This window comes from Polaribacter marinaquae, assembly GCF_038019025.1.
Lineage (GTDB): Bacteria > Bacteroidota > Bacteroidia > Flavobacteriales > Flavobacteriaceae > Polaribacter > Polaribacter marinaquae.
Genome location: NZ_CP150496.1, coordinates 85,172 through 142,842 on the forward strand (window position 1 = coordinate 85,172; position 57,671 = coordinate 142,842).

The window sequence follows — 57,671 nt, forward strand, 5'->3', positions numbered from 1 at the left end:
TCTTTAAGTACAAATTGATGAATTAATTCGCTTCTAATATCAGAAAAATATTTTTCTGTCTGAAAATATCCTTTTAAATATTCGTTTCCTTTTAAGTTGGTTAAGTTTTTATCGAATAATAAATTCTTTTCTTTTAAGGTTTTAAACGGATTTATTTTTGATAAGAATAAATTGAATGAGTTTGCAGTTTTTAGATCAATTTTATATTTATCTAATTGATAACCACCATGCAATTTGTATTTTTTTATTTTAGATAGATCTAATTGCACTTCGTAACCTTTCATTTCTAGCGACTTTGCATACGCATATTGAAACATTTGGTTTCCTAATCCGCCAAGTATTCTAACAATAATCATGGTTAATTTTAAGTAAAAAAAGGTGATTTTTTATGCAATACGCAAAAGTACAAATGTTATTACAATTTTCTTTGATTAATTTGCTGTTTAAAAGCTTAGAAAATAATAAATTTGCGAACACTTTTAAAGGAATATGAAGTATACAGAAGCAATCTCATCAGAAATTTTTAATATTATATCTAAAGCATCAAAAGAGCTACAAGTAGAAAGTTATGTAATTGGTGGTTTTGTTAGAGACTTTTTTTTAAAAAGAGGTACAGCAAAAGATATTGATGTAGTTGCAATTGGCAGCGGTATCGATTTGGCGCTAAAAGTTTCTAGTTTATTACCAAATAAACCAAAGGTTCAGGTTTTTAAAACCTACGGAACCGCAATGTTACGTTTTAAAGATGTAGAAATAGAGTTTGTTGGTGCCAGAAAAGAGTCTTATACAGAAGAAAGTAGAAATCCAGAGGTTACCGAAGGTAGTTTGCAAGATGATCAAAACAGAAGAGATTTTACTATTAATGCTTTGGCTTTAAGTTTAAATGAATCGAATTTTGGTGAATTATTAGATCCTTTTAATGGTATGGAGGATTTAGAAAACGGAATTATAAGAACCCCTTTAAATCCGGATATTACGTATTCTGATGATCCATTGCGAATGATGCGTGCAATTCGTTTTGCAACGCAATTAAATTTTAAAATTGAACATGATTCGTTATCTGCAATAACAAAAAATGCAGATCGATTACATATAATTACTAGAGAACGAATTGTTGATGAGTTGAATAAGATTATGTCTTCTTCTAAGCCATCTGTTGGTTTTTTATTACTAGAAAAAACAAAATTGTTAAAGCAAATTTTACCAGAATTAATTGCTTTAAAAGGAGTAGAAGAGGTAGAAGGGCAGAAGCACAAAGATAATTTTTATCATACATTAGAAGTGGTTGATAATATTTCTGAAAATACAGATGATGTTTGGCTTCGTTGGGCAGCTTTGTTGCATGACATTGGTAAAGCACCAACAAAAAGATTTAGTAAAAAAGTTGGTTGGACATTTCATTCGCATGAATTTGTTGGCTCTAAAATGGTTCAAAAAATCTTTAAAAGATTAAAAATGCCATTAAATAATAAAATGAAGTTTGTTAAAAAAATGGTAATGCTTAGTTCTAGACCTATCGTTTTAGCAAGTGATGTTACAGATTCTGCAGTGAGACGTTTGGTTTTTGATGCCGGTGATGATATTAATGATTTAATGACGCTTTGTGAGGCAGATATTACAACTAAAAATCCTAAGAAATTTAAAAGATATCATAGTAATTTCGAAATTGTAAGAGCTAAAATAAAAGAAGTAGAAGAGAGAGATAGAGTACGTAATTTTCAACCACCAATTTCAGGAGAAGAAATTATCGAAGCATTTAATCTAAAACCATGTAGAGAAATTGGTCAAATTAAAGAAGCTATCAAAGAAGCTATTTTAGATGGTAAAATACCTAATGAGCACGATGCTTGTTATAAATTTATGATCGAAAAAGGAAAAGAATTGGGTTTAACACTTTCAGTATAAATACATGAAATTATTTACAGAAATAAGAACCTTATTTTTAGATCTTAGACTTTTTTTTATTGATAGTAAACAAGAATTAGTTATCGTAACAGGTTCTGATAGTTCTCATTTTAAAAGCCTTTATCAGCTTTTAGAAAGTTTAAAAGTTCATGAAAAAAATACAAAAACTATAATTTACAACCTTGGTTTAACTTCTGATGAGGTTCTAAAAATAAAATCGAAATTTAAAAACTTCGAGTTAAGAGATTTTGATTATGCTAAGTATCCAGAATATTTTAATGTAAAAGTAAATGCTGGTGAGTATGCTTGGAAACCTGTAATTATTAATACTGTTTTAAATGAATTTAAAACTTCTGTATGTTGGTTAGATGGCGGTAATAAAGTTGTTAAACCGTTAAATTCTCTTAGAAAGATAATAGAATTGTATGGTTTTTATTCACCTTTTTCTAAAGGGATTGTTTCTGAATGGACGCATGAAAAATCTTTAGATTGTTTAGGTATTTCTAATGACTCTAAAATATTAAATCAACGAAATTTAAACGGTGCATGTGTTGCTGCTAATTATAATAATGTAGCTGTAAGAAATGTAATTAAAAAATGGAGTGACTGTGCAAAAAATAAGGCCTGTATTGCTCCAGAAGGAAGTAGCAGGTCAAATCACAGACAAGATCAGGCTATATTATCTGTACTAGTTTACAAAAACATGTTTAAAATTGGTAGAAAAATGGTGTATAGAAAATTCGGATTTAAAACACACCAAGATATCGATTAACTAAGATAAACTTTGCATTGTAACCAATTTAAAGTATTCTCCTTTTTTTGCAAGAAGTTCTTCATGTTTACCTTGTTCTACAATTTCCCCTTTTTTAAGTACCACAATTTTATCTGCTTTTTGAATAGTAGACAATCTGTGTGCAATTACTAAAGATGTTCTGTTTTGCATCATTTTTTCTAAAGCTAATTGAACTAGTTGTTCAGATTCTGTATCTAGGGCAGAAGTAGCTTCATCTAAAATCATTATTGGCGGATTTTTTAAAACGGCTCTAGCAATAGACAAACGCTGTTTTTGTCCGCCAGAAAGCGTATTACCACTATCACCAATATTAGTATCGTATTTTTCGGGTAAATTTTGAATAAACTCATCTGCATTTGCAATTTTTGCAGCTTCTAATATTGCCGAATCTGTGGCGTCTTGAGTTCCTAACTTTATATTATTAGCTATTGTATCATTAAAAAGAATTGAATCTTGAGAAACAATTCCCATTAAATCTCTTAAAGATTTTTTAGTGATATTTTTAATGTTGTTATTGTCCAATAAAACTTCACCTTTATTTACATCATAAAAACGAGTTATTAGGTTTGCTAATGTAGATTTTCCGCTACCAGATTGTCCAACCAAAGCAACTGTTTCTCCTTTATTAATAGTTAAAGAAAAATCTTTTAAAACATAATCGTCTTTATATTTAAATGAAATGTTTTTAAATTCAATTTCTGAAGAAAAAGCATTTTTTTGCAGAGCATTTGGTATATCTTTTATACTATTTTCAGTATTTAAAACAGACATAATTCTTTCTGCAGAAGCTTCACCCTTTTGTATGTTATAAAAAGTGGTTGTAATTAATTTTATAGGATTTAAAACAGTATAAAACAAAACAATATAACCCATAAATTCATCAGGTTTTAGAGAGCTTTTGTTAGACAAAACCTCTGTACCACCATACCAAAGAATCGCAATTATTGTTGCAGACCCTAAAAACTCGCTCATAGGAGATGCTAATGTTTGTCGATGAATTACATTAGTCATCAACTCCTTAAACTTTAAAGTTGAGTTTTTAAATTTATTTGCAATAACATTTTCTGCGTTAAAGCCTTTAATAATTCTTAAACCTGTTAAGGTTTCTTCTATAAATGATAAAAAATTACCAGTTTCTTTTTGAGCTTTAATAGAATTTGCTTTTAGCTTTTTACTTATTGAAGAAATTATAAAACCAGAAACAGGTAGTAAAATAAAAACAAATAAGGTTAATTTAACGCTCATAAAAAGCATTAAAGAAATAGCAATAATTACCGTTAAAGGTTCTCTAACAATTGTTTCTATAGAAGTTAATATAGAATTTTCAACCTCTTGAACATCAGAAGTCATTCTAGCAATAATGTCTCCTTTTCTTTTTTCAGAAAAATACGAAACAGGTAACTCTACAATTTTATGATATAAATTGTCTCTTAAATCTTTTACAACACCTGTCCTTAAAAATGTAATTACATACGATGCTAAATATCTAAATAAGTTTTTTAGAAAAAACAAAGAAATAGCCAAAAGGCAAATAAAAACTAATGTTTTTATATTGCCTTCGTTTTCTATTTTTTCTGAAATAAAATGATAAAAACTTTCTTTTAAAAAGTCTCCAATTTTAGTAATTCCTTGGTAAGTAGGTTTTTTTAAAACTTCTTTGTTTGTGCTAAAAAGTATACCTAATACCGGAATAAATGCTAATACAGAAAGTACATTAAAAATAGCATAAAGTATATTAAAAAGTATATTTAAAACTGTAAATTTTCTATACTTCTTTTCGTATTTTAAAATGTCCTTAAAATATCCCATTAATTTAATTTCATTTCTTTAATAATTCGTTGAATTTTAGCATCTAATTCAGCTTCTACTTTTTCTGCATTTTCTTTTGTATCAAGAGAAGAATTTACACTAAAGTAAAATTTAATTTTAGGCTCTGTTCCACTTGGTCTAGCCGCAATTCTTGTTCCGTTTGCTGTTTGATAAATTAAAACATTAGATTTTGGTATGTTAATTTTAGATACCTCACCAGTAATTAAGTTCTTTTTAGTTGAAGCTTGATAATCTGATAAAGATTCTACTTTTTCGCCATCAATTTCTGATAAAGGATTATTACGCATGTCGCTTAACATTTGCTGAATTTCTGCGGCTCCATCCATTCCTTTTTTAACAATAGAAATTAAATGTTCTTTATAGAATTTATTATCAACATAAATATTTAATAATTCTTCGTAGAAAGAGCTACCATTTTGTTTTGCGTAAGCAGCAATTTCACAAGCTAATAATGTAGCCGTAACTGCATCTTTATCTCTTACGAAGCCGCCAACCATGTATCCGAAACTTTCTTCTCCACCACCAATAAAATCAAGTTCTGGAAAATCTTTCACCATTTTGGCAATCCATTTAAAACCTGTTAAACCAATTTTAGTTTCAACATTATAATTTGCAGCTACGTCGTTAACCAATTCAGTAGAAACAATAGTAGAACCTACAAATTGTTTACCGTTCATTTTACCTTCTTCTTTCCATTTCTTTAAAAGGAATTCAGTCATTAAAACCATAGTTTGGTTACCATTTAATAACTTCATTTTGCCGTTAGTATCTCTAACTGCAACACCTAATCTGTCGCAATCAGGATCTGTACCAATAACAATATCAGCATCTATCTTATTAGCCAAATCTGTAGCCATTTTTAAGGCTTCTGGTTCTTCTGGGTTCGGAGATTTTACCGTTGGAAAATCGCCATTAGGAACTCTTTGTTCTTCTACGATATGAACATCTGTATACCCAGCTTTAGCCAAAGCATCTGGCACAGATACAATAGAAGTACCGTGTAAAGAAGTAAAAACAATTTTTAAATTATCTCTATTGATATTTTCTGCTAAAGAGCCATTTTTTACTGATGCTTCAATAAAAACAGCGTCAACATTTTTACCAATTGTTTCAATTAAATCTTCGTTAGCATCAAAATTAATTTCAGAAAAATCTAAAGCGTTTACTTTGCCAATAATTCCGCCATCATGCGGAGGTACAATTTGTCCGCCATCTGCCCAATATACTTTGTAACCATTATATTCTGGCGGATTGTGAGACGCAGTTAATACTATACCCGCATCACAATCTAAATGTCTTACAGCAAAAGATAATTCTGGTGTTGGTCTTAAATCTTCGAACAAGAATACTTTTATGTTATTTGCAGATAAAACGTCTGATACGATTTTAGCAAACTTTTTACTGTTATGTCTACAATCATAAGCAATTACTACTTTTATTTGCTCTTTATTTACGTTTTCAATTAAGTAATTAGACAAACCTTGTGTTGCTCTACCTAATGTATATTTGTTTATTCTATTGGTTCCTGCGCCCATTACACCACGCATTCCACCAGTACCAAACTCCATGTCTTTGTAAAAACTATCAGTTAATTCAGATGAGTTTTCACTAATTAATTTCTGAATTTGATCTTGTGTTTCTTTATCGAATGTAGGTGTTAACCATTGTTTTGCTTTTTCTAATATTTCGCTCATTTTGGTTTGATTTTTAATTGATACTTAATTACAAATATACAGTTAGAAATTTAGTTTTTCTTTAATTGAGTAGTGTTTTTCATTGGTTTTGGTTTTTATAATAAGTTCACCTATAAAACCAGCTAAAAATAATAAGGTTCCTAATATCATAGAAGTTAGTGCAATGTAAAACCAAGGATTATCTGTTACTAAGATGGTTTTGATGCCATTAAAAACTTTATATAATTTAACTGCACCAATATAAAATGCGGTTGTTGTACCAAATAAAAACATAAAAGTTCCCCAAAGTCCAAAAAAGTGCATTGGTCTTTTGCCGAATTTAGAAAGGAATGAGATTGTAATTAAATCTAAAAATCCGTTAACAAATCTGTCCATTCCAAACTTTGTTTCTCCGTATTTTCTTGCTTGGTGTTGTACAACTTTTTCTCCAATTTTTGTAAAACCTTCATTTTTAGCTAAAACAGGAATGTATCTGTGCATTTCTCCGCTAACTTTTACCGATTTAATAACTTCATTCTTATAAGCTTTTAATCCACAATTAAAATCGTGTAATTTTAAGCCAGATGTTTTTCTTGCAGCAGCATTAAAAAGTTTTGAAGGAATATTTTTAGTAACAACGTTGTCGTAACGTTTCTTTTTCCACCCAGAAATTAGGTCGAAATCTTCTTTAATTATAAGATTATACAATTCTGGTATTTCTTCTGGATTGTCTTGTAAATCAGCATCCATAGTAATCACAACAGCACCCTTTGCCATTTCAAAACCAGCGTCTAAAGCCTGAGATTTCCCATAATTTTTTTGAAAACGAATTCCTTTAACAGGTTCGTGTTCTTTGGCTAGTTTTTCTATAGTTTTCCAAGAAGCATCTGTACTACCATCATCAATAAAAATTACTTCATATAAATAACAATTGGATTGCATAACTTTTGCAATCCAATTGTATAATTCATCTAAAGATTCTTCTTCGTTAAGAAGTGGTATTACTACCGAAATATCCATATTTAATATATAATGTTATAAGTTGTAAAATTAAACTTATAAATTTAAAATTTAGTAAGTTTCTTCTTCAGATTTTTTCATGATTGCTGCAGCAATTGCAGAAACTATAAAACCACCGATTGCACTACCAATAATTGCAAAAGCAGCAATTATACCAGGAGATTGAAAGTTTTTACTCATTTCATTTGCAGCTTCTATTTGCTCATCTGTCATTCCTTGGTCTAGCATTGTTTGGTTTTGCACTTCCATCATTTGATTCATAAAATCTGGCTCTAAAAAAGTCATAAACAAATAACTATAAATAACACCAATTAAACCTGCTACTATTGCTACACCAACACCAACTTTAACACCTTGTCCCCATGATAAGAAACCACCATTAGCTTCTTTATATTTTTTTATAGACACTAAAATAAAACCAATTAATAATGCACCTTGTAGTATAGATACAGACCAATGAGGGTTCAAGTGCATACCCATTGCATAAATGGTTAAATTTACTAGAACTCCTGCTATACCTAAAATTAGTCCATAGTTTAGAATAATACTTTTACTGTTTGCTTGATTGTCCATTTGTTTTTTTGATTAGTTAGTTATACAAATATATTCATTTCGATGAGATAGTATAAAATTTTAATTTTTTTTTATATTTCTATCGCAACAATATATTAGTATTCAGTAATTTAAAAATGTTACAAAAAAATTAATAAAATTTTAATTGTTTTAATCAAAATAGATTGTAAATTTGCATCGGCAAGTTCTACACAACTAGCTCCCTTTGAATCCTCCAGGGCGGGAACGCAGCAAAGGTATTAGGTTGTAGCGGTGTGATGTAGGTAGCTTGCCATTTTTTGTACCCGATAGTTTCTTACAAATACTTCTTTTAACTTTACACAATTACTTTTCTAATTTTTAGATTGCTTGGTTTACTTTTTAGATATTTGCAGCAAATTAAAAGATTACTTTTAAGAATGTAATCTGTTGTAAGTATTAAAATATGTCTAAAATAGTATTAGTTACCGGTGCATCTTCTGGTATTGGTAAAGCAATTGCTACTTTTTTATCTGAAAAAGGTTATAAAGTTTATGGTACAAGTAGAAACCCAAAAAATGAGCAAGATTTTTCTTTTGAATTAATTGCTTTGGATGTTTTAAAAATTGAAACGATAAAAACGGCAGTTTCTAGTATCATACAAAAAGAAGGCAGAATAGATATTTTAGTAAATAATGCTGGTATTGGTGTTACAGGACCTATAGAAGAAACGCCAACAGATGAAATGCGAAACGCCTTTAACACAAATTTCTTTGGTGCTATCGATGTAATTAAAACAGTTTTACCTTTTATGCGTAAGCAAAAATTTGGTGTTATTATTAACACAACTTCGATTGCTGGTTATATGGGTTTACCGTTTAGAGGAATTTATTCGTCTTCTAAAGGTGCATTAGAATTGGTAACGGAAGCGACAAGAATGGAGGTAAAAAGATTCGGAATTAATATTGTAAATATTGCACCAGGAGATTTTGCAACAGATATAATTTCTAGAAGATACCATACGCCACTTTTTAAAGATTCTGTGTACAAAGAAAATTACAAAGCTAATTTAGATTTAATGGATGCGCATGTAGACACAGGTAAAGATCCTATAGAAATGGCTAAAAAAGTGTATAAAATTATCAATACAAAAAATCCTAAAATACATTATAAAGTAGGCGGAACTTTAGAGAAATTCTCTATTGTATTAAAACGAATTTTGCCAGATACTTGGTTCGAAAAATTATTAATGAATCATTATAAATTGTAATATTACTGTTTATAACTAGTAATAAAATATAGTTTTCGATTGAACAGAAATTATATTCAACTAACTATATTTGCGTTAGGGATTGAAGCTTTGTTTGAGCTCTTTTGTGAAGTATAGACAAAAAGCGAGTGCGTAAAGCCCGCTCGAACGCCCAAAAAAATAGAACACAACTAAAATAAAATAGATACAAATGAAATTTTTTATTGACACAGCAAATTTAGAGCAAATTAAAGAAGCGCAGGCTTTGGGTATTTTAGACGGAGTTACAACAAACCCATCTTTAATGGCTAAAGAAGGAATTACAGGAGAAGACAACATTATTAACCATTATAAAGAAATTTGTGAGTTGGTAGATGGTGATGTTTCTGCAGAAGTTATTTCTACAGATTTCGATGGTATGGTGAAAGAAGGTGAAGCTTTGGCTGCTTTAAATCCGCAGATTGTGGTAAAATTACCAATGATTAAAGACGGTGTAAAAGCGTGTAAATATTTTTCTTCTAAAGGAATTAAAACAAACGTTACTTTAGTTTTTTCTGCAGGACAAGCTTTATTGGCTGCTAAAGCAGGTGCAACTTACGTATCGCCTTTTATTGGTAGATTAGATGATATTTCTACAGATGGTTTAAACCTAATTGCAGAAATTCGTCATATATATGATAATTATGGTTTCGAAACAGAAATTTTAGCAGCTTCTGTGCGTCATACAATGCATATTATAGATTGTGCAAAATTAGGTTCTGATGTAATGACAGGTCCTTTAAGCGCTATCGAAGGATTGTTAAGACACCCATTAACAGATAGTGGTTTAGCTAAGTTTTTAGCAGATTACCAAAAAGGAAACTAATCGACATAGTTGATTTTACATAAAATTAGTCAGAAAGTAGAAAAGTTATTTTTTACTTTCTGGCTTTTTTGTCTTTATTCACTTTTGTACTTCGTAACTTTGCTACTTTGTAATTTATAGTAATGTATCCAAAAAAAGAACTCGCACAAATTGTAATATCTGCATGTAATCAATTCGAAATTGATACTGTTGTTATATCACCAGGTTCAAGAAACGCACCTTTAACTGTTGGTTTTTCTAATCATAAAGAAATTGAAACTTTAAGTGTAGTAGATGAGCGTTGTGCTGCTTTTTTTGCTTTAGGTATTGCGCAACAAACTCAAAAACCTGTTGCAGTTTTATGTACATCTGGCTCTGCATTATTAAATTATTATCCTGCAATAGCAGAAGCTTTTTATAGCAATATACCTTTGGTGGTAATTTCTGCGGATAGACCAAAGCATTTAATTGATATTGGTGATGGCCAAACAATCCGTCAAGAAAATGTTTTCGAAAATCATATTTTATTTTCTGCAAACTTAATCGAAAACGAAAAGTTTAAAACCAGAAATTCTCAATTAATTGGCGAAGCTTTACAAACAGCAGTTTCTAAGCAAGGTCCGGTGCATATAAATGTGCCTTTTGATGAGCCTTTGTATGAAACAGTTTCTGAATTAAAAGAATATCATTTTCCGCATATATCGATGAGTTCTTTAGATAATTCTCATATTGATTATGATAATTTGTCGAATATTTGGAATGACGCAGAAAAGAAAATGATTTTAGTTGGTGTTAGTTATCCTGATGAGGAATTACACCAATTAATAGATTTATATGCTGATGACGATTCGGTTTTGATTTTTACAGAAACAACCTCTAATTTACATCATAATAAAGCTGTAAATTCTATAGATCAATTGATATTTTCTTTGGATGAAAATCAGTTTGAAAATTTAAAGCCAGAAGTTTTAATTACGTTTGGCGGAATGATAGTTTCGAAAAGAATTAAACAGTTTTTAAGAAAATATCAACCAAAACATCATTGGAATATTGATGCTAAAAAAGCTACAAATACTTTTTTCTGTTTATCAGAATTTATACAAACACAACCAGTAGATTTTTTTAAGAATTTTAACAACTTGGTTGTTAAAAAAGAAAGTACTTATCAAGATAAATGGTTAACAATTAGAGATAAAAGAAGAGAGAAACATGCTAATTTTTTAGCCCAAACAGCACATTCAGATTTTAAAGTTTTTGAACAAGTTTTAGCTAATTTGCCTAATAATTGTCAGATTCAAATTAGTAACAGTTCAATTATTAGATATGCACAATTATTTTCTATAGATAAAAGCAATACAGTTTTTTGTAACAGAGGTACAAGTGGTATAGACGGTAGTACTTCTACGGCAGTTGGTGCTGCTTTTGCAAATAAAAATCAGACGGTTTTTATTACTGGTGATTTAAGTTTTTTCTATGATTCTAATGCACTTTGGAATAAAAATATACCAAGTAATTTTAGAATTATTTTAATTAACAATTCTGGTGGCGGTATTTTTAAAATTATACCAGGACCAAAAACAACCAACGCAACAAAATATTTTGAAACACCACACTGCTTAACTGCAGAACATTTATGTAAAATGCATAATTTCGAATATCTAAAAGCTTTTTCTACAGAAACTGTTGCGCAACAATTAAAAGGTTTCTTTGATGAAAGTGTAGAGATAAATTCTGCACAGACTCAAAAACCAAAAATTTTAGAAATCTTTACACCATGTAAAGAAAATGATTTAATTTTAAAAGAATATTTTAAATATATAAAATAATGGAATCACAAGAAGATACATACGAAGGAGAAATGAATTTGAAAGAAGGTGAAAAAGTAAACCTTGTTATAGAAACCGAAACTGGTTTAGGGTATACTGTTTTAATTAATGAAGAGTATGATGGTTTGCTTTTTAGAAGTGAAGTTTTTCAGGACTTAGAAGAAAACATGGAAGTTGTTGGTTATATTAAAAAGATTCGTGAAGATGGTAAAATCGATGTTTCTTTAAGACCACAAGGTTTTAGAAATGTAATAGATGCTGATGTTGAAAAGGTTTTAGAAAAGCTAAAAAACAGTAGAGAAGGTTTTTTATTGTTAACAGATAAAAGCTCGCCAGATTCAATTCGTTTTCATATGAAAATGAGTAAAAAAGCATTTAAAAAAGCGGTTGGTAATCTTTATAGACAAAAATTAATTGACATTAAAGAAGATCGAATAGAATTGGTTAAATAATTTATTGCCCGCCCAATCTTAAAACATTTTCATAAAAAGCATCTGCATTAGGATCTGCCGGATCCATTTTACCATAACCTATTTTATAATGGTATAATGCTTTTTTAATATTTTTACCTTCTTCATAATAACGACCAATGTAATAGTTGCCTAAAGGTGAAGAAGGAAAAAGTTTTAAAATCATTTTTCCGAAATTTAGTAATTGATCTCCGTTTTCTTTTTCGATAACTATTTTTTCTACAGCAAAAACATCTTGCTCTCTAATACCTAAGTTACTTCCAAATAAAAACTCGATATCTAAATATTTGTTTTCTAGATAAGAGATGGCATCAATTGGCGATAAATCTTTAATGTTTTTATCAAATTCTTCCTTCGAAATTGCCGAATAAATTTCAAAAACTTTTGTAATAGCTCTTGGCATTGCTTCAGAAATAGCAGAAATACTACTATTTGTATTAATCGTATCGTTTATAATATTGAAGTTTTTAATTTCTAAGCTAGAAAGTCCGGATTGTAATTGAGAAATTTTAGTCTGTTTGTTTGCCGAAAAAGAGTTCGAGTTATTTGTATAGAAGTAAAAAGTATTGTCTTCTTTTTCTAAACCAGGTAAATTATAGTTTTGTAATTGTGTGCCAATAAAATCAGAAAAAGTAGGGTTTATACATACGTATGCGTTAATGATTGGCGTTTGTTCAGCTAAAAAAGTTGTAGCTAAGTTTGCTGACGTTCCTTCTGCAATTATCGAAATAAATGGCGATGTTTTATAATTACTTTCAATCTCGAAGATTACTTCATTTCTTAAAAATTGATAGAATTTTTTATTTTCTACAGTTAAATTACCATTATTTCTATTAAAATAGGTATCTTTTTTTCTTGTGGATGTCATTTTGACACCAACAATTATTTGTTTTGGTGCTTTGTCTTTTGCTGCAAAAAGCACCGCATTACCTACATAAGCATCAAATAAGTACTCTGCATCTAAAACAATTGCTAAAGGATAATTTTTCTCTTCTTTAGCATCATATCCTTCAGGTAAATAAATTTTAATTTCTCTTTTATCATCAACATAATCAGAATTGATAGTTTTGGTAATAATTTTCTGAGAAAAAATACAAATTGAAAAAAATAAGAATATTAATAGCGGTGATTTCTTAATCATCATTTAGAATGTTTATTTTTGTAGATAAGAATCTTTTGTTCTCTTTTAGAACGTCTAAAATACAAAAATATGATACAACCCGAGTGGAAAACTGTTAAAGAATACGAAGATATTACCTATAAAAAATGCAACGGTGTTGCTAGAATAGCGTTTAATAGACCAAATGTAAGAAACGCATTTAGACCAAAAACTACTAAAGAATTGTACGATGCATTTTATGATGCTGGCGAAGATACAAGCGTTGGTGTTGTTTTATTGTCTGCAGAAGGGCCAAGTACAAAAGATGGTGTTTATTCTTTTTGTTCTGGCGGAGATCAAAAAGCACGCGGACATCAAGGGTATGTTGGTGAAGATGGTTATCACAGATTAAATATATTAGAAGTACAACGTTTAATTCGTTTTATGCCAAAAGCGGTTATTTGTGTTGTACCAGGTTGGGCAGTTGGTGGCGGACATAGTTTACATGTTGTTTGCGATTTAACTTTAGCATCTAAAGAACATGCAATTTTTAAACAAACAGATGCAGATGTAACTTCTTTTGATGGTGGTTATGGTTCTGCATATTTGGCAAAAATGGTTGGTCAGAAAAAAGCTAGAGAAATTTTCTTTTTAGGTAGAAACTATTCTGCACAAGAAGCTTATGAAATGGGAATGGTAAATGCTGTAATTCCGCATGATGAATTAGAAGATACTGCATATCAATGGGCACAAGAAATTTTAGAAAAATCGCCTACTTCTATAAAAATGCTAAAATTTGCAATGAATCTAACTGACGACGGTATGGTTGGGCAACAAGTTTTTGCCGGAGAAGCAACTCGTTTAGCCTACATGACAGATGAAGCTAAAGAAGGAAGAGATGCGTTTCTTGAAAAAAGAAAACCTAACTTTCCAAAAAAATGGATTCCATAGCTAATAATAAATTTTAGAATAACGAGATTATTTAATCTTGTAATTTGATATGAATACGTCACAATTAATTACAATGAAACCACAAATAGTAACATTTCTTATAAAATGTCCAGATCAAAAAGGATTATTGGCAAAAATTACCAATTTCTTTTACGAACGCTCTTTTAATATTGTTAGTTGTCAACAATATGTAAATGCCACAGAGAACACATATTTTATGAGAATTCGTTTAGATGCAGAAGGTGCAGAAATTTCTAGAGTTGTTTTAGAAAATAGTTTTGTAGAGTTGTCTGAACCTTTACAAATAGATTGGTCTGTATATTATGGTGATGATAGACAAAATGTAGCCATTATGGTTTCTCATACAAGTCATAATTTATATGATTTGCTGTCTAGAAACAAAGAAGGTTTATTAGATTGTAATGTAAAGTTAATTATAAGTAATCATGATAAATTAAGACATATTGCAGAAATGTTTAATGTGCCTTATTATTATTTGCCAGTAACAAAAGATACAAAAGAAGCGCAAGAAGCGCAGGTAATGAAGTTATTAGATGACAATGAAATTGATTTGACAATAATGGCACGTTACATGCAAATTTTATCTTCTAACTTTATTAACAAATATCCAGAAAGAATAATTAATATTCATCATTCTTTTTTACCAGCTTTTCAAGGTGCAAATCCTTATAAAAAAGCCTATGAAAGAGGTGTAAAGTTAATTGGAGCAACAGCACATTATGCTACAGAAGATTTAGATGAAGGCCCAATTATCGAGCAAGATGTAGAACCTGTTACACACGAAAGTACACCGTTTACGTTAAAAAGAATTGGTGCAGATATAGAAAAGTTGGTTTTAGCAAGAGCAGTTAAAAATCATTTAAATCATCAAATAATAGTTTCAGGAAATAGAGCTATTGTTTTTCCAGAAGCAGGAGAATAATTTTTAATTATAAATGATCAATTACGGGTGTAATATTCGTAATTAAAATTAGTAATTGAGTATGAAAATAATTTGTATTGGGCGCAATTACGCAAAACATATAGAAGAATTGGCGAATGAAAAACCAGAAAATCCTGTTGTTTTTTTAAAACCAGATTCAGCAATTTTACCTAGAAAAAACCCTTTTTTCATTCCGCCTTTTTCTAATGATGTTCATTACGAAGTAGAGGTTTTAGTAAAGATAAACAAAGTAGGTAAACATATAGACACAAAGTTTGCGCATAAATATTATGATGAAATTGGTTTAGGAATCGATTTAACAGCAAGAGATGTACAAGCTAAATGCAAAGAGAAAGGATTGCCTTGGGAAAAAGCAAAAGCTTTTGATGGAAGCGCAGTTGTTGGTGAGTTCTATCCGAAGGAAAACTTTGATTTAGAAAATTTAAATTTTCAATTGTATAAAAATGATGCCATAGTACAAGACGGAAACACTAATGCAATGTTGTGGAAAATTGATGAATTAATTGCATATGTTTCTCAATATTTTACATTAAAAAAAGGAGATATTATTTATACAGGTACACCAGCTGGTGTTGGCAAAGTTGCCGAAAATGATACTTTAAAAGGGGTAATAGAAGGGAAAGAAGCTTTTAATATTAGAGTAAAATAAAGTTGGTTAATTTTGTTTTTCAAATAATAGCTTCTGTATTTATAGGTAGTTGTTTTGTTTATTTAGCAAAACGTTATCAGAAAAATCAAACAATCTATTTTTTTATCGGCTTTACTATATCCATAGCAATAAGATTAATTTATTTGCTAGTTTATGGCTTTGTTAAAGATTTTGAAATTACCCAAGAATATAGTTACAACAAAAATTTATCAGTCTTATTAAGTATTATTATTCCGTATATTCTATTTGTGTTTTTAAGAAAAAGACTAGCAAAAAATAACGGAAACGATACAGATATAAATGAAATAGGAAAAGAATGAATGCAGAAATTATAACAATAGGAGATGAAATTTTAATTGGTCAAATTGTTGATACAAATTCTCAATTTATTGGTCAGCAATTAAATAAAATAGGAGTATCGGTTTATCAAGTTACATCTATTCAAGATGATAAACAGCATATTTTAAACGCATTAAAAGAAGCACAAGAAAGAGTAGATATTGTTATTTTAACTGGCGGATTAGGACCAACAAAAGACGATATTACCAAGAAAACAATTGCAACTTACTTTAAAGATGATGAGGTTGTAGAGTATCCAGAAGTTATTGCTCATATAAAAGCACTTTTTAAAAAAATAAATCATCCTTTTAAAGAAATTCAAAAAACACAAGCACAATTGCCTTCTAAAGCAACTTTGTTAATGAATACATTTGGTACAGCACCCGGAATGTGGTTTTTCGAAAACGAAACGGTTTTTGTATCATTACCAGGCGTACCTTATGAGATGAAAGGATTAATTGTAAATGAAGTATTGCCTAGAATTCAAAAGCAATATCAGTTACCTTATATATTTCATAAGACAATTATGACTTATGGAGCCGGAGAAAGTACTATCGCAGAAACATTAGAGCATTTTGAAGACAATCTACCAAGTTATATAAAGTTGGCGTATTTACCATCTTTTGGTAAAGTTCGTTTACGTTTATCTGCAAAAGGTACAGATAGAGAACTTTTAGAAAAAGAATTAACATCTAAAGTAGATGAAGTTTATAAATTGATTCCAGAATTTATAACTGGTTTAGATGACGATAACTCCCTAGAAAAGCGAGTAGGAGAGTTGCTAACAAAAAATAAAAAAACATTAGCGACTGCAGAAAGTTTAACTGGTGGTAAAATTGCAGCAACTTTGGTCGCGGTTCCTGGATCTTCTTCATACTATAAAGGAAGTATTGTTGCATACTCCGAAGAAGCTAAAATAAATTTACTAGATGTTTCTGCAGAAATTATAAAAGAGCATTCTGTAGTTAGTAAACAGGTTGCGTTAGCAATGGCTAAAGGTTTAAAAAATAAATTAAAAACAGATTTTGCAGTTGCTGTTACAGGTAACGCAGGACCTACACAAGATAAGACAGATAAAAGTGTTGGAGTTGTTTTTATTGCTTTTGTGTCTGATAATGAGAAGTTTGTAAGAGAGTTTGATTTTGGTCAACCTAGAGAAAAAGTAATTAATAGAACTGTAAGCAAAGCATTAGAAATTCTTCAGAAAGAAATTCTTTAAAAATTTGTAAAATTATTTTGCTCAAAACTAGATTTATTTGTAAATTTGCACCTCGTTTAGAGATAACACTAATAAAACTGTCGAAAAGATGTCTAGAGTTTGTGAATTAACAGGAAAAAAAGCAATGGTTGGGAACAATGTTTCTCACGCTTTAAATAGAACTAAGAGAAAGTTTGACGCTAATCTAATGACAAAGCGTTTTTACATTCCAGAAGAAGATAAATGGATTACTTTAAAAGTATCTGCATCTGCTTTAAAAAATATTAACAAGAAAGGAATTTCTGCAGTTATAAAAGAAGCAAGAGCTAACGGTTTTTTAACTAAATAAGTTTAAGCAGATTAAAATTATACAGAGATGGCAAAAAAAGGTAACAGAGTTCAAGTGATTTTAGAATGTACAGAGCACAAAGCAACTGGTAAACCAGGTACTTCTAGATACATTACAACTAAGAACAAGAAAAACAGTCCTGATAGAATGGAGATTAAGAAATTTAACTCTATTTTAAATAAAATGACTGTTCACAAAGAAATTAAGTAATTTAAACATATCTAGAACTCAGAATAGAGCACATAGATAAAAAACATTAGACAATGGCAAAAAAAACAGTAGCATCGTTACAAACTTCATCAAAAAGATTAAGTAAAGCTATAAAGATGGTTAAATCTCCTAAAACAGGAGCTTACATGTTTGTAGAGAAGATCATGGATCCTTCTAAAGTAAACGATTTCTTAGCAAAAAAGTAATATTTACTATATAAATATATCTAAACTACTTTCTAAAATTAGAAAGTAGTTTTTTTTGTGCCCTAATATTCCGTACTTTTGGGCGTTCCTAAAAAGGTCGCGCTTTCGGCAGTCGCTCTTTTCAAGGAGCTCCAACAAAGCCTCTATCGCTAACGCAAAAGGCTTTTTTAGTGACAATTTGACCTAACCCAACAAATGGCACGTTTTTTAACGTATTTTTTGTATAGATTAAAATATAAAAATGAGTTTTTTTAAAAAAATATTTTCAAAAGAAAAAAAAGAAACTTTAGATAAAGGATTAGAAAAGACAAAAACTAATTTTTTTGATAAACTTTCTAAAGCTGTAGCCGGTAAATCTAAAGTAGATGATGATGTTTTAGATAATTTAGAAGAGGTATTAGTTGCTTCTGATGTTGGTGTAAATACTACGTTAAAAATTATAGAGCGTATAGAAGCTAGAGTTGCTAAAGATAAATACGTTGGTACAGAAGAATTAAATAAAATTCTAAGAGAAGAAATTGCTGGTTTATTATCAGAAACAAATTTAGGTAACGAAACAGAATTTAAAATACCAGAAATACCAAATGATGTAAATGGTAATAAAATGCCTTATGTATTAATGGTTGTTGGTGTAAATGGCGTTGGTAAAACTACTACAATTGGTAAATTGGCATCTCAATTTAAAAAACAAGGTTTAAAAGTTGTGTTAGGTGCAGCAGATACTTTTAGAGCAGCTGCAATAGATCAATTACAAGTTTGGGCAGATAGAACAGATGTGCCAATTATAAGTCAAGAAATGGGATCTGACCCTGCTTCTGTAGCTTTTGATACATTAACATCTGCAGTAAAGCAAGGTGCCGATGTTGTAATTATAGATACTGCAGGTCGTTTACATAATAAAGTTAATTTAATGAATGAGTTAACTAAAATAAAAAGAGTAATGCAAAAAGTTGTTGCAGATGCACCACATGATGTTTTACTTGTATTAGACGGTTCTACAGGTCAAAATGCATTTGAACAAGCAAAACAATTTACAAAAGCGACAGAGGTAACTTCTTTAGCTGTAACAAAGTTAGACGGAACAGCAAAAGGAGGAGTTGTTATTGGAATTTCAGATCAGTTTAAAATTCCTGTAAAGTATATCGGAGTAGGAGAGGGAATTGAAGATTTACAGGTTTTTAACAAACATGAGTTTGTAGATTCTTTTTTCAAATAGAAAATTACATTTTAAATTATATCAAAAAGTCTCTAATTTTAGAGACTTTTTTGTTTTTTCACTAATTTATAAGAGCGTTTATTTTCTCCCATAAATTATTATCAAAATTAGAAAGTGCAAAATTAGAAGCATCTGCTGATGCACCCATTCTAACAATAACAAGCTTTTTACTTGGTACAATGTATATCTTTTGATCATTTTTACCGAGTGCACAAAATAAATCATTTGGTGCATTTGGTATTAAAGAACCACTAAACTCAAATTGACTTTGTGGCAGTTGGTAACTAGTTTTACCATTTAACCACCATAAATATCCATAAGATTTATTTATGTTTTGTGATGTACTCGTCGCTTTTCTAATAAAATCTTCAGAAACAATTTGTGTGCCATTCCATTTACCTTTATTCTGAATTAACAATCCAAAACGAGCCATACTTCTTGTAGTACTCCAATAAATATTTAAGTTATTTAGTTTTATCCAACTACCAGACATACCAATTTTATTTTTTAAATTGTTTTCAAAATAACTTTTAAAGGTAGTCTTACTTGCAGTAGCGATAACATCTTGCATCTTCAAATATACATTATGATATGCCCAACGATTATTAGCATCAGCAATATATTTTAAGTTGTCAGCAGAAATAGAATCACCTAAACTATCATCTAAACCAGAAGTCATATTTAATAAATTTTCGCAAGTAATCAAGTTTTCTTTATCAATAGGTATACTTGTCCAATTTTGATTTAAATAGGTACTAACTTTCTCGTCTAAACTTATAAGATTGTTGTCATTTGCGATTCCTGCAACAGTAGCAGTAAGTGTTTTGCCAGCACTTGCCCAATACCAATTAGTGCTAGCAGTATGGTTGTTAAAATAATTTTCTACTACAATTCTACCATCGTATAGAATTATAAAACCTTTGGTGTTTTTTTCCTCTAAATAATCTAGTAGTGGTTGTAGCTCAGCTTCATTCCAATTAAGTTCATTTAAAGAAATAGCATCCCAATTATCAGTATTATTATCAGGATAATAAGTTTCTAGATTTGGGGTTTCTAAATTTTCTTCAATTTTATTTTCTGTACTGCAAGAAAAAAGTAATAGAGTTGTAAAAAAACAAATAAGATGCTTCATGTAAAATCTTTGTTTTTAAGACTGTTAATTATTAAAATGGTTTAAAATTGTATATTTGAAAATATAGCTTAATTTATGAAAAAACTACTATTTATTTTATCAATCGGCCTTTTTTTATCTGCATGTGATAAGAAAGCAGAAAAACAACATAATGTAATTTTTAAAAAATATGATGAAGAAGGTGCACTAAAAGAGCAGCAAAATCATAAAAATAAAAGAATGCAATTTAAATTGTTTCAGTCTAAATATTTAGATATGAACACAGTTTTTAAACCCTTTGAAAATGATTTATCTACTTTTTCTAATGAAGATTATAATAGTTTAAAACCGTTAATTTTAGAGAAAGACATACCAACGATACAGCAAAACATAAAAAGCGGTAAACTTTCTTACGAAAAGTTAACTCTTTTTTATTTATATAGAATTAGAAAGTTTGAAAGTGATTCTACAAAATCATTAAATAGCATTATTAGTCTTAATCCTAATGTATTAAAAGAAGCAAGAGAAAAAGATCAAAGTAAAACGTCTATTTCTGATTTCTCTATTTTTGGAATGCCAATTCTTTTAAAAGATAATATCAATACAAAAGGTATGCCTACAACTGCTGGTGCAATTTCCTTGGCAGAAAATAATAATACAGAAGATGCATTTATCGTAAATAAACTAAAAGAAAACGGAGCATTGATTTTAGGAAAAGTAAATTTAAGTGAATGGGCTTATTTCTTTTGCTCTGGTTGCCCATTAGGCTATTCTGCTGTTGGTGGTCAAACCTTGAACCCTTATGGTAGAGGTCAATTTGAAACGGGAGGGAGTTCTGCTGGAAGTGGTGTTACAGTAGCAGCAAATTTTGCTGTTGCAGCTGTAGGAACAGAAACTGCGGGTTCTATAACTTCACCATCTAGTTTAAATTCTGTGGTGGGTTTAAAACCAACTATTGGGGTTTTAAGTAGAACAGGTATTGTGCCTATTTCTAGCACTTTAGATACACCTGGTCCAATGACAAAAAATGTTATTGATAATGCCATTTTTATGAATGCTATGTTAGGTTTTGATAAACTAGACTCGGCATCTAAATCTATTGATGAAGATTATTTTCAGAACGGATTTAAAAATAGTTTAGACGGAACAAAATTAGGTGTAATTAAAGGTCTTTTGTCAGATTCGATATATGCTTTAACTGTTGATAAATTAAGAAAAGTTGGTGTAGAAATTGAAGAAATTACTCCGCCAGAAATTTCTTTTGATGGATTTACAACATTGTTAAACATTGATATGAAAATAGATTTACCAAAATATTTATCTACAAATGGCGATAAAAACATAATGCATAAATCAGTAAAAGATATTACTATTTTTAATTTAAAAGATAGTTTACTTAGAGCGCCTTATGGGCAGCAGTTGTTTGACGGTATTGTTAAAGATGAAACAACTTTAAGTGAATTAGAAACAATTAAGAAGCAATTAAATAATGAAGGAATTAAATATTTAAATGCATTAAAAGAGCAAAATTTAGATGCAATCTTATCTATAAACAATTATCATTCTGGTATTGCTGCAGTAGCAAAATACCCAACACTTACTGTGCCTATGGGATATAAAGATAGTGGTGAGCCAATAAGTTTAACCTTTATAGGTGTTCCTTTTTCAGAAAGAAAGCTTTTAGAAATTGGCTATGCTTTCGAACAATTAACAAAAGTTAGAAAAATGCCTAAAAACTATCAATAGAAAGAATACCAATCATTTAAAAAGTACTATTTTTGCACTCGTTTTTATTTTTAAGTAAATAAAACAATTATAAATAAGATTTAAAGTTTTAAGTAAATACTACTTAGGCTAAAAGCTAGAAATATGCGTACAAAAACCATCAAAAAAAATAAGATAAATGTTGTTACTTTAGGTTGCTCTAAAAATGTTTACGATAGTGAAGTTTTAATGGGACAATTAAAAGCAAACGGAAAAGATGTTGTTCATGAAGATCCGGAAGATGATGGAAACATTGTTGTAATAAACACATGTGGTTTTATTGGTAAAGCAAAAGAAGAAAGTGTTGATACTATTTTGCATTATGCTAAAAGAAAAGAAGCAGGTGAAGTAGATAAAGTTTTTGTTTCTGGTTGTTTAAGTGAAAGATATAAACCAGATTTAGAAAACGAAATTCCGAATGTAGACCAATATTTTGGAACACACGATTTACCAAATCTTTTAAAGGTTTTAGAAGCAGATTATAAGCACGAACTTATTGGAGAACGTTTAACAACAACGCCAAAACATTATGCTTATTTAAAAATAGCAGAAGGTTGCGATAGACCATGTTCTTTTTGTGCGATTCCGTTAATGCGTGGTAAACATAAATCTACACCAATAGAAGATATTGTTATAGAAGCAACAAAATTAGCAGAAAAAGGAATTAAAGAAATTATGCTAATTGCACAAGATTTAACTTATTATGGTTTAGATATCTATAAAAAAAGAGCTTTAGCAGAATTGTTAGAAGCTTTGGTAGAAGTAGATGGTATCGAGTGGATTCGTTTACATTATGCATTTCCTACTGGTTTTCCGATGGATGTTTTAGATGTAATGAAACGCGAACCTAAAGTTTGTAATTATTTAGATATTCCGTTACAACACATAAACACAGAGTTGTTAAAATCGATGAAAAGAGGAACAACTCATGAAAAAACAACAGCTTTAATTCATAAATTTAGAGAAGCAGTGCCAGAAATGGCAATAAGAACAACTTTAATTGTTGGGTATCCTGGTGAAACTGAAGAAATGTTTCAAGAGTTGAAAGATTGGGTAGAAGAAATGCGTTTTGAGCGTTTAGGTGCTTTTGAATATTCTCATGAAGAAAATACTGGTGCTTATGTTTTAGAAGATGATGTGCCTGCTGATGTTAAGTTTCAAAGAGTAAATGAAATAATGGAAGTTCAATCTCAAATTTCATGGGAATTAAATCAGCAAAAAATAGGAAAAACGTTTAGATGTTTATTTGATAGAAAAGACGGTGAGTATTTCTATGGAAGAACAGAATTTGATTCTCCTGACGTTGATAACGATGTAATTGTTGATGCAAAAGAGCACTATATAAAAATAGGGGAGTTTATTGATATAAAAATTCATGATGCAGGTGATTATGATTTATATGGTACACCTGTAAACAAAATAGAAAAACCAGTTCCTTTAAACCAAAAAAGGAAATAGTTTTATAAAAAAAAGGTCTTCAAATTATTTGAAGACCTTTTTATTTTTTTGCAAAAGTTGTTATTTTTTTATGATTTTAAGAGAATAATCTAAATTATCAACTTTAATAAAGTAAACTCCTTTACTTAAATTTTCAACAGAAAATTCTGATGTTGAATTAAAATTACCTTTAAATTGCTTTACTTTTCTTCCTTGTAAATTATAGATTTCTACTTTTTTAGTATCAGTATTAATTCTAAAATTATTAAAGGTAGGGTTAGGGTAAGCAACTATTTTATTATCTAAGAAAACATCTTCTGTAGAAAGGGCTGCTGGCATATTACCATACACTTTAAATTCTCCTGGAGCTAGGGTAATTGTGCTATTAACGTTTATAACGGTTTTTGTGGCGTTATCATTTAAAAGATCATACCAAGTACCAGAAGTTTGAAATGAAGGACTAATATTTTGAGTTGTAACCCCAAAATTACCAACAATTGTTACATATTGCATTTCTGATGAAGAAGTATCCGTTAGTTGAATTTTCTTAAGACCATTAGAATTCGCAACATCTAAGGTGAAATTAGAAGATTCAAAAATATCATACTTTAGTTTTAACTGAATTAATTTAGAATACGTGTTGTAAACATCCTTTCTATCTTCCACATCAAAATAATTCCATAAAATTGGTTTATTACCAACTCTACCATTTTCGTTGATAGAAATATCGTATCCTAATTCACCAAACTGCCAAATCATTTTAGGTCCCGGAATTGTAAAGTAAAAAGCACCAGCTAATTCAACTCTGTCAAGAGCAGTTGCTAGGTTTTTTACACTATAATTACCGCTAGAATTACCAAATTGAAGGTTTTTATACATCAATCTTTCTTCATCGTGACTTTCCATGTAACTTACGTTTGCTGGTACAGAAAAACCTCTTTCTTTATAAGAAACCCAAGAGATATCAGATTTTCCATTAGAATTAAAACCTAAAGTTCCTTCACTATAATTTCCGTTATGATTTCCCCAAACCATAATTCCTTTTCCTTCATTTAATCTATAGTTTACCCATTCTTTTTCTTCTTCATTTTTACCTAAATGTTCAAAAATAATATAAAAGTTTGGATCTTTTTCCCATTGATAATCTGCATATTCTTTTAAGACATCAACTCTATCTTGTTGGTAATTTCTTGTACAAGTTTCATCATTCGCAGTACAGTTTTGAGTAAAACCTTTTGTTAAATCCCATCTAAATCCATCAATTTTGTATTCATCAATCCAATATTGTGTAGTTCTTTTAACATAATCTTTTACAGCTTGTTTGCTGTGATTATAATCGTTGAAAACACTAAAAGAATGTTTTGCCGTTGCGTTAAAAAACGGACTGTTTGCAGCTGCTTGTCCGCCAAAACCACCATTATCTGTATTGTACATTCTGTAATACGGATTTTGACCAGAAGCATGATTGTAAACAACATCTAAAATTACTGCAATTCCTCTTCTATGGCATTCATCAATTAATAATTTAAAAGAATTTTTGTTACCATAATACTTGTCTAATGCCATATGAAATGAAGTATTATAACCCCAAGATTCATTTCCGTCAAACTCACTAACAGGCATAAACTCTATTGCATTTACACCCAAATCTTGTAAATAATCTAATCTTGCTTTTACAGCATCAAAACTATGTAAAGCATCAAAATCTCTAATTAATAATTCGTAAATTACTAAATCTGTTTTCTTTGGTTTTGTAAAATTTGTTGTTTGCCAAACAAAATCTGCATCGCCAGTTCTTAATAAAGTTACAACGTTTGTAGTTTTTCCTGATGGATAAGCAGGTAAATCTGGATATGTAACATTATCAATATAAGTATCGTTATTTTCTGATAAAATTGTTGTAGAATAAGGATCTGCAACTCTTAATTCACCATCAACTAAATATTGATAAGTATAATTTTGCTGAGGCGTTAAATTTGTTAATTCAATCCAGAATCGATCTTTAGAACTATCTTTTTTTAATAAATAATTATTGTTTACAGTCCAATTATTAAAATCGCCCAATACATGTATAAATTCTTTTAAAGGCGCATAAAATACTAATGTTGCTTTTGTGTTATCTGTAGGGTTTAAATTGATACCATCTTTTAATCCTGCAGGTAAACTAGCTTCTGTAACTGTTGGTTTTACAATTGCAGAAAATTCGTTTGTAATAGTTGTACCATTATTTGTAGTTTCTAAAACAAAATCTGTGTTTTCTGTAACCGTTGCAGAAAAGTTATAATTTGTAATATTAGATTGTTGGTCTATAGAAGTTCCGTTTGCTTTTAAATTAAAGTTTGAAGTTAATCCTGCAGTTGCAGAAATAGAAAGCTGATCTCCAGAATTTAAAATTGAGTTTTTTTCTACAGGAGCATTTAAAGTCACCTGAAATTTACCAACTTCAAAAATTTTGTCTTGAGTTTTCTTATCACCGTCGCCATTTTTTGCTTTCACTAACATTCCAATTCTTCCTATTTCTGTTCTGTTATAAAAAGTAGTAGGCGTAAAGGTAATAGCGTATGTTGTATTGTTAATTTTGGTCATTTTTTGCGCTTCGCTTGAATTGGTCCAACTACCATTGTTAGGCGAATCCATTTCATTAGCATCATTTAAATCATAAGACCAAGACCATAAATATACATCTGTAACACCCCAAGCAGCAGGGTTGATGTTGTTTACAGTAATTGTTATTTCATCTGAAGCGTCAAAAGAAACAGGCGAAACAGCATAATTTACATTTTGTTGTTGTGCTAAACTTATTATTGAGAATAATAATAAAAGTAAAGAGGTAATTTTTTTCATATAGTTAATTGTAAAATATAAAGGCCATTCGATTAAGAACAGCCTTTATAAAGAGTATTATTTTTTATTGAACTGTAACAGTTCCTTTTGTATAATCTACAGTAACTTTATAAGTTCCGTCTCCAGGAGATTTTACGTTACTTTCATTATCTCTAACTAGCATACCAGCATAAGTTCCGCTTTCTCCCCAGTCATTGTCCCAAGAACCTTGTACTGGTAAAAATTTAAACTCATCTGAAGCGGTTAAAGTTTGTGTAATTTCAAAAACACCATCTTCTAATTTTGTGAAAGCGGGTGCAGATGCATTATCCCAACCATTAGGAGAACCTACTAAATATAAGTTTACAGGTACTTCTACTAAACTAAACGATAAATCGTTAAAGTCTACAGTAACCATAAATGTACCTGCGGCAGCAACTTTAATATTGTTTTCTCCTTCTTGAATGATTTTACCAGGATTATTTGGATCTTCGCCGTAATCACCACTCCAATCACCAGAAACAGGAATCATTTTGAATTCATCTCCTTCAGAAAAAGTTTGCATTCTTGTAAATACTCCATTTCCTGATGTGCTAAATTGTTGAGAAGCATCGGCATTGTTCCATCCATTGTGTGCACCAACCATAAATAAAGTATCGATGTTAGATAGCTTAAAGCTTAAAGTATTAAAATCTACAATTACTAAATAAGTTCCAGCAGTTTCAACTTTAATATTGTTTTCTCCTTCTTGTACTATTTTACCAGGATTGTTAGGGTCTTCACCATAATCACCACCCCAGTCACCAGAAACAGGAATCATTTTAAACTCATCATTTGCAGAAAAAGTTTGAACTCTAGAGAAAACACCATTACCATCGTTGTAAAATTGTTGTGTTGCATCTGCATTGTTCCATCCATTGTGTGCACCAACCATATATAAATTATCTGGTATTGCTGCTTTAAATGCTGTTAACGAAAGCGTAATTAATTCTGATGTTCTATTTAAATCTCCACCAGCAGTTTTTGCAACTGCAATTAATCTAAAATCGAAATCTGTTGCTTCATCAGCTTTTCCTCCAGCAGCAATTACTAAATCATTTAAATTATCATGAGAAATTTCGAATGTATTAGTGTCTGATGAACCAATTAATGTTGCAGCAGCAAAGTTATTTCCTGCTAAATCCATTTCTACATTATAAGTTACGTCTACTGTACTATTAGCAGTAATTTCTGGATCTTCCCAAGTTAAAGTTAATGCAATATCATCTGGATTTGTATCAGTAATAACTACACTAAAACCATTATCAGGACTTGTAAAAGTAGGCGGTGTAACTACAAATTTTGATACTTGAAATAAAATTGTATTCGAAACTTCAGAACCTGTATTTAATCTTAAATAAACTCCAGTTTCTTCATAAGACTTAATGTTAGCATCACTTAAAACGTCGTTAAGTTCTGCAACTGTCATAGAAAAGTTTTTATTTTCTGTAGAACCTAATACAACTGGTGCACTAAACTCTGCATCTAAAGACATTTCTACGCTGTAAGTAGCGCCTGTATTGATATCATCGTTCCAAGTAATTGTGAACGCAGGATTATCTGGTAAAGCAAAATTTAAGAAAATATTGCTAATTCCAGGAGTTTTTAAAACAAACTCAGCTTCTGGGCTTGTTACTGTTAAGCTCTCATTTGCATCACAAGCACCTAAAATAAGTGTTAATGATAAAAATAAGTAGCTTAATTTTTTTATGTATGTATTCATTATATCGCTGTTATAAGTTATTTTGAAATTATAAATTCAAAGGAATTAAGATATAACGACCTGTTAAGTCATTAAACCAAACATCATATTCATCTTCTACAACAACCGGAATTGCACCACCGCTAACAGTAGCTGTTCCAGAGAAAGAAGTTGTATTACCCCACTTAGCACCAGCATCTGTAACAAATTCTACATTTCCTGGGTTTAATTTTACGTTTGAAGCAGTCCAGATATGTCCATCAAAATCTAAAGGAGTTAAGGCTATACTTGCAGTACTTGTACCTTCTAAAGATAAACTTGCAGGACTTGTAATTCCTGTTTCATCAAAAGGTTCAAAAGAAAAAGTGTTACTAGCAAAGTTAATTTTAAAAGTATAAAAACCAGCTGTAATTCCGCTAGCACCTGCAGTAGGAAATCTTTCTGGGTCTGAACCTGTACCATCGTTTACGCCAACAGAAGAACCATCATCTGTACCGTATTGAGGTGTCCATAAACCTTTTGTAGCTAAAACTTTAAAGTGTCCGTTATCTGCAAAGAAACCTGTATAATAATAAGTATTACTATCATCAGCATCTCTAAATAAAGCAGGATTGTTGTTGTTGTTGTTCCAACCTGGTGCAGTTGCATCACCTACAATATAAAAATCGTTAAAAACGTAATTAAAGAAAGGATATACTTCTAAAGTTATTGTGTTTGACGGAGTTTTTGCACCATTTTGAGTTCCTAAAGAAGAAACTACTCTAACATATAAATCTTTCCATTCGAAAGGATTTAAACCTGCATTTCCTGCAGCTGCATTAACTTCGTTTACTGATAAAGTTACCGAGTTTAAACCTGTAACTACAGTAGCAATAGCTGGAGCTGTAAACTCTTCGTCTACAGAAAACTCTACAGTATAATTTACAGCAGCTTGTTGTCCGTAATCTGCTTTATCCCAATTAAGGGTTAAAGCAGGATTATTTGTGTTAACAGCATCTAGTTCTAATTTAGAGAAACTTAATCCTGATAAATTAGCTGCTGTAGGTGTCGATATTTCGAATAATTCAGAACTATCATCACAAGCATTAAATGCTAATAGTAGCATTCCAATGATTGCAAATACTGAAAATCTTTTTATATTTTTCATTCTTAAAATGTATTAGTTTTTAGTAACCTAAGTTTTGTTGTAAGTTTGGACTTGTTGCTAAACTTGCAGAAGGAATAGGGTATAAGTCTAAATGACTTGGTAAAGAAATACCATTTGTACCGTTACCTTTCCATGTCCAATTATAAGAACCACCAGTAAACTTACCAAATCGAATTAAATCTTGTCTTCTATGAGCTTCTAAGTGCAATTCTCTTGCTCTTTCATCTAAGATAAAATCTAAATTTAACTCAGCAGAAGTAATTGTCTCAGGGTTGTTAGCCCTAATTCTTAAATTATTAATGTACGTTAAAGCATTTACTTCTGATGTATTTGTAGCACCTCTTAAGTGAGCTTCTGCATACATTAAATAAACATCTGCAAATCTAAATAAAGGAAAATCTGTGTCAACAAAAGTTTGGTCAGAACCAAAACCTCCTGTAGATTTTGCATTTGAAAATTTCTCGATTACATAACCTTGGTCTTTATTAGAAATATCTAAAATATCGATGCTTCTAGAACCAGAGATAATGTTATTTCTTGTGTCTTGCAAGAAAACACCACCATCAAATAATTGTACAAATTGTTTTCTTAATCTGATTGCTCCTCCCCAGCCACCAGCGCCAACACCTAATGGTGCACCGTTAGCCTCTAAACTACCTACAGAACCGTTTACCAAAACAGTTGTTGGTCCGTAATTTTGAACAATTGTACCGTCTGAAACTAAAGGAAAAATAATTTCATTCGTTGCCGCATTGGTATCATTGTCTGCAGTAAAGTTTAATAAATAATCTGGTGCTAAAGAATACCCAGCGTTAATTATTTTGTTAAGCTCTACAACACATTCGTCATATTTTGCTTCACCAATATATACTTCTGCATTTAAATACAATTTAGCTAAAATCATTGCAGCTACAGCTTTATCTGCTCTACCATGTTCGTTTGTTTTTGCATCTAATAAATCTGCTTCGATAGCTTTTAACTCTGCTTCTACATAAGTAAAAAGTTCTGCTCTGTTTGCTGCTTTTGGTATAGAATTAACTTGATCTTCTTCTGTTACAAAGTTTGCTTGACCAAATAAATCTATTAAGTAATAGTAAGACATTGCTCTTAATAATCTTGCTTCTGCTCTGTAGGTAACAATATCTGCTCTTACATCAGAAGAAACATTTCTACTATCTAATTTTTCTGAAGTGGTTTCTCTTAAAAAATTATTAGCAAAAGCTACAGTTGCATGTGCTCTACTAAACATACCTAAAATTAATGGGTTTTGGTCTGTCCAGTTATTTCTTTGAATCCCGGCAACACCACCATCATTTTCATAAGACCAGATTATTTGATCTGCAGCTAGAGTTTGTAAGTATAATAAAGTTCTACCAAACTGACTTGTACCTGCATCTAAACCAATAATGTTAGAAGATTCTGGGCCATTAATACCTGTTAAAGATAAGTTTGCATAAACACCAGCTAATAATTCTTTATATGAAGTTTCATTGGCGAAAAAGTCTTCTCCTAATAATGTTTGATCATCTTGAGGAGTAATATCTAAATCTTTAGTACATGATGTAAATGAAACGAAAAATATCGTTACCAACATCATTACTTTATATGTTGTTAAATTTGTTTTCATAATTAATTTGATTAAAATTTAATATTAGCTCCTAACAAGAAAGTTCTAGATCTTGGAAAGTTTAGGTTATCTATACCGTTGTTAAAAATTTCTGGATCTAGACCAGAGTAATTTGTAACTGTAAATACATTTTGAACACCTGCCCATAAACGAATGCTGTTTCCAGAGAACTTTTTGATTAATGGATTGATGGTGTACCCGAAAGTAATGTTATCCATTCTTAAGAAAGAAGCGTTTTCTAAATAAATATCAGAAGAAATTACATCTGCTGTATTTCTAAAATTATAATCTAATACAGAAGTAGGTATGTTACCTAAAACTTGCTGATCTTGTAACAAAGCATACTGTGCAGTAGAAGAGTTTACGTTATTGTAAGCGTAATTACCAATACTTGCTCTTAAATTAAAAGATAAATCGAAGTTTTTGTAGTTAAAGTTAGATTGAAAACCTAAAGTTACATCTGCAAGACCATTGTCTTTAATGTATCTATCATCTGCATTTACAATTCCGTCTCCGTTTAAATCTGCATAAGCACCTTCTATAGGAGCACCGTTTGCGTCATATAATTGTTTATAAACGTAAAATGAATTAGGAGCAAAACCTTCTCTTTGCACTTGAATAGTAGCACCTGTACCACCAGCAATAGAACCTACATTTAAATCTCTACCTAACGGAATAGAAGTGATTTCTCTATCGATATAAGTTGCGTTAAAGTTTAAGTTCCAATCAATGTCATCGGTTTTAATTACATCAGAATTTAAAGAGAATTCTACACCTTGTATTTGTAATTCACCAATGTTTCTTGTAATGTTATTGGTAAAGTTTGTACCATCTGCAATAGGAGTATCAAATAATAAATCGTTTGAGTTCTTTTGAAAAACGCCTAATGTACCAGAAACTTTATTGTCAAATAAACCATAATCTAAACCAAACTCTAACGTTGTAGTTTCTTCCCATTTAATATCTGGGTTAAATGGTTGTGGTATTGTAGATTGAATTGCGTTACCATCAAATAAAAATTGCGAGTTACTATTACCAAAACGGTAAGTAGTTAAGTAAATTTCTGGGTTGCTAATATCTTGTTGACCAGTAATACCATAACTTGCTCTTAACTTTAAGTTAGAAACTACATCAGAATCTTTTAAGAAATCTTCGTCACTAATTCTCCAAGCTGCTGCAACCGCAGGGAAATTACCCCATCTGTTTTCTGAACTAAATTTAGAAGTACCATCTCTTCTATAAGATAATGTAAGTAAATACTTTTCTAAAAATGTAAAGTTTGCTCTACCAAAAAAACCAATTAATACCTCTGGTGTATTTACGTAAGTATCTCTACTGCTGTTAGGGTCGTTTAAGTTACCGCTGTTAAAACCGTCTCCAGTAAATTCTTGGTAAGAATAACCTGCAGTAATATCTGCCTTTACGTTTTTAAACTCTTTTGTATAATTAAAGTAAGAATCTAATAATTCGTTATGTCTATTTTGGTTTCCGTAAGAATTATTACCAACTACTACTGTATTAAAACTTCTAGGTCCTAAAACAGATCCGTTAGAAATGTAACTTCCTTCTGTTCTATCGAAACCAACGTTTACAACAAATTTTAGTTCTGGTAAAAAATGGAATTTATAATCTAAATTTAAATTACCGTATTGTCTAAAAGATTTACCAGTGTTGTTGTTTTGTAATAAGCTAGCAACTGGGTTTGTACCACCATTAGCTAATACAAAATCAGAACTTCCGCCTGTGTAATGTTGATAAAAACCACCGTAAGGTCCTGCAGCTCTTACAGGTTGTGTTGGGTCGTATCTTAAAGCAGCACCAATACCACCAGCAGCAAATCTACTATTTGTAAATGCTCTGTTGTAGTTTAAAGAAACCTTTAAATGATCTTCAAAGAAAGAAGGATTCATTGCTAAAGAAACGTTAGCTCTGTCAAATTCTGATGTAATAATTCCACCTTGTTGTTCAGAAAAACCAACAGATAATCTAGTTGGTATTTTATTAAAAAGAGATCCTTTTGCAGTAATGTTGTGTTGTGTAGAAACTGTATTTTGTAAAACTTCGTCTTGCCAGTTTGTGTTGGCGTTACCTAATAAACTAGTATCTAAAGTTGTACCAGAAATTGGTTGAGAGTTTACAAGGTTTCTAAATTCGTCTGCAGAAAATACATTAATTCTATCTAAAACTTCACCAGCACTGTATTGATAATCATAATCTAAAGAGAAAACACTTTTTCCTTTTTTAGTTACAATAATAATAACACCGTTAGAAGCTCTAGAACCATAAATTGCAGTTGCAGAAGCATCTTTAAGTACAGAAAAAGATTCGATGTCTGCCGGGTTAATACTAGAAAGGATTCCTCTACTACCAGCAGTACCGTTATTGGTAACTGGTAAACCATCAATAACAATTAATGGTGCGTTTGATGCACTTAAAGAAGAACCACCACGAATGGTAATTTCAGACCCAGAACCAGGAGCACCACTTGTTGTAATGTTTACACCGGCAACTCTACCATTTAATAAGTTTTCTGGAGTTACAATATTTCCTTTTGTAAATTCTTTTGCAGTAATAGCTTCTACAGAGCCAGTTGCATCTTTAATTGTTGTAGTACCATAACCAACAACAATAATTTCATCTAGTTGTTCAGAAGATTCTGTAAGTTCTACAGTTAAGTTTACTTCTGTACCAATAGTAATTTCTTTATCGGCATACCCTAAGTATCTAAAAACAAGAATAGCTCCTGTATTTACCTTTTCTAATCTAAAGTTTCCGTTAAAGTCGGTTTCTGTTCCTTTAGTAGTACCTTTTACTACTACACTTACACCCGGTAAAGGATCACCCGATGCTTTTTCTTTTACGATACCTTTTACAGTTTGTTGAGCAAACATTGTAAATGAAGTACTTAAAAGAATACCAAATAACAATAATTTAAAGTTTTTCATGTATAATTTGTTAAATAATAACTATATTTTGAATTTGTTATTAACAATAAATTTACATTCCACTCTGTAAATATAGAAGTTAGATTCGCAAATACAATATTTTAAAAGTTACGAAAACGGTTTCGTGTTGACAACTTTACTTAAAATATCATTAAATTATAAAAAAAGACTATTAAAAATTGCATTTTTGTAAAATATGAAGCAAAAAGTTACCATAAAAACAATAGCTAAAGAATTAGGGGTTTCTACTTCAACAGTTTCTAAAGCGTTAAAAGACAGCCACGAAATTAGTAAAGAAACAAAAGAAAAAATTCAAGCTTATGCAGATCTATACAATTATAAGCCCAATAATTTAGCGCTACAATTAAGAAATCAAAAAACAAAACTGATTGGTGTTATACTCCCTAAAATAGTACATCACTTTTTTTCTACTATTATTAAAGGTATAGAAGAAGGTGCGCATGACAAAGGTTATAGAATAATGGTTTGTTTTTCTGATGAGTCTCATACTAAAGAAGTCGAAAACTTAAAGGTCTTGTCAAATGGTAGTGTAGATGGTTTAATTGTATCAATAGCAAATGAAACACTTGCAAATAAAGATTTTAAACATTTTCAAGATTTAGTATCAGAAGAAATACCATTAGTTCTTTTAGATAGGGTAGTAGATGAAATCTTATGCGATAAAGTTGTAGTTGATGATTTCGGAGCAGGCTACAAAGCAACAAAACACCTATTAAATACAGGTTGTAAAAAAGTAGCTATTCTTACCACGCCAGAATACGTTAATGTAGGTACTTTAAGAAGAAAAGGATATGAAAAAGCACTTTTAGAAAGAAAAATACCAATTGATAAAGACTTGATTATTGAAATTGACGAGAAACAAAACGTTAAAGAACAAATAAGACCAGTTTTTGATCATAATATTGATGCAATTTTTGCGGTAAATGAAATTTATGCGGCAAAATCTATAAGAATTGCTAAAGAAAAGAGTATTCGTATACCAGAAGAATTGTCTGTAACTGGTTTTACAGACGGTTTAATTTCAGAATATTCTACACCTTCTATTACTACTATTGCTCAACATGGCTTAACAATGGGAAAGCAAGCAGTAGAGGCGCTTATCAATAGAATAGAAAATGAAAGCGAAAAATTTAATCCTAAAACTATTGTAATTTCTAGCGATTTGAAGCTTAGAGAATCTACGAAACCGTCGTCGTAGATTTGTAAAGTTTTTATTATCAAATTGATAATTTAAGCTTATTTTTGTTGCATTATTACGATTTATCAATAAATTACATTCCACACATGATAATAATTGATAAGTCTAACATGCTTATCGTAATATTAATTTTATAGTATAACGATAATGAACAAAAAGAAATTAAGTTTCTTGCAAATCTGGAACATGAGTTTTGGATTTCTTGGAATTCAATTTGGAATGGCCTTAACAGGTGGTTTCATGTCACGAATATTTCAAACACTTGGTGCAGAAATAGAGGATATTCCTATTCTCTGGGTTGCAGCTCCGTTAACAGGTTTAATTGTGCAGCCAATTATTGGTTACATGAGTGATAGAACTTGGAGTCCTAAGTGGGGTCGAAGAAGACCTTACTTTTTAATTGGTGCTATTCTAAGTTCTTTGGCGTTAATTATAATGCCACATTCGCCTACTTTATGGGTTGCAGCTGGTTTTCTATGGGTTTTAGATGCTTCTATTAACATTTCTATGGAGCCTTTTAGGGCTTTAGTTGCAGATAAATTACCAAGTTCTCAAAGATCTTATGGTTTTGTAATTCAAACACTTATTATTGGTGTTGGTACTTGGGTTGCTAGTAGTTTGCCTTGGATGGTTTCTCAATTTGGAGTAAGCGATTCTGCAGCTTCTGGTATTGTACCAATGTCTGTTAAAGTTGCTTTTACAATTGGTGCAGTAGTATTTTTATTAAGTATCTTATATACTGTTTTTACTACGAAAGAGTATCCGCCAGAAGACATGCAAGCTTTTGAAGAAGAAAAGGCGCAAAAGAATAGGTTTGTTGCAGATATTTTAGAAAATATTGGAAACATGCCTACGATTATGAAAAAGTTAGGTGTAGTTCAATTTTTTAGCTGGTTTGCTTTTTTCACTATGTGGTCTATGGCAAACCCTGCATTAACAGAACATGTTTTTAAAACACCTGCTCCTGTAGAAAAAGAGTACGTAATGTCTAATCCAGTACAAAAAGCTGCTTTTGATGTTGAAAATACTGCTTTTCAAAAATCTTCTAACGAAGTAGGTTCTTACATGGGTATTTACGGTTTGTCTTCTATGGCTTTTGCTTTAATTCTTGTATTGTACACAAGAAAAAGAAGAATCAACAGAAAATACATACATATGGGTTCTCTTATATTAGGAGGATTAGGTTTTATTCTAATGTATTTTATTCCTTCACCAGAATATTTAGCAATTTCATTTATTCTTATCGGTTTTGCATGGGGTAGTATTTTATCTATGCCTTACGCAATGTTATCTAGTGCTGTAAATCCTACCAAAATGGGAGTATTTATGGGGATTTTTAACATGTTTATAGTAATACCGCAAATAATTGCAGCTTTAGGAGGTATCAACTTTGTATCTAATTTATTAGGGGAAGAAACTATTAATGCTATGATTGTAGCAGGTTTAAGTTTAATTATTGCAGGACTTAGTAATTTTTTAATTACAGAAAAAAATGCAATTACATATCAAGAGAACAATTAAAAAATGAATAAGAAAGGATTTATTTTCGATTTGGATGGTGTTATTGTTGACACTGCCAAATATCACTACTTAGCTTGGAAAAAATTAGCTAATCAATTAGGTTTTGAATTTACTGAAGAACAAAACGAATTATTTAAAGGCGTTAGTAGAAAACGTTGTTTAGAAATTCTTTTAGAAATAGGAAATAGAGAAGCAACTAAAGAAGAGTTTGATACTTGGATGATCGACAAAAATGTAGATTATTTAGAGTATATAAAAAACATGGATGCATCAGAAATATTACCAGATGTACCTAAGATTTTACAATTTTTAAAAGAAAATAATGTTCCGATTGCTTTAGGTTCTGCAAGTAAAAACGCACAACCAATTTTAGAAAAAGTAGGTTTATTACATTATTTCGATACAATTGTAGACGGTAACAATGTTACAAAAGCAAAACCAGATCCAGAAGTATTTCTTTTGGCAGCAAAACAATTAAATGTTTTGCCAGAAAACTGTGTTGTTTTTGAAGACGCGGTTGCTGGTGTAGAAGCTGCAAATGCAGCTAATATGGTAAGTATTGGTATTGGAGACGATAAGGTCTTATCAGAAGCACAATTTAATTTTGTAGACTTCACAGAAATTAATACCGATTTTATTAAAGAGTTATTAGAAAAATAAGAAAGGAGAAGATAGAAATAAGAAAATTTTATTTTTTCTCTATTCTTTTCTCTTAAAAGAAAAAAAAATGAATCAAGATTATATACAACCAAATGAATGGTCAATTCTAGAAGAAGGATTTGATGCTCAAAAGGTAAAATCTTCAGAAAGTTTGTTTAGTATTGGTAATGGTGCCATGGGACAAAGAGCTAACTTCGAAGAACAATATACAGGTAGTACATTTCAAGGAAGTTATATTGCAGGTGTATACTATCCAGATAAAACCAGAGTTGGTTGGTGGAAAAACGGATATCCAGAATATTTTGCAAAAGTTTTAAACGCTCCAAATTGGATTGGTATAAACGTACTTGTAAATAACGAAAAATTAGATTTACATACGTGTAAAGAAGTTTCAAAATTTAAGAGAGAACTTAACATGAAAGAAGGTTGGTTGTCTAGAAGTTTTGAAGCTGTTTTGCAAAACGATGTAAAAATAAAAGTAGACACAAAACGTTTTTTAAGTTTAGAGTTAGATGAAGTTGGTACAATAAGTTACAATGTAACACCAATAAATTCTGATGCAAAAATTACCTACACACCTTATTTAGACGCAGGTATTACAAATGAAGATACCAATTGGGATGATCAATTTTGGGATGTTTTAGAAGTATCTCAAAATAATCAGCAATCTTTTATCGAGGCAAGAACCATGAAAACGCATTTTTACACATGCACATTTATGCAGTCTCGTTTGTTTGTAAATGGTAATGAAGTTTCTGCAGATTGTGAAAATGCAAAAACAGATAAAACAGCTTCTTGTAGCTATACACAAGAGATAAAACAGAATGAAACCTACACAATTCACAAATTTGGTGGTTATGTTGTAGATAGAAACCATAAAAAAGAAGCTTTATTAGGTGCTGCTAGAGAAGCATTAGATAAAGCCGTTAGTTTTGGTTTTGATGCATTATTAGAAATGCAAATTCAGTCTTGGGCACAAATCTGGAAAATGTCTGATATTACTATTGAAGGTGATGTAAAGGCACAACAAGGAATCCGTTTTAATATTTTTCAATTAAACCAAACGTATTTAGGCACAGATGCCTCTTTAAATATTGGCCCTAAAGGATTTACTGGAGAAAAATATGGTGGAAGTACATATTGGGATACCGAAGCATATTGTATTCCTTTTTACATGGCAACTAAAGATCAATCTGTAGCAAGAACTTTACTAGAATACCGATACGAGCATTTAGAAAAAGCTATCGAAAACGCAGCTAAATTAGGCTTTAAAAACGGAGCAGCATTGTATCCAATGGTTACAATGAACGGAGAAGAATGCCATAATGAATGGGAAATTACCTTCGAAGAAATTCATAGAAATGGTGCTATTGCATTTGCTATTTTTAATTATTTCCGTTTTACAGAAGATTACTCTTACATTCCAGAAAAAGGATTGGAAGTTTTAATAGGAATTGCACGTTTTTGGCATCAAAGAGTTAACTTTTCTTCTGATAAAGAGAAGTTTGTAATGTTAGGTGTAACGGGTCCTAATGAATATGAAAATAACATTAACAATAATTTTTATACAAATTACATAGCAAAATGGTGTATTGAGTATGCTTTAGAAAATATTGATATTGTTAAAAATGATCATATTTCAGATTACATCAGAATTAAAGAAAAAGTAAATATTACTGATGAAGAATTGGCTTCTTGGAAAAATGTTGCAGACAATATGTATTTTCCTTTCTCAGAAAAGCATAATGTTTACTTACAACAAGATGGTTTCTTAGATAAAGAATTAATTACTGTAGCAGATTTAGATAAAAGCCAAAGACCTATAAACCAGAAATGGAGTTGGGATAGAATTTTACGTTCTCCGTACATAAAACAAGCTGATACTTTGCAAGGTTTTTATATGTTTGAAGATCAGTTTTCTACGGAAGAATTAGAGCGTCATTTCGATTTTTACGAGCCATTTACGGTTCATGAAAGTTCTTTATCGCCTTGTGTACACAGTATTCAGGCTGCTAAATTAGGTAGAATGGAGCAAGCTTATGAATTTTACTTAAGAACTTCTAGATTAGATTTAGATGATTATAATCATGAAGTAGAAGAAGGTTTACACATTACTTCTATGGCAGGAACTTGGATGAGTATTGTAGAAGGTTTTGGTGGTATGAGAATTGTAAATAATACACTTTCTTTTACACCAAGAATACCAGATGGCTGGAAATCTTACTCTTTTAAAGTAAATTTTAGAAATCAAGTAATTACAGTTAACGTTTCTCAAAACGGAACAAGTTTTGAGTTAAACGGAAAACAAGAAATAAACATTTTAGTTAACGGAGAAAAAGTAGTTGTATCTCCTAATAGCTTATTAACAGTTTAAATTAGTAGTTCATGAAACTTATCAGAAACATTTTTTTAGTTGCAATTTTAGTTGCTTTACAATCTTGTAATACATCAGAATCCTCTAAAAATGTTTCTGAGGTTTCTATTTCTAATACTTTTTTAGAAAGAGTAGAACCGCCAAATTGGTTTGTAGATTTTAAAAATACATCACTACAATTATTAGTAAAAGAAGAAAGTATTGGCAATGCTACACCAACAATTTCTTACGCAGGCGTTACAATTAAGAAAGTAAACAAAGCAAAAAGTAAAAATTACCTTTTTATTGATTTGGATATTGATAAAAACACAAAACCAGGAAAATTTGACATTGTTTTTAAATTCGAAAACGGTTCTAAAAAAACACATACTTACGAGTTGAAATCTCGAGTAAAAGCTGCAGAAGATTTTATAGGTTTTAATAATTCTGATGCTATTTATTTAATTACTCCAGATCGTTTTGCAAATGCAGATGCATCTAACGATATCAACAAAAATTTACATGAAACTACTATTGATAGGTCGCATGGTTACAAGCGTCATGGTGGTGATATACAAGGAATAACAAATCATTTAGATTATATAGAAAACCTAGGTTTTACTTCGGTTTGGCCAACACCGGTGTTAGAAAACAACATGTACAATGGTTCTTACCACGGATATGCAATTACAGATTATTATAAAGTAGATCCTCGTTTTGGTAATTTATCTGACTATAAAAAATTAGCAGATGAATTAAGAAAAAGAGGCATGAAATTGATAATGGATCAAGTTGCAAATCATTGCGGTTTAGAACATTGGTGGATGAAAGATTTACCTTTTGAAGATTGGGTAAATAATCAAAAGAATTATGAAGAAAACATAGAAAACTGGAACAATAAAACCAACATAAATTCTAATCATAGAAGAACCACTAATCAAGATTCTTATGCTTCAGAAAGTGATAGAAAAGGAAACAACGAAGGTTGGTTTGTATCGACAATGCCAGATTTAAATCAGAGGAATCCGTATTTAGCAAAATATATTATTCAGAATAGTATTTGGTGGATTGAAACGTTAGGTTTAGGCGGAATTAGACAAGACACTTATCCTTATCCAGACAAAGATTTTATGTCTGATTGGGCTGGTGCAATTATGTATGAATATCCTAATTTTTCTATTGTAGGAGAAGAATGGAGTTACAATCCTTTATTGGTAGGTTATTGGCAAAAAGGCGCAAAAAACAAAGATGGTTATGAGTCTAATTTAAAATCTACCATGGATTTTCCAATGCAAAAAGCCATTATTGAAGGTATTAATGAAGAAGAATCTTGGGACAAAGGTTTGGTAAAATTATACGAAGGTTTGGCAAATGATTTTTATTATGCTTCACCAAAAGATATTATGGTTTTTTTAGATAATCATGATAAAAGTAGGTTGTTTACCGAAGTGCAGGAAGATGTTGTAAAAGCAAAAATGGCATTAAGTTATATGTTGATGTTGCCTAGAATTCCGCAAATATATTACGGTACAGAAATTTTAATGAATGATACTGCAAAGCCTGGTGACCATGGTTTGATAAGAACCGATTTTCCTGGAGGTTTTAAAGACGATGCAATAAATGCTTTTACAAAAGAAGGTTTATCAGAAGAACAAAAATCGATGCAAAATTTTGTAAAAGCCATTTTAAATTATCGTAAAAATAGTGATGCAATTAAACAAGGTAAAACTTTACATTTTGCACCATATAAAGGAACTTATTTCTTATTCAGAATTTATAATGATGAGGTAGTTGTTCATATCATTAATAAAAATAAAAGTTCAATTTCGTTAGATTTAAATCGATTTAAAGAAGTTGGTTTAGAAGGTAAAAAGTTTAAAAATCTAATTACCGGAGAAAGTTTTATATGGAATGATGTCATAGAACTATCAGAAAAAGGAAGTACGATTTTAACTACAAAATTATAATTCAACTTTTAGTATTGTTACTTTTATAAATTTCGATTTAACCATCAAATTGTATAGATAACAATTCAAAAAATATATAAACATGAAATATTTATCATTATTATTCTCTCTTATGATGCTATTTTCTTGCAAACAAACAAAACAAGAAATAGTTAAAGAGGAGGTTAAAAAAACTAAGATTAATGCTGAAGTTTTAAAATCTGTGCAATTATCCGCAGGAAAAATAATCCGTATTGATTCTTTTCCTGCAAAACACATTACACCAAGACCTGTAGATGTTTGGTTGCCAGAAAATTATTCTGATGAAAAAAAATATGCAGTTTTATACATGCACGATGGTCAAATGTTATTCGATGAAACGTCTACTTGGAATAAGCAGGAATGGAAAATAGATGAAGTTGCTTCAAAATTAATGAAAGAAGGTATTACCAAAGATTTTATAGTAGTTGGTATTCATAACATACCTGAGATAAGATGGCTAGATTTGTTTCCAGAAAAAGCTATGAACTTTTTATCTGCAGAAGAGTTAGAAACTTTAAAAAGTTTTTCTAATAGTAGTTTTGGTTTAGAAGATTTAACAGGTGATGCATACTTGCAATTTCTAGTAAAAGATTTAAAACCTTACATAGACGCAACCTACGCTGTACATACAAATAAAGAAAATACGTTTATAGCTGGTTCTTCTATGGGCGGTTTAATGTCTATGTATGCAATTTCTCAATATCCAGCTATTTTTGAAGGTGCTGCTTGTATCTCTGTACATTGGGTTGGCGCTTTACCAAAAGAGAATAATCCGTTACCAAATGCTATTTTTACTTATTTGGAAAAGAATATTCCGAATGCAAAAACACATAAAATATATTTTGATTACGGTAACAAAACTTTAGATCAGTATTATCCACAGTATGCACCTAAAGTAGATGCTATTTTTTTAGAAAACGGTTATACAGAAGCCAATTATAGAAACTTATTTTTCGAAGGAACAGATCATTCAGAAATTTCTTGGCAAAATAGAATTCATATTCCGTTAACTTTTCTGTTGAAGAAATAATAGATACACTCATTATAATTTAGTTGTTTATAAAATATGAAAACACTTAAGCTATTTATTTTATTACTTTTTTTATCAATTTCTTCATTTTCTCAAAATTCAAGTAGAATTTTTCAAAATGTTGATCAATCTAAAAATAGATTAGAGGTTCATGTAAATGATGGGACTTATTTTATAGAATTTTATTCTGATAAAATTGTAGAAACTACATTTATTCCGAAAGGAGAAGCTTACACAAAAAAATCGCATGCAGTTATTTTGGAGCCTAAAAAGGTTACTGTAACACCTTTAATTACTGATGATAAAAGTGTTTTTAATACAACCGGAATTTCTGTACACATCAATCACAATCCTTTTCAAATTGAATATCAATTTAACGGAGAAGTTGTTACATCAGAAAAATTAGGATATTATAAATCTAAACATGTTCCTTTAGAAAATGTAAAAGGAAATATAGTATATGATTTTACAGAGAAAATTGAATTTAATTTAACAAAAGACGAAATTTTATTTGGTGGAGGTTCTAGAGCTTTAGGTATGAATAGAAGAGGTAATCGATTAGCTTTATACAATAGAGCGCAATATGGTTATGAAACAAAAGCATCACTAATGAATTTTACTTTGCCGTTGGTAATTTCATCTAAGAAATACATGATTCATTTTGATAATGCACCAATTGGATATTTAGATTTAGATAGTAAAAAAGACAATTCTTTAACCTACGAAACTATTTCTGGTCGTAAAACATACCAAGTTGTTGTTGGTGATTCTTGGGAAGATTTAATAGAAAATTATACACAGTTAACAGGTAAACAACCATTGCCAGCTAGATGGGTTTTAGGAAATTTTTCTAGTAGGTTTGGTTATCATTCACAGCAAGAAACAGAAAAAACGATTGCTAAATTTCAAGAAGAAGAGATTCCTGTAGATGCTGTTATTTTAGATTTGTATTGGTTTGGTAAAACAATTCAAGGTACAATGGGTAATTTAGAAGTTGATAAAGATTCTTTTCCTGATATGAAAGGAATGATTTCTAGATTGAAAAATAAAGGAGTTAAAACTGTATTAATTACAGAGCCTTTTATTTTATCAAATTCTTCTAAATGGAAAGAAACTGCAGAGAAAGGAGTTTTAGCCACAGATTCTGTACAAAAGCCAGCTAAATATGATTTTTACTTTGGAAATACTGGTATTGTAAATATTTACAAAAAAGAAGGAAAAGATTGGTTTTGGAATATTTATAAAGACCTATTAAATATTGGCGTAAAAGGACTTTGGGGAGATTTAGGAGAACCAGAAGTGTTACCGTATTGGGTAAATTTTGGAACTAAAAAAGCAGATGAAATTCATAATATTTACGGTCATGATTGGGCTAGATTAATTTTTGAAGGTTATCAGAAAGAGTATCCAAACGAAAGACCCTTTATTTTAATGCGCGCTGGTGCTGCTGGTTCGCAACGTTTTGGTATGATACCTTGGTCTGGTGATGTAAATAGAACTTGGGGCGGATTGCAAAGTCAACCAGAAATTGCATTGCAAATGGGAATGCAAGGTTTTGGATATATGCATTCTGATTTAGGTGGTTTTGCCGGAGCAAATTTAGACGATAATTTATATACACGTTGGTTGCAATATGGTGTTTTTCAGCCGATATTTAGACCGCATGCGCAAGAAGAAGTAGCTAGCGAGCCCGTTTTTAGAACTAAAGAAACAATGCAATTAGCAAAAAAATCTATTGAATTGCGTTATAAATTATTGCCTTATAACTACAATTTAGCTTTTCAAAATAATCAAAAAGGAACACCTTTAATGCGTCCTGTTTTTTTTGAAGAAGATACGCCTGAATTAATTACAAATTCATCTACTTATTTGTGGGGAAAAGATTTTTTAATTACACCAATTTTAAAAGATTCTGTGATTACAAAACAAGTATTTTTTCCTAAAACTGCCAATTGGATAGATTTTTATACAAATGAAAAAGTAGAAGGCGGGCAATTTAAAATGGTTAATGTAAAAGAGAATTCAATACCTACTTATGTAAGAGAAGGCGCATTTATTTTAATGTCTGATGTTGTGCAAAGTACAGACAACTATAATTCGGATAAATTGCAAGTTCATTACTACTTTAATAAAGAAAAGCAAGCAACAAAAAGAACTTTTTATAATGATGATGGCGAAACAGCTAATTCTTTTGAAAAAGGCGCTTATGAAATTTTAGAGTTTGACGCTGCTTTTTCAAAGAAATATTTAGAAATAGAGTTTGATGTTGTTTTAGGTAAAAATTGGAATCCGAAGAAAAAAGAAATCCAATTAATTATTCATAATATCAATTTCAATCCTAAAAAAATCAAAGTAAACGGAAAAAGAAAAAGAGTTTCTGTGGATAGTAATACACTTTCGATTCCTTTAACATGGAGTACTGATAAAGAATTAGAAATAGAAATTTCATTAAAATAAATAAAAATAATGAAGGGAATTAATAGCGCTTTAGTAACTTTAATTTTGATTATAACTTTAGGTTGTACATCAGAAAAGAAAACAGAAATAAAAGAAAAATCTGTGTCGAGTAAAAAAAAGGTAGTTGTTTATCAGGTGTTTACAAGATTATTTGGTAACACAAATACAACGAATAAGCCTTGGGGAACAATAGAGGAAAATGGTGTAGGTAAGTTTAACGACTTTACAGATAAGGCGTTAAAAGAAATTAAAGATTTAGGAATTACTCATATTTGGTACACAGGTGTGCCGCATCATGATGTTATACGTGATTACACAGCATTCGGTATTTCTAATGACGACCCAGATGTAGTAAAAGGTAGAGCAGGTTCTCCTTATGCTGTAAAAGATTATTATAATGTAAATCCAGATTTAGCAGAAAATGTAGCAAATCGATTAGAAGAATTTGAAGCTTTAATTGATCGTTCACATAAAAATGGTTTAAAAGTTATTATAGATATTGTACCAAATCATGTGGCTAGAAACTATCAAAGTTTAACAAACCCAAAAGGAACAAAAGATTTTGGTGCAGATGATGATACTTCTGTAGTATATCATGTCGATAATAATTTTTATTACACACCAAATAAAGCATTTGAAGTTCCAGATTTTTTAAATGGTTATAAACCTTTAGGAGGAGAAAAAAATGTTTTGTCTGATCTAAAATTTGAAGAATATCCAGCAAAATGGACAGGAAATGGATCTAAATCTGTAAAACCTAGTTTTTATGATTGGTATGAAACTGTTAAAGTAAATTACGGTATTTCGCTAGAAGGAAAAAAAGAGTTTGATGAATTGCCACAAGGTTTTGATAATGAAGATTACAAAAAACATTTTAAGTTTTGGCAAGATAAAAAAGTGCCAAATTCTTGGGTGAAATTTAAAGATATTGCTTTGTATTGGACTGCAAAAGGTGTTGATGGTTTTAGATATGATATGGCAGAAATGGTACCTGTAGAATTTTGGAGCTATATGAATTCTGCAATTAAAATGAAAAATCCAAATGCTTTTTTATTGGCAGAGGTATACAATCCAAAAATGTATAGAGATTACATTAAAAAAGGAAAAATGGATTATTTATATGACAAAGTACAGTTATATGATACTATAAAACATGTAATGCAAGGTCATGGTTTAACAGATAACATTCCGCCAATTCAAGAAGAATTGAAAGATATAGAACATCATATGTTACATTTCTTAGAAAATCATGACGAACAAAGAATTGCAAGTCCAGAATTTGCTGGTAGTGCAGAAAAAGGAAAACCAGCAATGGTAGTTTCTACAACCATTTCTACAGCACCAACTATGGTTTATTTTGGGCAAGAATTTGGTGAGGATGGTTCTGAAAACGCAGGATTTGGAACACCGTCAAGAACTTCTATTTTTGATTATGTAGGTGTGCCATCTTTACAAAGGTGGGTAAATAATAAACAATTTGATGGCGGTAAATCTACAAAGCAAGAATTGGCTTTAAGAGATTTTTACAAGCGATTGTTAAATTTTACCATTAAAAGTGATGCTTTAATGGGTAATTATAAAGATATTCATAAATACAACAGAGACAATACAGCTAACTATTCTTCTAAAATATTATCTTTTGTACGTTGGTCTGAAAACGAAAAATTGATAATTGTTTCTAATTTTGATGATCAAAAAGAATTTGAGTTCAATTTAGAAGTTCCGGCAAACATCATAAAAAAATGGAATTTAAAAGACGGAGATTATGTCGTAAAAGACCAATTATACTTAGAAAAATCTTTTGGTTTAAAGGTTAAAGAGGGTAGAGGTACTATAGACTTACAAATTAATCCATTAGAATCTTACATTTTAAAACTTCAATAATAATTAGCATGAAAAAACTATTATTTTTATTTTTAATAGCAGCAACAATTAGCTGTAGTCAAAAAAAAGCGGAAAACAATAAGATTGCTGATAAGCAAACAAAAGAGTTTACTTGGGAAGGAGCAAATATTTATTTTCTTTTAACAGATCGTTTTAATAACGGGAATTTAGAAAATGATATCAATTTTGATAGAACTAAAGAAACCGGAACCTTAAGAGGTTTTAAAGGAGGAGATATCAAAGGAATTACAAATAAAATTAAAGAAGGTTATTTTACAAATTTAGGAATCAATGCTATTTGGATGACTCCTATTGTAGAGCAAATTCACGGAGCGACAGATGAAGGTACAGGAGTTTCTTATGGTTTTCATGGCTATTGGGCAAAAGATTGGACTAAAATAGACCCTAACTACGGAACCAAAGAAGATTTAAAAGAATTGGTTGCAGTTGCTCATAAAAACGGAATTAGAATATTATTAGACGCTGTAATTAACCATACAGGTCCGGTTACAGATAAAGATTCAGTTTGGCCATCAGATTGGGTTAGAACAGATCCACAATGTCAGTATAGTAACTACGAAAACACTATTACTTGTACTTTAGTTAAAAATTTACCAGATATTAGAACCGAAAGTAATAAAAATGTAGAGTTGCCACCACAATTGGTAGCAAAATGGAAAGCAGAAAGAAGGTATGAACAAGAATTAAAAGAACTTGACGAATTTTTTGAAAGAACAGGACACCCTAGAGCGCCACGTTTTTATATCATGAAATGGTTAACAGATTATATTACGGAATTTGGAATTGATGGTTATAGAGTTGATACAGTAAAGCATACGGAAGAATTTGTTTGGCAAGAATTTAAAAAAGAATGTGATTTTGCTTTCGAAGAATTTAAAAAAAATAATGCAGAAAAAGTGTTAGATAATTCGAATTTCTATTTGGTAGGAGAAGTTTATAACTATGGTATTTCAGCAGAAAAGGCATTTAATTTTGGTGATAAAAAAGTAAACTATTTTGACAAAGCTTTTAATAGTTTGATAAATTTTGAAATTAAATGGAATGCGAAACAAATGGCAGCTAAAGATGTTTTTAGTAAATATGATTCAATTTTAAATAATGGATTAAAAGATTACGGAATTTTAAATTACTTAACCTCTCATGATGATGGGCAACCTTTTGATAAAGAAAGAAAACAGCCTTATAAAACGGCAACAATGTTAATGCTAACTCCCGGAACTTCTCAAGTATACTACGGAGACGAATCTGCAAGAGATTTAACAATAGATGGCGCAGTTGGTGATGCAACTTTACGTTCTTTTATGAATTGGAATGATATTGAGCAAGATGCAGAGACTCAAAAAATTATGACTCATTGGCAAAAATTAGGTCAATTTAGAGCAAATCATATGGCAGTAGGAGCAGGAAGACATCATTTAATTAGTGATGAAAACGGTTTGATTTTTTCTAGAATTAGAAATGATGATAAAATTATTGCTGGAATTAATTTACCTAAAGGAAAAAAAGTAATAAATGTAAAATCTGTTTTTGAAAATGGAGATACTCTCCATGATTTTTATTCAAAAAAATCTTCGATAGTAAAACAAGGGTTAGTTACATTAGAATCTGAATTTGATATTGTTTTACTTGAAAAAAAATAACTAAATTATTTTTCTGATAAATTTAAAAAGTCTCATTATTCTTAAAAATAATGAGGCTTTTTTTATGTTATTACAAACTTTTTAATTTTAAGCACATTCTTTACAAATTCCTGTTAAAACGCAATTGGCATTTTGCAATTGGTAATCTTTTGGTACAGTAAAGTTTACTTCATCTGGTAAACACTCTATAGTTTCACAGTTTACACATCTAAAGTGAAAATGATGTACTTCTTTTTTTTCTGAATCACACTCTTTACACAATGCAAAATACTGTTTACCATCTTCTGCGACTACTTTATGTAGCACGCCGTCATCGCAAAAACGATTTAAAACGCGATAAATAGTTGCTCTGTTGATATCAATATCAATTTTTTTCTCAATAGCATCTTGACTCATCGCTTTACCTGTTTTTGTAATTACTTCTAAAACAGCTTGTTTAGTAGGTGTACTTCTTCTTTTCATATTAATACGATGTATTTGCAATAATTATTGCGATTATATTGCAATATTATAAAAAATATAATATGTTTGCAACCTTGTTAACGCGACAACATTGCTTTAACGAGAAGGTTTTGCTAATTTACTTTGTTTAACGGGAATAAAAAAAAATGAAAATTAATAACAACTCTATAGATATTGTAGCTCTATTTAGCTCTTTAATTTGTGCTATGCACTGTGCAACAATACCTTTATTACTTTCATTTTCATCTTTAAGTAGTTTACATTTTCTAGGAAATAAATTTATTGAATGGGCATTTATTAGTCTCGGCCTTATTTTTGTCATAATTTCTTTATTACCCAGCTATAAAAAGATTCATAAAAATAGTAAGCCACTTATAATTGCTTTTTTAGGTTTTTTATTAATTGCATTTGGTAGATTAAATCTGTCAGAAATATTTGAAATAGTAAATACCGTTGCTGGTGCTTTTATTGTTTCTTATGCGCATTATTTAAATTGGAAATTATTAAGATTTAAAACAAATTAGAAATGGAAATCTCTGAATAATTTTAGAGGTTTCAGTTAATACAAATAATGAAACTAAGTATTGTTAAAAATAGCATTACCTATCTATTACTAGCGCTTTTTCTATCTATGAAAATGGCTGGTATACATAGTTTATCGCATTCTGATGAGAGTGACGATGTAATATATTGCGCTATTTGCGACAGTTCTATAGATCATAATTTAACACCTACACTTGTACCAAATTCAATTGATTTTGATGTAAGTACTACTAATTTTACATTACAAAAAGAAGAAATAGTTAACTACAATTTTTCTCTTTCTAAAAACAAAAAACTAAGAAAACTCCTTTCGAGACCACCACCTTCTTTAGTTTAATTTTCTATCAACTTTTAGTATTTACTGTAGACTTTTACAGGTAAATAATAATATCTAATTATCTGCATTTTAGTAGATTAATAACAATTTAGTTTGTCTTTTTAAGACGGAATAATGTACGGGTTTTATCAAAATTCTTGTTAGAGAATATTGTATAAATCTTATAGAATACAATTATGTTTAAATTTTTATTGAGTTTAATACTCTTTTGTAGTATTTGTTTTAATATAACAGCACAAAAGACTTATCAAATTAACGGAACTGTTCTAAATGCAAAAACGTTAAAACCTATAGAAGGTGCTAATGTTATTGGTAAGAAAGGCTATGCTATATCCTCTAAAAAAGGTGAGTTTAAATTAAATAATCTAATAAAAGGTACTTATAGTTTTAAGGTTTCTCATGTTGGTTTTATAGACAAAACAATATCAGAAACTATTAATTCTGAATCCAAAGAGTTAACTATTTATTTGAATGAAGCCACTACAACATTAAACGAAATTAAAGTTTTAGGAAAATCTAAACAAAGAAAGCTTAAAGAAACACCAATTGTATCTCAAGTGGTTTCAAAAGAATTTTTAAAAAGTAATAGAGAAAATAGTTTAATGCAAACTCTTAGTAAAATTCCTGGGGTAAGCACTATTAATATTGGTTCTGGTCAATCTAAACCTGTAATTAGAGGTTTAGGTTTTAATAGAGTTGCGGTTGTGCAAAACGGAATCAAACACGAAGCACAGCAGTGGGGAAACGATCATGGTTTAGAAATAGATCAACACGGTATAGAAAATATTCAAATTATTAAAGGCCCCGCATCTTTATTATATGGTTCGGATGCAATTGCCGGTGTTGTAGATATTCAGCCAAATAAAATTCCGTTACCAAATTCAACAAAAGGAGAAGTAAATATTCTAGCAGAAACCAATAACGATTTATTAGGAATTTCTGCAGGAATTTCTACTCGAAAACAAAACTGGTTTTATCGTGGTCGCTTAACTTACAGAGATTATGCAGATTACAAAGTGCCAGCAGATCAAATTAATTATGAAAATTATATTTTTAATTTACATGATAATAATTTAAGAAACACAGCAGGTAATGAGGCAGATGCTAGTTTTAGTATTGGGTTTGTTGGAGAAAATATTACTACAGAAACTGTATTTAGTAATGTAAATGCTAAAAACGGATTTTTTGCAAATGCACACGGTTTAGAAGTTAGAACTTCTAGTATAGATTATGATCGTTCTAATAGAGATGTCGATTTGCCGTTTCACAAAGTAAATCACTTTAAAATTACAAATAACACTACAGTTAATTTAGATAATCATACGTTGCATTTCGACTTCGGATTTCAAAAAAATCATAGAGAAAAACATTCAGAACCTGTGCCACATGGGTTTATGCCAACTCCTCCAAATCCTGTAGAAAGAATTTTTAAGAAAAATACTTTTACATTTAATGCAAGAGATGCTTTTAAACCTAATTATAAACACGATATGGTTGTAGGTTTAAATGTAGAATATCAAGATAATAATATTGGTGGTTGGGGATTTTTGATTCCTGAATATAATCGATTTACAGTAGGAGCTTTTACATACGATCAATTTGAGATTAATTCTAATTTACATTTTTTAGGAGGTTTGCGTTATGATTATGGTTTTGTAGATACAAAAGCATATTTTGATTGGTTTCAATCTAGAGTAAATAATAATGATGGTTCTACATCTAATGTGTTTTTACAGAGATCAAAAAATAAAACGGTAAACTTTGGTAATTTAAGTGCTTCTTTTGGTCTTAGTTATATTCATAATAAAACAACTTATAAGGTTAATGTAGGTAGAAGTTTTAGAATGCCTTTGTCTAGTGAGTTGGCTTCGGATGGAGTTAATTATCATATGTATAGATATGAAAGAGGTAATATCAATTTAGATCCAGAGGTTTCTTATCAATTAGATTTAGATATAGAACATTCAAATGATAGATTTAGCATTGGTGTAAGTCCGTTTGTAAATATTTTTGATAATTATATCTATTTAAATCCGACACCAAATTACTACGAAACTTTACAAATTTACGAGTACACACAAGCAAAAGTGTTTAGAGTAGGAGGCGAGTTAAGAGCAAGTGCAGCTGTTTCAAAGCAACTATTATTAAATGCATCTTTAGAGTATGTGTATTCTAGACAAACAAGCGGACAAAAAGAAGGATTTACACTTCCTTTTTCTCCGCCTTTATCTACTGTTTTATCTGTTAATTATAAGTTAGAAAATTTATTCTTTTTTAAGAATCCGCAATTTATCGCAGATTTAAGAGTAACCGCAGCACAAGAAGAAATTGTGCCACCAGAAGAAAAAACAGCTGGTTATCAGGTTTTAAATATGTCTTTTTTAGCAGATTTAGATGTTTTTAAAAACAACAATCCGGTAGAAATGAGAGTAAAACTAAATAATGTTTTCGATACTAAATATTTTAATCACACTAGCTTTTACAGATTAATAGATGTGCCAGAAGCAGGTAGAAACGTATCTGTATCCTTTACAATTCCTTTTTAATATTAATCAACAAACAATAATTAATTTAAACACAATGAAAACCAAAATTATGAAAACAAATTTTAAACTTTTAGCCATTATCGCTTTTGTCGGTATTACTTTACAATCTTGTAGTAGTGAAGAAGAAATTGAATTAAGCGCACCAATAATTTCTAACTTCGAATTCGGGGAAGGAAGTGATCATACAACAGACCAAGTTGCATATAAAGGTTCTGATATTCATTTAGAAGCAGATATAACTGCAGAAGCAGTAATAAGTAGTATTACTTTACATATCCACGGACATGATTTATCAGTTGGAGATAACGAAGTAGAATGGGAGTTTGAGCAAGTTTATACAGATGCTAAATACTTAGTTATTAATCCAACTTTTCATGAGCATGTAGATGTACCTGCAAATATTCCTGCAGGAGAATATCATGTAGAATTAATAGTTACTGATGAATTAGGAAATACTACAGAAGTTGAAGGACATGTAGATGTTTTAGACCCAATTACTTTAAGTGATATGTCTGTGGATGCAACAGCTCAAAGAGGTAAAGATTTACACGCAGAATTTATGATTGATGCTGTAAACGGAATCCACAGTATTTCTGTAGATATTCATGCACATGATCTTGCAGTAGGAGACGGAGAAGTAGAATGGGATTTTGAAAAAGAATATACAGAGGGTTACCATGATAAAAATTCAGTAGAATTTCATGAGCACATTGATATACCAGCAACTGCACCAGCAGGAGAGTATCATATTATGTTTACTGTAGAAGATGAAGACGGTAACATTAAAGAATATGAAACTCATATTGATGTAACTGAATAATTAAATCTAATTAACCGCATACTAATTTAGTGTGCGGTTTAAACCTTATTATATGAAAACAAATCTAAATTATTTTTATCTTTTATTATTTACATTATTTATTAGTGCTTGTTCTGGTAGTGACAACGTAGATATAGATGAAGAAAAACCGACAATAACTATCAATTACAACGAAGGTTTTCCTAAAGGATGTACTCAATTAAAAAGAGGAGAAATTTATAGCTTTAGAGCTAAGGTTACAGATAATAAAGCTTTGGCTTCTTATAGTATAGATATTCACCATAATTTCGATCATCATACGCACGATGATCAAATTGCAGAATGTAGCTTAGAATCCTTAAAGCAAGCTGATAGTCCGTTAATTTATGTGGAAAATTTTGAGATCGAAGGAGAACAAACTAACTATGAAATTAATGTATCAATTAAAATTCCAGAAGATATTGATACTGGCGATTATCATTGTGCATATTCTGTAACAGACCAAACTGGTTGGCAATCTAGAACTTCTGTAGATATTAAAATAGTAGAATAAATTAACATTTAGAACTTAGATTTTTTTCAGCTTATTAATGCTGAAAAAAATCTTAATTTTATTTTCCTATACAAAAATTACTGAAAATGTGTCCTAAAATATCTTTATCAACATCATATTCTCCGGTAATATTACCTAAATAACGAAGGCATTCTCTAATATCAATAGAAAATAAATCCGTAGAAATTTCTAAATCGATTCCTTGCTGTACAGAATTTATTGCAGATAAAGCATTGTTTAATGCCTCAAAATGACGCGAATTTGTTACAATTGTTTCGTTATTACTTAAAGCACCAATATTTACCAAAGAGGTTAATTCATCTTTTAAAGTTTCTAGACCTGTTTTACTTTTTGCAGATACTAAAAGTAAATTTTCAATATCCGATTGTAAAATAGAACTGTCATGACAAGATAAAGTGTCTATTTTATTGGCAATTACTAACAGTCTTTTATTAGGAAAACGGTTTTTAATGGTGTCAATTTCTTCTAGAAAATCTTCTCTAGAATATGCATATTTATTAGAGTCTATTAAAAAGATAATTAGTTGTGCATTTTCAGCTTTTTCATACGTTTTTTTAATTCCGATATTCTCTACAACATCTTCCGTTTCTCTAATACCAGCGGTATCAATAAATCTAAAAGCAACACCATCTATAATTAATTCATCTTCAATAGCATCTCTTGTTGTACCAGCAATATCAGAAACAATAGCTTTTTCTTCATTAAGAAGAGCGTTTAAAAGCGTAGATTTTCCTACGTTTGGTTCACCTATAATTGCAACCGGAATTCCGTTTTTCATGGCATTTCCAAAAGAAAAAGAATCGATTAGACGTTTTAATACAAAAGTTATTTTTGCAACCAATTCTTTAAATTTGGTTCTGTCTGCAAATTCTACATCTTCACCAGAAAAATCTAACTCTAATTCTATTAAAGCTGCAAAATCTAATAATTGTGCTCTTAAGTTTTTTAGTTCGTTTGTAATTCCGCCACGCATTTGTTGTATTGCCATTTGATGGCTTGCTGCAGAATTAGAGGCAATTACGTCTGCTACAGCTTCCGCTTGCGATAAATCCATCTTACCGTTTAAAAATGCACGCATTGTAAATTCACCGTTATCAGCCATTCTACAACCTTTCTTTAGAAATAATTGTATAATTTCTTGCTGAATAAAGCTAGAACCATGACAAGATATTTCTACAACATTTTCACCAGTATAAGAATTAGGATTTTTAAAAACTGAGACTAAAACTTCATCAATAATTATAGAATTTTCGATAATATGACCCAAATGAATTGTGTGTGTTTTTTGGGTTACTAATGTTTTATCTTTTTTAATAGATTTAAAATTGGCATCTACAATATCAATTGCGTTTTCACCAGAAAGTCTAATTACAGAAATTGCACCAACACCAGATGGTGTAGCCAAAGCAATAATAGTGTCGTTTTTAATCATGATGCAAAAATACGTAAAGATTTTTGTGAATGGAACAAAAAAAATCTGTCAAAATGAATTGACAGATTTAATTGAAATTTATAATTGTATTTAGTTATGCGTTTTCTAAATATTCTTCTTTTTTAGAATCTTGCTTCTCTTTAACTTGAGATAAATTTAGTTTATTGTTTGGTACAAACTCTAAAGTTCTCATCGGGAATGGTATATTAATTCCTTCGTTATCAAAGGCTTGCTTAATTTCCATAATCGCATTACTTTTTGCTTTTAATTTCTCTAAAGCGTTTTCTGAATCTACCCAGAATCTGCATAAGAAGTTGATAGAACTGTCTCCAAATTCTGTAAAATAAAATTCAACTTTTTTACCTATTTCATCTTGATTAAAGTTTTTTCTGATTGTTTCTGTGGTAAGTTTTTCAACTTTCTTTAAATCTGCACCATACTCTACACCACATTCAATAGAAATCCTCATTTTAGTTGTTAAAGAATAATTTTTGAAAGGATTCTCTAAAATAGTTTTGTTTGGCAATACAACCATATTATTATCAGCTTCTCTAATAACAAAGTAGTTTAAATTGATATCGATAACTTCACCTGCATAACCGTTTGTTTCTACCCAATTACCAATATTTAGGTTTTTTCTGAATGATAAAACCACACCAGATATTGTATTAGATAAAGTACCTTGTAAGGCTAAACCAATAACAATACCAGAAACCCCAGCTGCAGAAACGATTGTTTTTAATGTATCGTCGAACTTTAAAACTGTCATGGCTAGATATAAACCAACTAAAATGGTAATTGCAGAGGCAACTCTAGAGACTAAATCTCTAACAGATTTTTGCCTAATTCTTTTACCAATAGTTTTATTTACGATAGAATTCATTGCTCTAGAGGCAAAGTATGCTATCACTAAAACTACCAATGCAATTGCAATGTTTGGTATGTTTTTAATAAATATATCTTTCCAGGTTTCTAACTTTTCTACTATTTTATTCATTTTATATTTTATTTAATTAACACTTTATTTCAATCGGAAATAAAAAGTACTATTTAACAAAACTAGTATCTAAAGCATCTTTGGTGTTTTTAGACCAAGCATTCAACATCCAAGTAGATTTTTCTAACTCTCTAATGTAGGCACCAATTAAATCTATTGTACCCTCGTCATTTGCTTTATCTGCTCTATCAATAACTTTACTTAATTGTTCTATTAAAATCTTATGATCGTCTATAATTGTAGCTACCATTTCTTTATCAGTTAGTAACGGACTAGATTCTTTTACTCTAGAAATTTCTATGTAGTCTGATAATTTACTAATAGGGTGGTATTTTAAAGTAATAATTCTTTCTGCAACTTCATCGATTTTAGTTTTTGTATCATTATACATTTCTTCAAATCTGTTATGTAGGTCAAAAAAGTTTTCTCCTAATACATTCCAATGAAAGTTTCTTAGTTTTTGATAGTATACATGGTAGTCTGCTAAAAGCACGTTTAATTCTGTTACAACTGGTAAAATTTGATCTTTTTCTATATTTAAATAATTCATAATTATATGTTTTAATTGTTTAATACAAAATTACATTAGTACTTCGTTTTCGTTTTGCTCAAATAGTTTTCTTCTTAACTCAAATGCTATATTGCTAGGTTTTTTGAAGTTTTTTGTAACAGAACAAGGGTTTTAGCGTCTAATAGGTAATCAACTTTAAAAACAATTATACATACACATGAAAGAAGACAAACAGTTATTAGTAGTTATGCATTTAAGTCAGTTATTAGACTTTATAACAGGAATCGGTGGTTTTTTAGTTCCATTAATTTTATGGTTGCTAAAAAAAGATGAGGTTTTTGGTATTGATGAGCACGGAAAAGCTATTTTAAATTTTAGAATTTCGATGTTTATTTACATTCTAATTTGCATACCGTTAATATTTTTGTTTGGCTTAGGTATTTTAGGTTTTATCACCATTGGTATATTTTATTTAATTTTTCCGATAATAAATGCCATTAAAGTGAATAATAATGAAGAACCAAATTATCCTTTTAGTATCAAATTTTTAAAATAATAGCTAATTATAGTCCACAAAAAAACCGTCTCTTTTAAAGACGGTTTTTTTATTTATAATATTTATATGTTTTTGATAACATCTTCATATTCGTAGAAGAACATTTCGAATTTTGTCATTGTGTCAACAAAAAACTCATAACAATCTCGCCAGGTATTTTTATTATGAATGCTAAACTTTTTATCAAAAGGAACATAAATTCTATGAATAGTTTTGCCATTTTC

General features: G+C 30.1%; 48 protein-coding genes and 1 other RNA gene (2 of these 49 running past the window's edge). 32 read left to right on the forward strand and 17 right to left on the reverse strand.

Features of this window, described 5'->3' with window-relative positions:
* Positions 1–356, reverse strand: the 5' end (the start) of a protein-coding gene (locus WG950_RS00390; protein WP_340933339.1) for an alpha-1,2-fucosyltransferase. 448 nt of this gene lie to the left of the window's left edge; only the first 356 of its 804 coding nucleotides appear in the window; it begins with the start codon at positions 354–356; its stop codon lies beyond the left edge, outside the window.
* 133 nt (positions 357–489) lie between these two features.
* Here WG950_RS00390 and WG950_RS00395 point away from each other — a divergent pair, with 133 nt between their 5' ends.
* Both WG950_RS00395 and WG950_RS00400 read left to right on the forward strand, forming a co-directional pair.
* Complete coding sequence (locus WG950_RS00395) at positions 490–1,905, forward strand: CCA tRNA nucleotidyltransferase (protein WP_340933342.1); 1,416 nt, start codon at positions 490–492, stop codon at positions 1,903–1,905.
* A 4-nt stretch (positions 1,906–1,909) separates the two neighbouring features.
* Positions 1,910–2,677: a DUF1647 domain-containing protein gene (locus tag WG950_RS00400; RefSeq protein ID WP_340933344.1), complete on the forward strand. Its 768-nt coding sequence runs from the start codon at positions 1,910–1,912 to the stop codon at positions 2,675–2,677.
* On the opposite strand, the gene WG950_RS00405 is transcribed toward WG950_RS00400, so the two are convergent.
* The 4 genes from WG950_RS00405 to WG950_RS00420 are packed head-to-tail and all read right to left on the reverse strand — an operon-like array spanning position 2,678 to position 7,794.
* The gene (locus WG950_RS00405; RefSeq protein ID WP_340933346.1) at positions 2,678–4,507 is read right to left on the reverse strand and encodes an ABC transporter ATP-binding protein; all 1,830 of its coding nucleotides are present in this window, start codon (positions 4,505–4,507) and stop codon (positions 2,678–2,680) included.
* Positions 4,507–6,222 carry a phospho-sugar mutase gene (locus WG950_RS00410; protein WP_340933347.1) on the reverse strand — a complete coding sequence of 572 codons (1,716 nt, stop codon included), beginning with the start codon at positions 6,220–6,222 and terminating at the stop codon, positions 4,507–4,509. Before WG950_RS00410 ends, WG950_RS00405 begins: the two co-directional genes overlap by 1 nt.
* Positions 6,223–6,264: 42 nt before the next feature.
* A complete protein-coding gene (locus WG950_RS00415; protein ID WP_340933348.1) occupies positions 6,265–7,221 on the reverse strand; it encodes a glycosyltransferase family 2 protein in 957 nt (318 codons plus the stop codon).
* A gap of 51 nt (positions 7,222–7,272) precedes the next feature.
* Complete coding sequence (locus WG950_RS00420) at positions 7,273–7,794, reverse strand: DUF4199 domain-containing protein (RefSeq protein ID WP_340933349.1); 522 nt, start codon at positions 7,792–7,794, stop codon at positions 7,273–7,275.
* A gap of 178 nt (positions 7,795–7,972) precedes the next feature.
* Here WG950_RS00420 and ffs point away from each other — a divergent pair.
* The 5 genes from ffs (at position 7,973) to WG950_RS00445 (ending at position 12,123) form a co-directional block, all read left to right on the forward strand.
* An RNA gene (gene ffs, locus WG950_RS00425) (signal recognition particle sRNA small type) lies at positions 7,973–8,071 on the forward strand.
* A 147-nt stretch (positions 8,072–8,218) separates the two neighbouring features.
* Positions 8,219–9,022 (forward strand): SDR family oxidoreductase, encoded by an 804-nt coding sequence (locus tag WG950_RS00430; protein ID WP_340933351.1) that lies wholly within the window; start codon positions 8,219–8,221, stop codon positions 9,020–9,022.
* A gap of 190 nt (positions 9,023–9,212) precedes the next feature.
* Positions 9,213–9,866: a fructose-6-phosphate aldolase gene (fsa, locus tag WG950_RS00435; protein WP_077809630.1), complete on the forward strand. Its 654-nt coding sequence runs from the start codon at positions 9,213–9,215 to the stop codon at positions 9,864–9,866.
* A 122-nt stretch (positions 9,867–9,988) separates the two neighbouring features.
* Positions 9,989–11,671 carry a 2-succinyl-5-enolpyruvyl-6-hydroxy-3-cyclohexene-1-carboxylic-acid synthase gene (menD, locus tag WG950_RS00440; RefSeq protein ID WP_340933352.1) on the forward strand — a complete coding sequence of 561 codons (1,683 nt, stop codon included), beginning with the start codon at positions 9,989–9,991 and terminating at the stop codon, positions 11,669–11,671.
* A complete protein-coding gene (locus WG950_RS00445) occupies positions 11,671–12,123 on the forward strand; it encodes a DNA-binding protein (RefSeq protein WP_340933354.1) in 453 nt (150 codons plus the stop codon). The genes menD and WG950_RS00445 overlap by 1 nt, the downstream gene beginning before the upstream one ends.
* 1 nt (position 12,124) lies before the next feature.
* On the opposite strand, the gene WG950_RS00450 is transcribed toward WG950_RS00445, so the two are convergent.
* Positions 12,125–13,285: an alpha/beta hydrolase-fold protein gene (locus tag WG950_RS00450; RefSeq protein ID WP_340933356.1), complete on the reverse strand. Its 1,161-nt coding sequence runs from the start codon at positions 13,283–13,285 to the stop codon at positions 12,125–12,127.
* A gap of 66 nt (positions 13,286–13,351) precedes the next feature.
* On the opposite strand from WG950_RS00450, the gene WG950_RS00455 reads away from it, so the two are divergent.
* From WG950_RS00455 to ftsY, 8 genes are all read left to right on the forward strand, one after another.
* The gene (locus WG950_RS00455) at positions 13,352–14,191 is read left to right on the forward strand and encodes a 1,4-dihydroxy-2-naphthoyl-CoA synthase (RefSeq protein WP_077809626.1); all 840 of its coding nucleotides are present in this window, start codon (positions 13,352–13,354) and stop codon (positions 14,189–14,191) included.
* Between the two features lie 73 nt (positions 14,192–14,264).
* Entirely contained in the window at positions 14,265–15,134 is an 870-nt protein-coding gene (purU, locus tag WG950_RS00460; RefSeq protein WP_340933359.1) for a formyltetrahydrofolate deformylase, read from the forward strand.
* A gap of 61 nt (positions 15,135–15,195) precedes the next feature.
* Complete coding sequence (locus WG950_RS00465) at positions 15,196–15,804, forward strand: fumarylacetoacetate hydrolase family protein (protein WP_340933360.1); 609 nt, start codon at positions 15,196–15,198, stop codon at positions 15,802–15,804.
* A 316-nt stretch (positions 15,805–16,120) separates the two neighbouring features.
* Positions 16,121–17,362 (forward strand): competence/damage-inducible protein A, encoded by a 1,242-nt coding sequence (locus WG950_RS00470; protein ID WP_340933361.1) that lies wholly within the window; start codon positions 16,121–16,123, stop codon positions 17,360–17,362.
* A gap of 88 nt (positions 17,363–17,450) precedes the next feature.
* Entirely contained in the window at positions 17,451–17,690 is a 240-nt protein-coding gene (rpmB, locus tag WG950_RS00475) for a 50S ribosomal protein L28 (RefSeq protein ID WP_077809621.1), read from the forward strand.
* 27 nt (positions 17,691–17,717) lie between these two features.
* Positions 17,718–17,900 carry a 50S ribosomal protein L33 gene (gene rpmG, locus WG950_RS00480; protein WP_077809620.1) on the forward strand — a complete coding sequence of 61 codons (183 nt, stop codon included), beginning with the start codon at positions 17,718–17,720 and terminating at the stop codon, positions 17,898–17,900.
* Positions 17,901–17,953: 53 nt separating this feature from the next.
* On the forward strand, positions 17,954–18,106 hold the full coding sequence (locus tag WG950_RS00485) for a DUF4295 domain-containing protein (protein WP_077809619.1): 153 nt from the start codon (positions 17,954–17,956) through the stop codon (positions 18,104–18,106).
* A 241-nt stretch (positions 18,107–18,347) separates the two neighbouring features.
* A complete protein-coding gene (gene ftsY, locus WG950_RS00490; protein ID WP_340933364.1) occupies positions 18,348–19,322 on the forward strand; it encodes a signal recognition particle-docking protein FtsY in 975 nt (324 codons plus the stop codon).
* 61 nt (positions 19,323–19,383) lie between these two features.
* On the opposite strand, the gene WG950_RS00495 is transcribed toward ftsY, so the two are convergent.
* Positions 19,384–20,454 (reverse strand): serine hydrolase, encoded by a 1,071-nt coding sequence (locus tag WG950_RS00495; RefSeq protein ID WP_340933366.1) that lies wholly within the window; start codon positions 20,452–20,454, stop codon positions 19,384–19,386.
* Between the two features lie 75 nt (positions 20,455–20,529).
* Here WG950_RS00495 and WG950_RS00500 point away from each other — a divergent pair, with 75 nt between their 5' ends.
* Positions 20,530–22,179 (forward strand): amidase family protein, encoded by a 1,650-nt coding sequence (locus WG950_RS00500; RefSeq protein WP_340933367.1) that lies wholly within the window; start codon positions 20,530–20,532, stop codon positions 22,177–22,179.
* Positions 22,180–22,302: 123 nt separating this feature from the next.
* Positions 22,303–23,655 (forward strand): 30S ribosomal protein S12 methylthiotransferase RimO, encoded by a 1,353-nt coding sequence (gene rimO / locus WG950_RS00505; RefSeq protein ID WP_340933369.1) that lies wholly within the window; start codon positions 22,303–22,305, stop codon positions 23,653–23,655.
* A 60-nt stretch (positions 23,656–23,715) separates the two neighbouring features.
* On the opposite strand, the gene WG950_RS00510 is transcribed toward rimO, so the two are convergent.
* The 5 genes from WG950_RS00510 to WG950_RS00530 all read right to left on the reverse strand — a co-directional run bounded on the left by WG950_RS00510 (position 23,716) and on the right by WG950_RS00530 (position 33,917).
* Positions 23,716–26,478: an alpha-amylase family glycosyl hydrolase gene (locus WG950_RS00510; RefSeq protein ID WP_340933371.1), complete on the reverse strand. Its 2,763-nt coding sequence runs from the start codon at positions 26,476–26,478 to the stop codon at positions 23,716–23,718.
* A gap of 64 nt (positions 26,479–26,542) precedes the next feature.
* Positions 26,543–28,219, reverse strand: a complete 1,677-nt coding sequence (locus WG950_RS00515; protein WP_340933373.1) for a SusE domain-containing protein — start codon at positions 28,217–28,219, stop codon at positions 26,543–26,545.
* 28 nt (positions 28,220–28,247) lie between these two features.
* Positions 28,248–29,345 (reverse strand): SusE domain-containing protein, encoded by a 1,098-nt coding sequence (locus tag WG950_RS00520; protein ID WP_340933374.1) that lies wholly within the window; start codon positions 29,343–29,345, stop codon positions 28,248–28,250.
* A 19-nt stretch (positions 29,346–29,364) separates the two neighbouring features.
* Positions 29,365–30,972, reverse strand: coding sequence for a RagB/SusD family nutrient uptake outer membrane protein (locus WG950_RS00525; RefSeq protein ID WP_340933375.1), 1,608 nt, complete (start codon positions 30,970–30,972; stop codon positions 29,365–29,367).
* 11 nt (positions 30,973–30,983) lie between these two features.
* Entirely contained in the window at positions 30,984–33,917 is a 2,934-nt protein-coding gene (locus WG950_RS00530) for a SusC/RagA family TonB-linked outer membrane protein (protein ID WP_340933376.1), read from the reverse strand.
* A 196-nt stretch (positions 33,918–34,113) separates the two neighbouring features.
* On the opposite strand from WG950_RS00530, the gene WG950_RS00535 reads away from it, so the two are divergent.
* The 9 genes from WG950_RS00535 (at position 34,114) to WG950_RS00575 (ending at position 48,690) form a co-directional block, all read left to right on the forward strand.
* Positions 34,114–35,136 carry a LacI family DNA-binding transcriptional regulator gene (locus WG950_RS00535; protein WP_077809609.1) on the forward strand — a complete coding sequence of 341 codons (1,023 nt, stop codon included), beginning with the start codon at positions 34,114–34,116 and terminating at the stop codon, positions 35,134–35,136.
* 147 nt (positions 35,137–35,283) lie between these two features.
* The gene (locus WG950_RS00540; RefSeq protein ID WP_340933378.1) at positions 35,284–36,657 is read left to right on the forward strand and encodes an MFS transporter; all 1,374 of its coding nucleotides are present in this window, start codon (positions 35,284–35,286) and stop codon (positions 36,655–36,657) included.
* Between the two features lie 3 nt (positions 36,658–36,660).
* Positions 36,661–37,317: a beta-phosphoglucomutase gene (gene pgmB, locus WG950_RS00545; RefSeq protein ID WP_077809607.1), complete on the forward strand. Its 657-nt coding sequence runs from the start codon at positions 36,661–36,663 to the stop codon at positions 37,315–37,317.
* 67 nt (positions 37,318–37,384) lie between these two features.
* Positions 37,385–39,691 carry a glycoside hydrolase family 65 protein gene (locus WG950_RS00550; protein WP_340933385.1) on the forward strand — a complete coding sequence of 769 codons (2,307 nt, stop codon included), beginning with the start codon at positions 37,385–37,387 and terminating at the stop codon, positions 39,689–39,691.
* Between the two features lie 11 nt (positions 39,692–39,702).
* Positions 39,703–41,637 carry a glycoside hydrolase family 13 protein gene (locus WG950_RS00555; protein ID WP_340933388.1) on the forward strand — a complete coding sequence of 645 codons (1,935 nt, stop codon included), beginning with the start codon at positions 39,703–39,705 and terminating at the stop codon, positions 41,635–41,637.
* 82 nt (positions 41,638–41,719) lie between these two features.
* Positions 41,720–42,688, forward strand: a complete 969-nt coding sequence (locus tag WG950_RS00560; RefSeq protein ID WP_340933390.1) for an alpha/beta hydrolase — start codon at positions 41,720–41,722, stop codon at positions 42,686–42,688.
* 36 nt (positions 42,689–42,724) lie between these two features.
* Positions 42,725–45,145 carry a TIM-barrel domain-containing protein gene (locus tag WG950_RS00565; RefSeq protein WP_340933392.1) on the forward strand — a complete coding sequence of 807 codons (2,421 nt, stop codon included), beginning with the start codon at positions 42,725–42,727 and terminating at the stop codon, positions 45,143–45,145.
* Between the two features lie 9 nt (positions 45,146–45,154).
* Positions 45,155–47,029, forward strand: coding sequence for an alpha-amylase family glycosyl hydrolase (locus tag WG950_RS00570; protein WP_340933394.1), 1,875 nt, complete (start codon positions 45,155–45,157; stop codon positions 47,027–47,029).
* An 8-nt stretch (positions 47,030–47,037) separates the two neighbouring features.
* Positions 47,038–48,690: an alpha-amylase family glycosyl hydrolase gene (locus WG950_RS00575; RefSeq protein ID WP_340933396.1), complete on the forward strand. Its 1,653-nt coding sequence runs from the start codon at positions 47,038–47,040 to the stop codon at positions 48,688–48,690.
* Positions 48,691–48,777: 87 nt separating this feature from the next.
* On the opposite strand, the gene WG950_RS00580 is transcribed toward WG950_RS00575, so the two are convergent.
* A complete protein-coding gene (locus tag WG950_RS00580; RefSeq protein ID WP_340933399.1) occupies positions 48,778–49,152 on the reverse strand; it encodes a Fur family transcriptional regulator in 375 nt (124 codons plus the stop codon).
* A 146-nt stretch (positions 49,153–49,298) separates the two neighbouring features.
* On the opposite strand from WG950_RS00580, the gene WG950_RS00585 reads away from it, so the two are divergent.
* The 5 genes from WG950_RS00585 (at position 49,299) to WG950_RS00605 (ending at position 53,930) form a co-directional block, all read left to right on the forward strand.
* Positions 49,299–49,676, forward strand: coding sequence for a MerC domain-containing protein (locus WG950_RS00585; protein WP_340933401.1), 378 nt, complete (start codon positions 49,299–49,301; stop codon positions 49,674–49,676).
* 47 nt (positions 49,677–49,723) lie between these two features.
* Positions 49,724–50,032 carry a hypothetical protein gene (locus WG950_RS00590; protein ID WP_340933404.1) on the forward strand — a complete coding sequence of 103 codons (309 nt, stop codon included), beginning with the start codon at positions 49,724–49,726 and terminating at the stop codon, positions 50,030–50,032.
* A 176-nt stretch (positions 50,033–50,208) separates the two neighbouring features.
* On the forward strand, positions 50,209–52,578 hold the full coding sequence (locus WG950_RS00595) for a TonB-dependent receptor (protein ID WP_340933407.1): 2,370 nt from the start codon (positions 50,209–50,211) through the stop codon (positions 52,576–52,578).
* Positions 52,579–52,627: 49 nt separating this feature from the next.
* Positions 52,628–53,398, forward strand: a complete 771-nt coding sequence (locus WG950_RS00600) for a DUF4625 domain-containing protein (protein WP_340933410.1) — start codon at positions 52,628–52,630, stop codon at positions 53,396–53,398.
* Between the two features lie 52 nt (positions 53,399–53,450).
* A complete protein-coding gene (locus tag WG950_RS00605) occupies positions 53,451–53,930 on the forward strand; it encodes a DUF4625 domain-containing protein (protein WP_340933411.1) in 480 nt (159 codons plus the stop codon).
* A 58-nt stretch (positions 53,931–53,988) separates the two neighbouring features.
* On the opposite strand, the gene mnmE is transcribed toward WG950_RS00605, so the two are convergent.
* The 3 genes from mnmE to WG950_RS00620 all read right to left on the reverse strand — a co-directional run bounded on the left by mnmE (position 53,989) and on the right by WG950_RS00620 (position 56,930).
* On the reverse strand, positions 53,989–55,383 hold the full coding sequence (gene mnmE / locus WG950_RS00610) for a tRNA uridine-5-carboxymethylaminomethyl(34) synthesis GTPase MnmE (RefSeq protein ID WP_340933413.1): 1,395 nt from the start codon (positions 55,381–55,383) through the stop codon (positions 53,989–53,991).
* A 94-nt stretch (positions 55,384–55,477) separates the two neighbouring features.
* Positions 55,478–56,380 carry a mechanosensitive ion channel family protein gene (locus WG950_RS00615; protein WP_340933415.1) on the reverse strand — a complete coding sequence of 301 codons (903 nt, stop codon included), beginning with the start codon at positions 56,378–56,380 and terminating at the stop codon, positions 55,478–55,480.
* Positions 56,381–56,429: 49 nt separating this feature from the next.
* A complete protein-coding gene (locus WG950_RS00620; RefSeq protein WP_077809593.1) occupies positions 56,430–56,930 on the reverse strand; it encodes a Dps family protein in 501 nt (166 codons plus the stop codon).
* 178 nt (positions 56,931–57,108) lie between these two features.
* Here WG950_RS00620 and WG950_RS00625 point away from each other — a divergent pair, with 178 nt between their 5' ends.
* Positions 57,109–57,447 carry a DUF4870 domain-containing protein gene (locus WG950_RS00625; RefSeq protein ID WP_340933417.1) on the forward strand — a complete coding sequence of 113 codons (339 nt, stop codon included), beginning with the start codon at positions 57,109–57,111 and terminating at the stop codon, positions 57,445–57,447.
* Between the two features lie 62 nt (positions 57,448–57,509).
* On the opposite strand, the gene WG950_RS00630 is transcribed toward WG950_RS00625, so the two are convergent.
* Positions 57,510–57,671: the final stretch of a DUF4268 domain-containing protein gene (locus tag WG950_RS00630; RefSeq protein ID WP_077809591.1), read on the reverse strand. 270 nt of this gene lie beyond the right edge of the window; 162 of the gene's 432 nt are visible here — the last part of the coding sequence; its start codon lies off the right edge, out of view; its stop codon occupies positions 57,510–57,512.

What these genes read in the sequence shown, in the direction of transcription:
- WG950_RS00555 (WP_340933388.1), top strand. Translation starts at nt 39,703, where the DNA reads ATGAAACTTATCAGAAACATTTTTTTAGTTGCAATTTTAGTTGCTTTA.
- WG950_RS00580 (WP_340933399.1), bottom strand. Translation starts at nt 49,152, where the DNA reads ATGAAAAGAAGAAGTACACCTACTAAACAAGCTGTTTTAGAAGTAATT.
- WG950_RS00595 (WP_340933407.1), top strand. Translation starts at nt 50,209, where the DNA reads ATGTTTAAATTTTTATTGAGTTTAATACTCTTTTGTAGTATTTGTTTT.
- WG950_RS00550 (WP_340933385.1), top strand. Translation starts at nt 37,385, where the DNA reads ATGAATCAAGATTATATACAACCAAATGAATGGTCAATTCTAGAAGAA.
- WG950_RS00485 (WP_077809619.1), top strand. Translation starts at nt 17,954, where the DNA reads ATGGCAAAAAAAACAGTAGCATCGTTACAAACTTCATCAAAAAGATTA.
- WG950_RS00605 (WP_340933411.1), top strand. Translation starts at nt 53,451, where the DNA reads ATGAAAACAAATCTAAATTATTTTTATCTTTTATTATTTACATTATTT.
- WG950_RS00520 (WP_340933374.1), bottom strand. Translation starts at nt 29,345, where the DNA reads ATGAAAAATATAAAAAGATTTTCAGTATTTGCAATCATTGGAATGCTA.
- pgmB (WP_077809607.1), top strand. Translation starts at nt 36,661, where the DNA reads ATGAATAAGAAAGGATTTATTTTCGATTTGGATGGTGTTATTGTTGAC.
- WG950_RS00470 (WP_340933361.1), top strand. Translation starts at nt 16,121, where the DNA reads ATGAATGCAGAAATTATAACAATAGGAGATGAAATTTTAATTGGTCAA.
- rpmG (WP_077809620.1), top strand. Translation starts at nt 17,718, where the DNA reads ATGGCAAAAAAAGGTAACAGAGTTCAAGTGATTTTAGAATGTACAGAG.
- WG950_RS00625 (WP_340933417.1), top strand. Translation starts at nt 57,109, where the DNA reads ATGAAAGAAGACAAACAGTTATTAGTAGTTATGCATTTAAGTCAGTTA.
- rpmB (WP_077809621.1), top strand. Translation starts at nt 17,451, where the DNA reads ATGTCTAGAGTTTGTGAATTAACAGGAAAAAAAGCAATGGTTGGGAAC.
- WG950_RS00495 (WP_340933366.1), bottom strand. Translation starts at nt 20,454, where the DNA reads ATGAAGCATCTTATTTGTTTTTTTACAACTCTATTACTTTTTTCTTGC.
- ftsY (WP_340933364.1), top strand. Translation starts at nt 18,348, where the DNA reads ATGAGTTTTTTTAAAAAAATATTTTCAAAAGAAAAAAAAGAAACTTTA.
- WG950_RS00570 (WP_340933394.1), top strand. Translation starts at nt 45,155, where the DNA reads ATGAAGGGAATTAATAGCGCTTTAGTAACTTTAATTTTGATTATAACT.
- WG950_RS00465 (WP_340933360.1), top strand. Translation starts at nt 15,196, where the DNA reads ATGAAAATAATTTGTATTGGGCGCAATTACGCAAAACATATAGAAGAA.
- purU (WP_340933359.1), top strand. Translation starts at nt 14,265, where the DNA reads ATGAAACCACAAATAGTAACATTTCTTATAAAATGTCCAGATCAAAAA.
- WG950_RS00560 (WP_340933390.1), top strand. Translation starts at nt 41,720, where the DNA reads ATGAAATATTTATCATTATTATTCTCTCTTATGATGCTATTTTCTTGC.
- WG950_RS00510 (WP_340933371.1), bottom strand. Translation starts at nt 26,478, where the DNA reads ATGAAAAAAATTACCTCTTTACTTTTATTATTATTCTCAATAATAAGT.
- WG950_RS00395 (WP_340933342.1), top strand. Translation starts at nt 490, where the DNA reads ATGAAGTATACAGAAGCAATCTCATCAGAAATTTTTAATATTATATCT.
- WG950_RS00415 (WP_340933348.1), bottom strand. Translation starts at nt 7,221, where the DNA reads ATGGATATTTCGGTAGTAATACCACTTCTTAACGAAGAAGAATCTTTA.
- WG950_RS00590 (WP_340933404.1), top strand. Translation starts at nt 49,724, where the DNA reads ATGAAACTAAGTATTGTTAAAAATAGCATTACCTATCTATTACTAGCG.
- WG950_RS00445 (WP_340933354.1), top strand. Translation starts at nt 11,671, where the DNA reads ATGGAATCACAAGAAGATACATACGAAGGAGAAATGAATTTGAAAGAA.
- WG950_RS00575 (WP_340933396.1), top strand. Translation starts at nt 47,038, where the DNA reads ATGAAAAAACTATTATTTTTATTTTTAATAGCAGCAACAATTAGCTGT.
- WG950_RS00430 (WP_340933351.1), top strand. Translation starts at nt 8,219, where the DNA reads ATGTCTAAAATAGTATTAGTTACCGGTGCATCTTCTGGTATTGGTAAA.
- WG950_RS00525 (WP_340933375.1), bottom strand. Translation starts at nt 30,972, where the DNA reads ATGAAAACAAATTTAACAACATATAAAGTAATGATGTTGGTAACGATA.
- WG950_RS00600 (WP_340933410.1), top strand. Translation starts at nt 52,628, where the DNA reads ATGAAAACAAATTTTAAACTTTTAGCCATTATCGCTTTTGTCGGTATT.
- WG950_RS00530 (WP_340933376.1), bottom strand. Translation starts at nt 33,917, where the DNA reads ATGAAAAACTTTAAATTATTGTTATTTGGTATTCTTTTAAGTACTTCA.
- WG950_RS00540 (WP_340933378.1), top strand. Translation starts at nt 35,284, where the DNA reads ATGAACAAAAAGAAATTAAGTTTCTTGCAAATCTGGAACATGAGTTTT.
- fsa (WP_077809630.1), top strand. Translation starts at nt 9,213, where the DNA reads ATGAAATTTTTTATTGACACAGCAAATTTAGAGCAAATTAAAGAAGCG.
- WG950_RS00455 (WP_077809626.1), top strand. Translation starts at nt 13,352, where the DNA reads ATGATACAACCCGAGTGGAAAACTGTTAAAGAATACGAAGATATTACC.
- menD (WP_340933352.1), top strand. Translation starts at nt 9,989, where the DNA reads ATGTATCCAAAAAAAGAACTCGCACAAATTGTAATATCTGCATGTAAT.
- WG950_RS00535 (WP_077809609.1), top strand. Translation starts at nt 34,114, where the DNA reads ATGAAGCAAAAAGTTACCATAAAAACAATAGCTAAAGAATTAGGGGTT.
- WG950_RS00585 (WP_340933401.1), top strand. Translation starts at nt 49,299, where the DNA reads ATGAAAATTAATAACAACTCTATAGATATTGTAGCTCTATTTAGCTCT.
- WG950_RS00405 (WP_340933346.1), bottom strand. Translation starts at nt 4,507, where the DNA reads ATGGGATATTTTAAGGACATTTTAAAATACGAAAAGAAGTATAGAAAA.
- WG950_RS00420 (WP_340933349.1), bottom strand. Translation starts at nt 7,794, where the DNA reads ATGGACAATCAAGCAAACAGTAAAAGTATTATTCTAAACTATGGACTA.
- WG950_RS00620 (WP_077809593.1), bottom strand. Translation starts at nt 56,930, where the DNA reads ATGAATTATTTAAATATAGAAAAAGATCAAATTTTACCAGTTGTAACA.
- WG950_RS00500 (WP_340933367.1), top strand. Translation starts at nt 20,530, where the DNA reads ATGAAAAAACTACTATTTATTTTATCAATCGGCCTTTTTTTATCTGCA.
- WG950_RS00410 (WP_340933347.1), bottom strand. Translation starts at nt 6,222, where the DNA reads ATGAGCGAAATATTAGAAAAAGCAAAACAATGGTTAACACCTACATTC.
- WG950_RS00450 (WP_340933356.1), bottom strand. Translation starts at nt 13,285, where the DNA reads ATGATGATTAAGAAATCACCGCTATTAATATTCTTATTTTTTTCAATT.
- mnmE (WP_340933413.1), bottom strand. Translation starts at nt 55,383, where the DNA reads ATGATTAAAAACGACACTATTATTGCTTTGGCTACACCATCTGGTGTT.
- WG950_RS00400 (WP_340933344.1), top strand. Translation starts at nt 1,910, where the DNA reads ATGAAATTATTTACAGAAATAAGAACCTTATTTTTAGATCTTAGACTT.
- rimO (WP_340933369.1), top strand. Translation starts at nt 22,303, where the DNA reads ATGCGTACAAAAACCATCAAAAAAAATAAGATAAATGTTGTTACTTTA.
- WG950_RS00615 (WP_340933415.1), bottom strand. Translation starts at nt 56,380, where the DNA reads ATGAATAAAATAGTAGAAAAGTTAGAAACCTGGAAAGATATATTTATT.
- WG950_RS00515 (WP_340933373.1), bottom strand. Translation starts at nt 28,219, where the DNA reads ATGAATACATACATAAAAAAATTAAGCTACTTATTTTTATCATTAACA.
- WG950_RS00565 (WP_340933392.1), top strand. Translation starts at nt 42,725, where the DNA reads ATGAAAACACTTAAGCTATTTATTTTATTACTTTTTTTATCAATTTCT.